This window comes from Actinomycetaceae bacterium MB13-C1-2 (assembly GCA_035621235.1).
Taxonomy (GTDB): Bacteria; Actinomycetota; Actinomycetes; order Actinomycetales; family Actinomycetaceae; genus Scrofimicrobium.
Genome location: CP141731.1, coordinates 686866 through 744536, shown reverse-complemented (window position 1 = coordinate 744536; position 57671 = coordinate 686866). Strand labels below are relative to the sequence as shown.

Sequence of the window (57671 nt, the reverse complement as noted above, 5' to 3'; positions counted from 1 at the left end):
CATGATCTGGCGGGTCGAACCGGCATCGAGCGCCGAAGTCGGCTCGTCACAAAGGAGTACCGGTGGGTTTGTCGCCATTGCACGGGCGATGCCGACTCGCTGTTGTTGGCCGCCTGAGAGCTGGGTTGGATAGGAATCACCCCGGTCTCCGAGACCTACCAACTCCAGGAGTTCCTTGGCCCGTTCGCCAGCGCGGTCCTTTTTGCTCGCCAGTTGCATCGGGTATTCGATGTTCGCCGCAGCGGTGCGGGACTCAAGTAGATTCGGTTTTTGGAAGACCATTCCAATGTTTCGGCGAGCCTCGCGCAAACCGGCCCCGCTCAGCGCGGTTAGGTCAATTCCATCAACAGTGATGGTTCCAGAGGTCGGTTGTTCAAGGGCGGTAAGGCAGCGGATTAGGGTCGACTTTCCAGCACCAGACTGACCGACTATTCCATGGATTGATCCGGCTTCGACATGCAGGGTCACGTCGTCAAGGGCTACCACGGGGCTACCGCCCGCAATCGGGTAGACCTTGCGGACATCCTGCAGGTCGATCAAATCTCCTCCATCGTTCCCTGGCCGACTCGGCGACTACTCTTTCCAGAGGGGCCTTGCTGATGCCGGTTACTGCAGTTTCAACGAGCCAGGTCTCTCAGCTGCTACTGATGGTTCTCTCCAACGGGTAGTTTAGCGATTCTGGCTAAACGCACCATTTCCGCATCCACTATCGGGACGGCTTTGAGCATAACGTAACCAAACCGACACATTGAGGAGCGTCTCCGGTTCTTCCTCGACCGTGCACTTCGAGGCGACATCGCGTCATCGCTGGTTGGGGACGTAGTCTTTCTTCGTGAGTGCCGGACGATATGCCCCTTCCCCGACAGGTGACTTACACCTGGGCAATTTGCGGACGGCGCTACTCGCGTGGCTTTGGGCGCGATCGACTAACCGTGACTTTTACCTCCGTCTTGAGGACCTGGACCGCGGACGCGCCCGCGACCCGCAATCTCAGATCGACGACCTGCGTGCTATCGGCATCGACTGGGATGGTCCGATAGTTACCCAGAGTGAGCGCACGGATTTGTACGAGGATGCCCTCGCCACGCTCACTCGCCAAGGTCAGGTGTTCGAGTGCTTCTGCTCGCGGAAGGATATCCGCGAGGCCGCTTCCGCAGCCCACACTCCGCCGTCGGCGTATCCCGGAACCTGCTACTTACTTTCGGAGAAGGAGAGGGAGCTAAGGCGTTCCGAAATGGCCTCGCGAGGACTGAGGCCGGCCTTACGTCTTCTTCCTCGTCGGAATCCCGACTCAGAGCTCCTTTCGGTGTGGCACCCCGGATCTCCCTCCAATCTCCAATCAGATAGGGCGACGACACGCCGCAAAAACACGGCGAAATCGCCCCTATCTGATTGGCAAACCAGAAGGGGAGAGCCAGGGGCGGGGCGTACAGGGATGGCTTGGACCATCCTTGATGAGCTTCACGGTGAGTACACCGGGCTGGTTGAGAGCGTTGTCTTGCAGCGAGGCGACGGAGCATTCGCATACAACTTGGCAGTCGTCGTGGACGACCTCGCGATGGGCGTGGATCAGGTTGTCCGGGGAGACGATCTACTTGAGTCCGCTCCGACCCAGGCGTACTTGGCGCAGCAACTCGGGGGATGGCAACCAAACTATGTGCACGTCCCCCTCGTTCTGGGACCTACTGGGGTGCGACTGGCCAAGCGCGACGGGGCAGTCACATTGCGGGAACTATGGGAAGCAGGATTCTCGACGGAGGAGGTTCTTCTTGCCCTTGCCCAGTCGATTAACCCGGAGGCGTCCACGGCAGAGGAACTACTCGCCGACTTCAACCCTGGCGAAGTTCCGAGAACCCCGTGCAGATTTGAACCCCCACTCTCGCTAGAGCCGTGTCTCGAAGCGCATAGGCCAAGCTCCTCACAGCACTCCTAGGTATGCAACGGGAAACGACTACCGCGTTGCCGCGATCTGGACTATTCCCTGGTTTATGCATGGGAAATGAACACGAGCCGTGACGTACTCCGATCTGCGGATTTGACTGGTGCGAAGTGGACGGTCTCCTCCTGACACCAAAATACGCAACCGGGAGATAGCTACTCCGTTGCCACAAAAAATGGTTCTACATCGTAGGAGTATCCGGGGGTTATTCGGATGACCCCAGCCTCGTCTTCTGGGATAGCAAGCGCCACTCGGCCGCTCAGTTCTCCGCCCGGATACACCTCGGCGATGTCACCCCAACGATCAGGAAAGTAGGCGTAGGCCTCGTTGTAGACCTGTCCCTTGGAACTGACGAAGTCAGTTATGACTTCGTAGGACAACCCGGTTTCTTCGCCTGTATAGGTAGCGGTTAGATCTACCAGAATGTACTTCATGCCTGATCCCAGCTCTTCCTCAAGGTACGAGTCTTCAGAGATCAGGTAGTCGGTCGCGTTCATATCGACACCGGTGACGATGATGGTCCAGTCCGAGCTGACCAACTCGGAGCCGATGGCATTTGGGTTGTCACGGGTTCCGCTCGCGGAGTTGGACGAGGTTGTGCTCGGTTGCTTGGTCTGACTCGATCCGCGATTAGGATCAACCTGGGTTGGATCCGGTCTGGAGGAGTCAGTTGATGGAGAAAACAACAGGGCAGCCATAATGAACAACCCAACGATTCCTGCAATTACAGCCACGATTATGACGACGATGGCAGTCTTGCTGTTCTTACTGGCCCTGTTATTGGAAAAATTGGCTGGCACGTATGGAGACTGGTAGGCGGCAGCAGGAGCGCCGTTTTGATAGGCCGAATACGAAGGTCCCGCAGTCGGTGGCTGGCCTGTCGAGTATGAGGGCGCATACGCCGAGCCTGTATCAGCGTTTTGTCGGGGTTGATCCGGCGCCCAGGGATTCTTAGCACCCGTCGTATCTGGGGCTGCAGGAGAGGTCGGATCGGTCAGAGGGTGCGAGTAACTGTCCTCACTAGGAGGGCGGTAAGGATTATCTGCCGGGTTGTCCTCGGGCATATAGGGATTGGGTGGAACGTTGCTCACGGCGTGACCTCCAACTTCTCGAACCCTGTGAGTCTCTCATACCATCTTCGTTGGGAATGACCCGAGGGCTAGTGTCCCGCATTGAAACTTCGTTCCCTGTCTCGCACACGGGGGAGCACCTCTCGGAGGGGCTTTCGTTTGGTTTCCCCTCTATAGCCTTCGTCCGCTTGCCTTGTGATACGTTGACGCGCGGCGCGATCTAGGAAACGAATTTGCGACGCAGGGCGCTAGAGATCTAGCCACTTACTATCGTTTGCGGGTAGCTCTATCTCGATGTTGACGCTACGGGTTGCCTTCTGTGCTCCCCGTACTACGGCGTGCTGGGTCGTGTTCGCGTTGTTGTACACGAAGGCGCGGTTCACGCCCGGGTACCAGGCGACCTCAACCTCGGGATTGTCGGTGATCAGGACCGCATCGAGTTCGTCCTCTGCATTCGCCGCCCAGAGGCAGGAGCGAAAGAGGAGGCGCGCGTTCTGTGCCGAGTACGGAAGGCCCGCCACGTATACCGCGCGACCGTCGCCGTACTGGTTCACGGCAAGCTTCACGGAACCCTCACGCAGTTCGAGGATCTGCACGCCGGCTCCGGTCGCCACGATGTCGCCGGGATCTTCGCCGGTGTCCATCGACTCAGTGAGGTCGGCAGTAATGAAGTGCGGCTTGTCGGTCGCCTCAAAGTGTCGAGTGTGGGAAAGCGTCCAGGCGATCTCCATGTCCAAACCGAGCACATCCTCAAGAGCGAAGATTGAACCTTCGTCGGTGGTGCGGGCGGTTGGTCCCCCGACCCCAATGAAGCCGCCACCGTTCCAGACAAAGGTGCGAATCAGGGCTTGGAGGCGTGGGCTGTCCCACTCACGCCCGCCCGAGAAAGCGGTGTCGCGGGCGCCAGCGTTGATGAGCACGTCCACCTCGTCCAAAACGGCCCCGTCACTGGTGACCACCTCCTCGAACGAAATAAAACGAACATCAAGGGGCAGTCCGGCCAGGGACTCGACAACGCCGAGATAGCTGTAAATCTGCTTATACCAGAGCGCGTGAGCAACCATGTAGGTCTGCCAGGTGCGGAGTTTGCCCCAGGAGTTCAAAATGGCAATAACGGGACGGGCGTTGGCGGGTAGCTCACCTGCGGAGTTGTCGTGAATGGAGCGGAACTCGTCAGCGATTGCTTCCATCTGGTCAATGAACTCTGGAAACTGCATGGCGAGGGAAAGATAGCCCCCGTAGCCAATGCGATCCAGTGGTTTACGGACGATGGCGCGGCGAGCCTGGGTCCAAGAGGTGACGGCCTCCCCGACCGGGTCGCCCTCCGGATTGAAGACGTCTGGGAAGAAGTAAGGAAGAAAGCGACCTTCGGTGTACTTGACCCCGGGGACGTCGGAGATCATCCGGCAGGTGGCGGCGGAGCCAACCGACCCTACGACTGCGTCCAGGCCAATGCTGGGGAAGTACGGCCCGTACGGCTCTGTCCCGATCCAGTTGTCGCCGAGGAACATGATTGCTTCGCGGCCGGCGTCGTGGGTGATTTGGACAAGTTCGGTGGCCTGGGTAGCGACGCGCCGGGCGGTGAAGTCGATCCAGGACTTGAACTTCTCAGTGGGGACCCGAAGCGGAGTGTTGTAGTGGCCGGAGTCAACGAAATCTTCCGGCGTCATGTGATAGCCATACTCGGCGGCGAAGTCCTCAAGCGCAGGGATGGAGACGGCGGCGGAGTAGCCGAACCAGTCCACGTACTTTTCTAGCGCGTTGTCATCGAAGGCAAGAGTGAAGTGGTAGAAGAAAGTGGTGAAGCGGACGACATCAACCTCGGGATGAGATTTGAGCCAGAGTTTCAATGCTTCACGAACGTGATCCCAGGTTTCGGAGTAAGCAACGTCGTACGTGCGGTCCTTGAGCCGACCCGGGTCACTTGCCCAGTCGTTTGTTAGGTAGTTGTAGATCTGGGTACTGTCCCATACCTGCTTGGCGAGGAAGTCAGCGGTATAGACGTGGAAAGGTTCTGGACGCTGGATGGTGACAATGGCAGAAGCCGCGTCATCAGGGTAGGCCCCGACCTTATCGGCGCGGCTTTTCATGGGGAGGGCGGGGGCTTCCTCAAGAGACCACGCTTCGGACGGGAGAGTCTCACCAGTGGTGCGGTCGATGACCTGCCAGTAGAGGTTGCGATCGGCGTTGGTGTCCGGGGTGAACTGGGCGGGCAGGTACCCTTCCATGACGTTGAAGTTCAAGGGCTCGGTGGAGGTCGCGGTATGCGGTGCCGACATAAGGAACTGACGAACCCGTTGCTCGGGCACGCTGACGGCCCACTCCTCGTCCCCGCGTGAGGGGAAGTAGGTGGAGTAGACCTTTGCTAGGCCTTCATTGATCCAGTCCGGGAGATCAGTACCGTCAGAGTTGCGGACCGCGTCAACCTTGAGGCGCTGCATCAGTGCTTTGATCTGGTCGTCCATCCCGGTTTCGATTGGGAGGGTGAGGCGACCTTCGTTGGTCGGAAAGTTCTCGATCATCACGGCGATCCGTCCTTTGAAACGTGGATGATTGCGTTACCAACACAACGATACGTGACTCTGAACTTTGGGGGATACCGGAAGCTCAGTTCGGGCACCTGCTGTTGAAGTGGCCGACGATAGATCAGTTAGAGCAGACCCGTCAGAACGATAATTCATAGCAGAGTTAAAGTGCAGAGTCCCCGCCGGTGGGTCGCACCGATGGGGACTGCGGCGCGCCTGAAGGGACTCGAACCCCCAACCTTCTGATCCGTAGTCAGATGCTCTATCCATTGAGCCACAGGCGCTTGGTTTGTAACCGCTGTCGAGTTTACTCATCGTGCGCAGTGCGAGACAACTCAAATCCCCCTCTGTTCCCAAGGTCACGCGATATGGCAATCACCTAGACACAGTTCAACGGGTGTTTTGGTCAGTGCGCTAAGTTCGTCGGTTGCACGTCTCGTCTCAGATGTTAGTCTTGGCCTGTGTGGATCTGAGTGATTGAAATACCCGCGACCGAGGCCGATGCCCGGCGGGTTCCTCCTGTTTTTTGGGGTCACTTATGTCTAGGTCTACGCAATTATCGTCAGCTTCCGAAGCGGTGCCGTCTCGCCGTGCTTCCCATCTCCGGATAGAAGGACTTTCTGTTTCTTTCCCGGATAGGCGCGTCCTGACCGATGTCTCGTTCATCGTCCCGGCAGGGGACCGAGTTGGATTGATCGGAGAGAACGGTTCGGGGAAGTCGACTCTTCTCCGTGCCATTGCAGGAATCGTTCGACCGTCCGGTGGCACCGTCCGCGCTCACGTTCCCGGCATAACACATCCGAGGATTGGGCTACTTCACCAAGAACCGCCTTCCGACTCAGACGAGACTGTTGCCGGCGCTCTGGAAGATGCCGTGGCCCCGGCCCGTGAAGCGGCGAAGGCTGTTGCCGAACTCGGGTCGCTTCTGGCAGAGAATCCAAACGATCAGCGGATTGCTGAACTCTACGCCCGAGTTCTGGAGGAAGCCGAGCGTCTCGACGCCTGGGAGATCGATACCCGTATTGCGACCATGCTTTCCGGTCTGGGTCTGTCCGATATTGAATCAGGCCGCCTCACCGGCCAGCTCTCCGGCGGCCAACGTGCCAGGTTATCCCTCGTCTGGCTACTACTAAGCACCCCGGACATTCTGTTACTTGACGAGCCGACCAATCATCTTGACGATTCAGCGACGGCTTACCTTGTCGGAGTTCTTCGGTCCTGGCGTGGCCCGGTCCTGATGGCCAGTCACGACCGTGCCTTTTTGGATGAGGTTGCAACGTCCCTAGTCGACCTGGATCCTGCCCCTGTTCCGCATGCGGTTTCAAGCTCTTTCGCTGAAGACGGTCCGGGGAGCGGAATCGGGGTCACGCGTTTTACCGGCAACTACTCGGACTATCTGGGATCCCGCGCCGACACGATGCGCCGCTGGAACCAGCGGTACCGCGACGAACAAGTGGAACTAAAACGACTCCGCAAACAAGTTCGGGAACAGCACACTGTCGGTCACCCAGGACGTGAACCACGAACGGAGGCCAGAGCGGCGAAGAAGTTTTACGCCGATCGCAACGCCAAAGTGGTGTCGCGGCGGGTGAACGATGCCCGCTTGCGTCTGGAAGAACTCGAACGGGACCAAGTTCGAAAACCTCCGACAGAACTGGAGTTCAGGGGACTTGTGGACGAGGAAGAACGGGGTGGCATCTCTTCTGCTCCCACTGTGGAGCCGGTGCTGGTTGCAACTAACATCGGTGTCGAGGGAAGACTGAATCCCCTCTCACTTAGCATTTCTCGCGGCGAAAAATGGCTGCTCACTGGACCGAATGGATCGGGAAAGTCGACGCTGCTTAGTGTCCTTGCTGAGAAGTTGGAGCCAACGTCTGGAAGTCTGGGTCGGTCCCGTCGAGACCGAGTTCGGTTGCTGAGTCAAGAAATTGATGTCCCCGGGCTTGGTGACCCCGGTTCGAGCAAGACGGCCAGCCAGTTCTACAGGCAACTCGTCGGGGACAAACTCGCGGACGAGGTCCCCCTCGGTAGCCTTGGCCTGATCGCAGGTCGTGATCTCAACCGTCCACTTGCCGATCTAAGCACCGGACAACAGCGGCGTTTGGCGCTTGCGGCTCTGCTGGCGGACCCGCCTGAGATCCTGTTACTGGACGAGCCGACGAACCACTTCTCCCTCGCGTTGGTGACCGCGATCGAATCGGCGCTTCCTGACTATCCGGGCACGGTTGTGGTTGCTTCACATGACAGATGGCTGAGAAAAAACTGGAGCGGAAAAACTCTGACTTTGGAATAGGAAGTATCTGACCCAACGATCTACAAGCAGGTTCGTGTATCGGACACTGGACTCGAGAGATTCCCATTTACTTCCAACGTGGAAGGTTCATCGGTCCGTTGCTTCGAAAAGCCAGTTGTTACCGGGCATTGCCACAAGCGCGAAAGTGTTATCAAGGAGAATCATTTCGGAAGTGTAGAACTAACCTTCGACGTTTTCGTTGGCATGTGCGGATTCTCAGCCACTACTTCAAGACATTGTGTTCGACATAGTTCCCAACGCGCATATCGGCTGGGCGCGAACTCATCTCCGTCGCAAACTCGCGCTCTGACAAGGACTCTTGATCTTCAGCTTTCGACGTCGTTCACAAGTGCTCTTTAGGAGTGAGATCTATTTGGCGAACCGTTCCAATGACTCGCGCACCGTCCCACGCAGTATCATCTCGATCTTCGGGACCAGCACATCCGGATCCTCCTTCGCCCCGCCCACTAACCACTGGAGAAAGTGGCCCAGGACGATCGCGGCGAAGTGGTCGATGACGAACCGGCGGTCCTCGTCCGACAGAACTAAGTCACCCTGTAGTTCCGTGACGATCGCACTCATCATTGCGCGAAACTGTCGAAGGAAGAAGGCGTCACGCTCGCGATGGTCGAGCGAGTTGATTACGGCGAGTGTCTGGTCGTAGTTCTGTCGCATGTACTGGAGTAGCGTTCGGTATCCTTCGGCCCACTGGTCGTACGAGGCGTGCTCCATGATGTGGTTTGCGACGTCCTGTTCGAATACCCAGACCGCGAGGTCGTACACGTCTGCAAAGTGATAGTAGAACGTTTGCCGATTGATTCCGGCGGCAGAAGTCAATCCCGAAACCGTGATCCGATCAAGAGGTGCGGTGCGAAGTTGGTCCTTTAGGATCCGACCGAGGATGTCGCGTGTCGATGAGGACATTTGCACCCCCTGTTGCAGATCTCTAGGACTACAGTCCCTAAATCACTTTAGCTGAGCAGGAGGCCGACGCATCTATACCCTGAATCACGACACTTCTGAGGAACTGTCTATGTTGCCTCGCTGCGTAAAATCCTAACCTGTTGCCGTGCGGCGGTGTCGCCGCGAACAGGTTCAATCCCAGGAGTTAACAGTGTTCCTTTATGAGTCCATTCCCTGGTACTCGTGGCTAATGTGGTTCGTCGTTCTTGGCGCACTTATTGGTCTGAACGAGGTAGGGCGCCGCTGGAAATGGGGCGGTATTTCTCTTTTTATCGCCCTTCCAATAATTCTCACGCTCTTCGTCTTTCCTCATACAGCAACCGGTTCAACCGGCACCTGGTTCCACTGGGTTAAGGTTTACTCGGCCTTGGCGGGGGTCCTAGGCTTCATGGCTATCCGCTACTTCCCTAAGGTTGCGAAGATCAAGTGGGTTCTGATTTTCCCGGCCGCAATTTTGGCGATCAACATTCTGGAAGCCTGTATCCGTGACTTCCAGGTTGGTTCCATGGGTGCGGATGGAATGGTTGATGGTGTCTATATGCTTTCCGGTCCCTGGAACTGGATGAATGGTATCGCCGGTCTGATCAACCTGATCACCATCTGTGGTTGGTTCGGAATCTTCGTGTCTCGTGACAAGTCGAAAGATATGATCTGGCCCGACATGCTGTGGTTCTGGATCATCGCGTACGATCTGTGGAACTTCGCTTACGTCTACAACTGCGTTGGTGACCACTCGTTCTATGCTGGCGCCGCTTTGCTGATCTCTTGCACCATCCCCGCATTCTTCATCAAGAAGGGTGCGTGGCTACAGCACCGTGCAAGCACCCTGGCCCTGTGGATGATGTTCACCATGGCTGTTCCGTCCTTCGTTGACGGTCAGTTCGGAGTCGCAACCTCGCAGCGTCCGGAAGCCTTGTTCGTTGTCTCGCTGATTGCTCTGCTCGCAAACGTCGCAGTGTTGATCTTCCAGCTCTACACGATCTTCAAGTACAAGAAGAACCCGTTGAAGGACGAGCTCTACACGAACCTTCGTCCGTTCAAGGAGGTCGTTGCTGCCAACCGGTCTGTAGACGCGCGCGACAGCGATATTCACGAGGAAGCTCGGGAGGTTCGCGCAGAGTTTGAAGAGATGAAGGAACGCGTCAAGTAGGACCTAACATCTGCGGAACCTAGAGATAGAGACGGACCCGGTAGTAGCGCCCCTAGCCCCTCGTACGAGGGAAGAAGATAGGCATGCTACCGGGTCCGGTCTGTCTATCGCCCCAGGTTCTTTTCGTAAGCGCCCCACGTGCGAGTTATGTGGAAGCCCAGATCTGTGTACAGGTTGCCGGCCTTCGACGGATTGTCGGCATCGACATCAAGGTAGAGAGTTTCGATATCGGGGTTGATAGCGGCGTTTCGGATCACCTCGGAGATTGCTGCCCGACCCAGTCCCATGCCGCGAGTCTCGGCGCGGGCGCCAACGAACTCTATGTAGGGGTGTCCCGGGTTGAGCTCGTTGACCAGGGCATACGAGAGAACACGCCCGTCCGGATTCACTGCGATGCGTGAGAACTGCGGACGAAAGGTGATGGAACTGAACTCATCGGCCCACTCCTCATGCGTGGTTGGCCACCATCCCCAGTGGGCCCGGAATGCGTCATTATGCGCTCGGCGGATTTCTTCGAGGTCATCATCACGTACGGCGCGTACTCGAATCTGTTGCCCCAGTTCAGAGAGGTCTGGCAGGTCGGTGGGCGAGGTGACTTTACGCTCCATGTCCTGATACTTGCGTACCAGTACAAATCCGTTGTCGACCAGTAACGGGATACTGGGCCCATCTCCACTGCCGCTGTCTACGTGCATTACGTGCGGAGAATCTGGATGGCTAGAATCGAGAATCTCTCGGGATCGGGCTTCCGCTCGTTGGATCAGTTCAGTTCCGATCCCACGATTGCGCCAGTTCGGATGGACGCCTCCACTAAGTAGGGTCTGGGCTACTCCATCAAACCGGGGTCTTTCAAAGGCGGTAACTCGCTCCCATCCCACAAGTTGAGTTCCGTCCCAGACGGCAAAGCTATCGTCCTCAAAGTTGATCAGTTCTGAACTCAGTTCGTCCGCAGCGATCTCGGGGGACATTCCGTATCCAGCCCCGTCATGCTCCGCGATGGCCGAGGTTAGGGACGCCCAGGCACCGGCATCATTTTTAGTGAGGTGTTTCCACTCGAGGGACACTTATTACTCTCCTTAGAGGATTACGTACTCAGCCGAGCTTAGTAGCTTGGAGTGGTTGACGCCTGCTAGTGTTCCGTGTCCGACGGAGGAATCCAAGGGAAAGAACCCGCCTTGGTGGCGAAGGAGGGGTAGAACCTAGACCAAAAGGTCTCGGTCGGTCAGCTCGGCACCCTTGATCTTGTCAAACTCGGCCAGCAAATCCTTCACGGTCATCTGTGACTTCCGTTCTTCTGGAATATCTAGGATGATCCGTCCCTGGTGCATCATTAGCAGTCGGGTCCCGAGCTTGAGGGCCTGCTCCATGTTGTGGGTGACCATGAGGGTAGTGAGTCGACGCTCGGCAACCAATTCACCCGTCAGCTGAGTGACGGCGGCGGCACGTTGCGGATCAAGGGCCGCAGTGTGTTCGTCGAGCAGCAGGATATCCGGGTTAGTGAAGGTTGCCATGAGTAGAGAAAGTGACTGGCGTTGTCCTCCCGACAGCAGCCCGACCCAGTCCTTGAGTCGTTCGTCGAGTCCCTGATTGAGGGTTGCTAGCTGTTCGCGATACATGCTCCGCTTGGCTTTGGTGACGCCCAACCCAAGGGTCCTGTGCTTCCCACGTTCCCACGCGATAGATAGGTTCTCTTCGATGGACATGTGGGGTGCGGTGCCCAGCGATGGGTTTTGAAACACCCGTCCGATATAGCGGGCGCGCTGGTGATCATTGAGGCTGGTCACGTTGCGCTCACCAATCGTCACTGATCCGGTGTCGGGTTTGAGCGATCCGGCCACCACGTTCAGTAGCGTCGACTTTCCCGCACCGTTCGAACCAATGACAGTAACGAACTCGCTGGTCTCTAGGCGCAGGTTGATGTCGACCAGCGCGGCTCGTTCATTGACGGTCCCGCGAAGGAAGGTCTTTGAGATGTTCTGTAAATCGAGCATTACCTCAGTCCTCCGCATCTAACGCAGCGTTCTCAGCCACCAGGCGGTCCGCCATCCGCTCCTCAGGAGTACGCTTCTTGAAACCCAGGGCCTTGTTGAGACGAGCAATCAACTTCCACTGTGGTATCAGCAGGGCCAGGACAACCAGAATGGCAGAGACCAGCTTCATGTCATTCGGATTCAGTCCGACCATTAGGGCAATTTGAATCACCAAGCGGTAAAGGACAGAGCCCACGGCAGCCGCGGTTGCCGCCCTCCAGATAGACATTCTTCCGATGATGGCCTGCCCCAGGATTACCGAAGCCAATCCAGCCACGATGATTCCTATGCCCATCTGAACGTCTGCAAAACCTTGATATTGAGCAATAAGAGAGCCGGAAACCGCGACCAAGCCGTTTGAGATTGAAAGACCTAGGATCTTTTGAAAGTCAGTGGAGACTCCGAATGACCGAACCATCTCGGGGGAGTCGCCAGCCGCCCTCATCGCCAGCCCAACATTGGTGTGTAAGAACCAGATGAGCGCACCCAGGACAACCAAGACGAAGGGCAGCATTGCGATGGGACCCCACCACGTGCCCAAGAGACCGGCCTCTTTCAGAGGCGTAAAGATGTTCTCTGCGCGAAGTAGGCCGATGTTTGAAGTTCCCATGATTCGCAGGTTTATCGAATACAGAGCGATCTGAGTCAAGATGCCGGCAAGTAGACCATCGATGTGACCCTTGGTGTTGAGAAGGCCTGTGACAAGCCCGGCGATCATGCCCGCAACCAGCGAGGTGATGATGGCTACCACCGGGTTCACGCCGTTCATTATCATCACGGCTGAAACCGCTGCGCCCGTCGTAAAGCTTCCATCAACCGTTAGGTCTGGAAACTCCAGGACACGAAACGTGAGGTAGACCCCCAGCGCCATGAGCGCGTAGATCAGCCCCAGTTCGACTGCAGTAACCACGGCAGTTCCCTTCTAGCTGTCCCTGCTACCCGGGGACAACTGCCTACTCGAAGATGTTCTCGGGAGCGGCCTGCTCTAGCAGGCTCTCCGAGATCGTCACTCCCATACGCTCTGCGCCGGCGAGGTTCAAATACAGTTGAGGTTCAGCCAGCGTTGCAACGGCAATTTCGCCCGGCTGCTTCTCGCCTTTCAGGATCTGAACGGCCATCAGACCAGTCTCGTAGCCAAGCTGGTAGTAGTCCAGGCCGTAGGTAGCGACGCAGCCACGCTCGACAGAATCACCCTCGGCACCAAAGACCGGAATCTTGTTGTCTTCGCCCACCATGAGCACGCTCTCAAGTGAGGTAACCACGGTATTATCGGTCGGTACGTAGATCGCGTCCACACCCTTATCAGCGAGAGTTTGCGCTGCTTGCTTCACCATGGAGGACTCGGTGGAGGGTGATTCGACGACCTCAATGCCGAGTTTCTCCGCCGCTTCCTTGACCCACTCGACCTGGACGACCGAATTGGGCTCACCGGGGGAGTAGACGACGCCCACGGTCTTCGCGCCCGGAACGATTTCGGTAATCAGTTCGATCTGATCGGCAACAGGGTTGGCATCAGACGTGCCGGTGACGTTTGCCCCGGGTTCCTCCCACGAGGCAACCAGTTGGGCATCCACCGGGTCAGTAACGGCTGTGAAGAGAATCGGGGTTTCGTCCATCGCGTTTGCGGCAGCCTGAGCAGAGTCTGTGCCTATCGCTAGGACGAGGTCAACGTTCTGCTCTTTGAACGTTCCCGCGATGGAGGCGGCGACGGACTTGTCACCGTTTGCATCCTTGTCGTCGAACTTGACGTTCAGTCCGGATTCCTCCAACGCCGCCTTGAAACCATCGGAGGCGGCGGTGAGGGAGGGGTGCTCCATCTGCTTGATAATGCCGACCGTGTAGGAAGCATCCGAGGAGGTTCCCGCGTCATCAGACTGGCTTCCCTCAGGGGAGGAGTTTCCAGAATCGGTATTCCCACCGCTAGAGCAACCCGCTAGGGCGAGTGCGCTCACGGCAAGCGCCGCGCCAAATGAGAGCAGCTTTTTCATCACTGAACCTTCCAGTCTTCCGCTTGTTAGCCCACCGCACCTGACAGACTTTCTGATTGGATCGGAGATCTGCCGGGCGGCTCTGTAGTAATGTCACAGCATTCCTTGAACCCAGCGACTTTATCGCGTGTGGAAGTGACCTGTTTGTGACGCCCAAAGCCTGGACTGGTCGCGAGGGCACCGCAGGGTTCAGATTCCCAACCGAATGGAGGGGTAAAGGACTGCTTAGGGGCAACGGAGCGTGGAGGCTAGCCCCAGCGACCGATACTTGCGGTTATAGCAGCTCGAATCTCTTCCACCGGAATCTTCGGAGTTCTGTCGTCATAGAGCAGACCGTTTTGTTCCTGACCTGTGTCAGTGAGCTGGGTGTAACAGAACCCAGTGACGCCAGGACATGCCCGGACTCCCTCGACAAGCTCGAGTAGCTTCTTAGCGAAATCCTTGGGATTCTGAATCTCTGAGTAGCCCCACGAATCGGACTTGTCCTCCCAGTCGGAAGAGAGTTTGACGCCACCGAACTCCGTAATCATTATCGGTTGACCGGAGAAACTTGTCTCGCCAACAAAGACCCGCCGTCCCGATCCGGCAAGACCCGCAAACGCCTGTTCAAGGGCATTGTTCGAACCGTATCTCTCTACGATCTCTTGACCTGTCGCTGCGTAGTCATGGATCGAAACCACGTCTGTGTCCATGTGTTCCCAGCCGTCATTCGAGACAACAGGACGTGATGGGTCCAGAGCCCGCGTCAAGTTCGTGAGAGCCACCAGGTAAGCGCGTTGATCTTCATGTCTCGTTAACTCGGGGGTTCCCCATGACTCGTTCATGGGTACCCATGTGACGATGCTCGGATGCGAGATGTCCCTTCTTATACGCTGTATCCACTCTTGCGTCGTCCGTTCGACCGCATCAGCACTAAATTCGTATGCTGCGGGCATCTCGGCCCAGACCAGAACGCCAAAGCGATCCGCCCACATTAGGTAGCGCGGGTCTTCTATCTTCTGGTGCACCCGTACCGAGTTAAATCCAAGTCTGGTAACAAGTTCGACTTCGTGCCTAAGACTTTCTGTACTTGGGGCACTAAGGTGAGAATCCGGCCAGAATCCTTGCTCGAGCACCGAACGCAAGTAGATCGGTCGCCCATTGATACTGATCCATCCGGCGTCTATCTGCACCGTGCGTAAACCTAAGTAAGACGCGACTTGATCGGGGTCTTGACCGGGAACGTCCAGAGTTACTTTGGCATCAAGCAAAGTCGGGGACTCTGGCGACCAAGCAAACTCCTCCCAACCTTGCCCGTTCTGCATTTCTGCTATGGGAATCACTAGGTCTGCCGCATATCCAACAACGTTCACGGAGGTGGTTGCCAACTCCACCTCTCCTTTTCGCAACTTGACGGAAAGGTTCGTTCCTTTTGGGGCGGCTGCGGACAAGGTGGCCGTGAGTGTGGCGCCTTCGGTCATGCAACGACAACCCCAAGCCAGCTTGGTGATATGAACGGCGGCCACCTGCTCGAGCCACACGGACTGCCAAATCCCTGAGGTGCGTCCGTACCAGACAGCATGGGGGACTTCAACCCAATCCTGCTTTCCGCGTGGCATCGAAAGGTCCAGAGCATCATCCGTAACCCGTACGACGATAACTCCATCACCGTCGTCACGAATTGCCTCCGTGATGTCGAAGCTGAACGGTACTGATCCACCACGATGATGCCCCTGGTGTTGGCCGTTAACCCAGACATCGCAACGATAGTCGACAGCACCAAAGTTGAGGATCGTGCGCTTTTTGGAAATGTCTTCCGAGTTTGCGTCTGTGGAGCTACTCGTACTAAATGGGGTCCTGTACCAGATAGTTTCATTTCCCACCGTACGTTCCAACCCCGACATCGCGGACTCCGGTGGATACGGAACAACTATATTTTCAGATTCGGCCCATTCTCCGTGATACCAGCCTTCCTGAATTCCCACGGAAGTCGGGTCTACTCGAAATTGCCAAGTGCCGTCCAAGGGCTGCCACTTTTCGCGCAACAACTGCGGTCGAGGGTAGCTACCGTCCTGGGTGGACGGTGCGGTATAGCCGGCGGTCAACAATCTTGTTCTCCTTCGTAGCATCTGATCTCATAGAGGCTGGCGTAGTCAGCTCCGTTGGTGGCCTCAACAACAAGGCGCAGTCGTGTTGCAGTCGTGGACGGATCGAGACGGTGAGAGCGTCGGGTTTGGTAGTTATCCCGAACCTCAACAGCCGTGTTCCAATGACCATCCCACACATCAATGCGATAGTTCTTGATCACTTCTGGGTCCGGTTGCGCCGGAGGGTACCTGTCGAACTCGCGCAGAATGTGACCGCAGAAGGTCAACTCCACGACGCCTATGAGTCGTGGCCGGTCCCAGACCAGTTCGATGAACTGGGGCATCGACTGATCCGGGTTTGATATCCACTGACCCGTCGAAAAATTGGGGCGCGTCATGCCTGTCTTGAGTTGATTCGCTGTCCATACACGCTGCGCGGGTTGAATAGTGTGACAGAGACTTACCCCATCCTCAAAACGGCGCAGTCGTGTGTCGTCCATTGCAACTGCGGAGACGCATCCGGGCAGAACACTGTCTGCCCGATGCCACGTGACTTTAGGTGCTGCGTCGATCTCGAGTCGCAGATACCCGACGCTCTGATGTCCAACGGGCAATTCATTGGGGGAAATCTCCACTTTCCAATGCACCCACTGGCGTTCACCTGGCGCGATTGACACCGTGCCTTCCCTTACAACGTCATCCGTACGCCGGTCATAGTCCCAGATCCCGGTAACAGCCTGAATTCGGACATGGATAGTTATGACTTCGGTGGATGTGTTTGATAACAGCATTCCGACCCGTTCGATACCGCGTGCGCCTTCTCCTGTCTCCACTGCGATCCACTGCCCGCGAGTTCGGTCAACCAGGTCAGCTACGGCGACACTCTCACGTCCAGAAGCGGGGATCAGATAGCCGCTCTCTGCTCCCATCTCTCCCGGCCGTATGCCATCATTCTCGCGTTCTGAACTAGCTGAAATAGCCGCTTGCCGCGCTAAGTCGGCCTCGTCAGAATTCGCGATATCGGGCAAGAAGGCCCCGTCTCGCAGTAGGCGTTGTTGGATCCTATCTGTCAGGATCGGGTGGATGTTTCGCGCCTCGATTCCCTCGCTGTAGGCTAATCCCGCAGCGGTTCCGGCGGCTTGGCCGACGATTGCAGTAGTGCCCATAACCCGCACTGAACCTAGCGCCACGTGTGTAACAGAGATGTCGCGCCCTGCGAGTAGTAGGTTGTCCACGTCCTTTGCTACCAGGCTGCGCAGCGGGATGCCGAATGGCGATACGTAGGCTTTTGTTGAAGCACTACCGCCGAGAACATATCCTTCGGCCGCGGTGGGCTCGCTAGTTTCCGCCAGTAATCCGCCCGGTGTGTGAAGATCGATGTTCCAGCCGCCGTAGGCAACCTGGTCTGTCAGTGGTTCGTCGGGCGCCAGGTCGTGCTCTGTCATTAGATACTGCCCCAGAACGCGTCTACTTTCTCGCTTGCCGGGCACCTGTCCAAGCCACTCAAGGGCGTAGTTCTGAAACCTCTCCTTGAACTCTGGTGACTTGTTCTTCACCCAGTCCCAAACACCAAGAGCGTGGCGGGTTAGTTCGTGTCGGATTAGTTCGTTATCATGCACCGTATCCCACGGCACTCCGATTTCCAGCCACCACCAGCCGCCTCTGACGTCCCACGGCATGCGGCCCCCTTTCGTGAAGAAGGAAGCGTCGTCGTATGAGTGGGCCCAATCGGGAGCCACGAAAGGGACCGGGCGACCCATGTCGCGCGTCTTGAGTTGAATCGAGCTCCCCATAACATCGCTGGAAGCCTCGTCGGCTGCGTGAGGTTCTTGGAACTCGGCAAAGGATTCCGACCCAATTCTGAACTCGCAACCTGCAAGCGTTGCTACCACGCCGTCGCCGGTTGCATCGATGAAAGTGCCCGCCGTAAGCCGAACGACTTTCTCTGCGCCCAGAGTTAGTCCTTCTACAGAAACAATGTTGCGCCCTAGGCGTTCAACACCGATGATCGAAGTGTTCAATAGCAACTCAAGCCCCGCTGTGCGTTGGACCAAGTCGTAGAGTTGCAGGTCCCACATCGAGTTCGCCCAGCCGTTTTCGAAAACCTCTGCGTGGTTGTGCATTCGATCCTCAACAAGGATCTCAGAGATGACTCCAGTCTCGCGTCCATAGGCGTGGTAGCAGGCTGCGCCTCTTGGTTCCACCCTTATTTCTGATGAGGAATTCCCTCCTAACACGGGCCTGTCGCCGATCAGGCAGACGGTAGCTCCGCATCGCGCGGCCGAGATGGCTGCGGCGATGCCGGCTAGGCCAGCTCCGCACACAACAATGTCGTAATGACGCTCTTCGATGTCGAACATTTCTTGTATCACTGCCTTCGTTTCGTCGGTCTCTTCGCCCATCGCAATCAGCCCTTGAGTCCGGTCGTGGCAACGCCCTCGACCAGCTGTCGTTGGAAGAAAACGAAGATGAGGAAGACTGGAACCAGGGAGACCACCGACATCGCAAATAGCTGACCGTATGAGGAGTTCCCCATAGCATTCATAAACATTCGCAAACCCAGGGGCACCGTGTAGGCGTTTATGTCCGCCAGATAGATTAGGGGTGCGAGGAAGTCCTCGTAAGTCCAAATGAAGGTGAACACAGCCGTGGTCGCCAGCGCTGGCGTTGTAAGCGGCAAAATGATGCGTGAAAAGGTTCGCCAATGCCCGCATCCGTCGATTTCTGCCGCCTCTGTTAGCTCGTTCGGAATTCCACGCATAAATTGGACGAGCAGGAATATAAAGAATGCATCCGTTGCGAGCAACTTGGGGATGATTAGCGGTAGGTAGGTATTGACCCACCCTATCTCCGAGAACACAATGTACTGCGGAATAAGCGTCGCGTGACTCGGAATCATTACCGTCATCAACATCGCAGCAAAGAGCATTCCCTTAAACGGAAACCTAAGTCTGGCAAATGCGTAAGCCGCCAGGGTGCAAGAAACCAGATTTCCCAGTACAGTGCCAACGCAGACAATAAGGGAGTTAATCAAGAACCTTCCGAAACCCGGTGGGTTCGCATCCCAGCCCTTGGCATAGTTCTCGAAGCTGACAGAACTCGGGATAATCGAAGGCGATGAGAAAATCTCGGTCTCGGGCACCACCGAACTGCGGAGCATCCAAAGCAACGGATACATCATTGCAACGCATAGCAGTACCATAAGACCCTGCCATGCAAAGCTCTTGACTGCGTTGTGGGGCTTTCCTGTCTGGCGCTGACCTACGTTCGTTGTATCTTCGGTGGTTCTCATTTGTCGTCTCCTGCAGCGTAGAAGACCCATCGTTTGGATGAAATGAAATACACGGCTGTGAACGTTGCAATGATTGCTACGAGAACCCAAGCCATTGCGGATGCGTAACCCATCTTGTATTCCGTAAACCCCTTTATGTATAGGTAGAGGGTGTAGAAAAGCGTCGAGTCAAGGGGGCCACCGGTCCCCTTAGAAATAATGTAAGAAGGCGTAAATGCTTGAAACGCAACGATTGTCTGCATGACCAGGTTGAAGAAGACAATCGGGCTAAGCATAGGCAGGGTAACCGACCGGAAGACCCTCAGTTTGCCGGCACCGTCAATCTGCGCTGCTTCCTCTAGCTCCTTCGGAATCTCTCGCAGTCCGGCCAGGAAGATTATCGCTGGCGACCCGAACTGCCATACAGCCAAAATGATGATTGTTCCGAGCGAGTAATCCGGTTCCGCAATCCAGTTGGCTCCCTGTATCCCAAATAGGGAGAGAAGCTGATTGATTGCGCCTTCTCGGCCAAAGAGTTGTCGCCACACCAACGCTACTGCGACGGAACCTCCCAGAAGCGAAGGTAAATATAGTATGGCCCGGTAGATGCTCATGCCTCGCATATTTCGGTTGAGTAGTAACGCCAAGCCAAGCGCTGCGGCAAGTCGCAATGGGACGGAGACCAGCACATACGTGAACGTGACCTTGAGGGACTGTATATACCGCGGATCCGCTACGAGTGAGGAGTAGTTCCTCGTCCCGATCCAATCTGGAGTTGTAAACAGGTCGTAGTTGGTGAACGAGAGGTAGAGCGAGGCAACCATTGGCCCTAGCACCAGGGCGACCATCCCGACTATCCAGGGAATAAGGAAAGCGTAGGCTGCGCGGGCCTCACTTCGCGAACGGCGGGTGGAATGTCGCACCTTCATCGTTGTCTTTGCAGTCATCTGCAACCTTACTTTTCATGGTGGACCGCTGCGGTGGTCGAGCCCAAGGGAGCCACCGCAGCGAACCTACCGGGATCACCTATAGAGCCGCGTCTAGTTCTTCGGCCTTGGTTAAGATGAGTTCTGCCGCCTGCTGAGGGGAGTCCTTTCCAAAGGCCACAGACTGCGCAGTCTGTTCGAAGTAAGATCTCAGCTCGGCGAAGCCAGCCGGCCATAGACGGTTGAGTGGGCGAGAATGCTCGGACACCAAACTCATGTACTCAACGGCCTTCTCGTCTGCTGGCGACAGCTTGCCCTGTAGTAAATCACGGGCCGCCTGCGAAGGAGGTATGCCTAGTGCAACTCCATTTGTCTCTACTGCCTGGGGATCGTTCACCAAACAATTGATCAACTCTGCCGCGTTTTCGGGACTCGGCGACGTTGCAGCTATCGACCATAGGCTCGCCGCATTAATCCAGAGTGATGGGTTCGAGTCCTTGAATGGCGGCAGGTATATGTCCAGCTCAGGCTCCATCAGTCCCTGGAAGCTGGTTAGGTCCTGGGTCCACATGAAACCCATTGCCGCATTGCCCTTGACAATGGCCGAGTTTCCGGGATCGCCTGCAGCTTCTGCGGTCACGTCGGCTGGGGGGACAGCACCTGCTGTGCGCAAGTCATCCCACCACTGGAACCAAGCCTCAACCTGCTCCGAAGTCGGTTGGAATATGCCCTCATCGCTATAGAATTCGCCACCCGTCTCGTCCCTAACAAACAGAATGAACAAGATCATGTCGCCTGCGGAGTCCTGTAATGCCCATTTTCCCTCACCAAGCTTGTCGGAGAGGTCAATGGAATATTGCTTCAGGTCGGACCAGCTGTACTGACCATCCGGAAACGGCATACCTGCTTCGCTGAGCATTTCAGTGTTGGCAACAACGCCCGAAGCGTTGGTCGCTGCAACAACCGCGAAAGTCTCTCCGTCCACGTTTCCGTAGTCACGGACGCCGGGATCCAACTGGTCAAAATCAATACCTGGAATTGAAGTAAGGTCAAGCAACGCACCCTTGCCTGCATAGTCTGGCAGTTGGCTGGCCGCTTGCATTAGGACATCTGGCAGATTTTTGCCAGCGGCCTGGGTTGCCAGTTTGTCCCAGTATCCTTCCCACGGTTGTGGTTCCGTCAAAACCTTTGCGTCTGCCACGACCGCACAATCCTGCATTGATTGTTGCAACGCTGCATTCAGGACATCTCCGCCCCACCACGTTGCTCTCAACTCTGCGGATGAGCTGGGAGACGGAGTGGCAGACTGGCCGCCTTCGCCAGTCTCAGACTCTTTTCCATCCCCTGATCCGCCACTGCATCCGGCTATTGAGCCAGCTAGTAGCGCGGCGCACGCGCCCAGCGTGACAACTTGCCCCGCCTTTCCTTGTAACATCTTTGTCCACATGCTTTCTCCAAAACGTCTCAGCCACACTGCCGTACTGTCGCAAGATTCTAACGTTAGAATCTTGTGAGTATTATATGATCAACTTTGCGTGCCATGTCAAGCAACGATGACAGTACACACGTATCAGACAGGGAGGAAGCGTGCCTGAGATGCCAACAGCGGCTCGCGGTAGTAGCCGCCCAGGTATCAAGGAAGTCGCAGCCCTCGCTGGAGTCTCATGGAAAACCGTTACGAATGTTGTACATGAGCGTCCAAACGTACGCCCCGAAACCCGTCAGCGGGTTCTGGATGCGATCGATAAGCTTGGTTACCGACCAAACCTAATAGGCCGTAATCTCGCGACAGGACGAACTGGGGCCATCGCGCTGTCGGTTCCAGACCTCACACAACCGTATTTCTCAATGTTGGCGCATGAAGTAATCAAAGAATCAAAAAGGCGCGGCCTGGTTGCGTTGATTGATGAGTCATTCGGTGACCCAGCACACGAACTCTCGGTCATTAGCGGTCTTCTATCCCACCAGGTAGATGGCGTGATTATTAGTACGCTGATGCTAGAGAATGAGCAGCTTCCGACCGGTCCCCCGCCTACGCCCGTAGTGCTGTTGGGGGAACGCGCGAGTAGCGACATCCTGGATCACGTGGGCGTGGACTCGGTTGCCTCGGAAGCAGACGCTACGGCGCAACTCATGGAGTTAGGTCGTACCAAATTGGCGTTCGTGGGACTCCAAGCAGGGGGACTCGGAGTGGGCGCTTTGAGATACAAAGGGTTTCGCAAAGCTATAGCCGATCACGGCGGAGTTTGCGATCCCCGACTAATAAAGACGACGCCCGAGTACAGTCGCATCGTTGGCTACGATGCGACGAAGTCTCTTTTGACACAAGGAGTTAGCTTTGACGGACTCGTCTGTGGCAACGATCTTCTTGCTATCGGTGCTCTCAGTTGCCTCGCCGAACACGGGGTCAGGGTGCCAGAAGATGTGGCGGTGATTGGTTGGGACGGGATCCCAGAAGGAGCGTTTTCGAATCCGGTTCTGAGCACAGTGGTACCTGACGTTGCTGAGATTGCCGCCAAGGCGCTCGACAAGCTCATCATGAGGATCGAGGGGGACAAGAGCGCCGCGCGCGACATAACTGCGGGCTACGAGCTATTGCTGCGGGGTAGCACGTAAGCAGAGCAACAAACCTTAGTGCAGAGTTGCCCGCTGTCACCGCTGGGCGGGACTCAGCGCCCTCGCCATTGTTTAGTGGTTGTATTCATCAGCAGTTGGGTCGCTGGGGTGCAGGAAGAAACGAGTTCACTGCTTCGGTAAAGACGATTAGTCTTTGAGGCCCGACACGATCCAGGTGAATCCGTATCGATCTATCAGTGCCCCAGAGATTCCCTGATCGTCAGGGGGTGGATTAGAAACGATTGGTGAAATTACTGCGCCTCCAACAGCAAGTGCATCAAAGGCCGAATGGGCTTCGCTAACACTGGGAAATGCGGCATGCAGAGCGACGGAGGTTCCTTGGCTAACCGCCGTAAGTGAGTCTGCACCACTGAGGCTTCCCAAGTTTGGCAAGACCAACTCAGCATGCATTACCTGCCTCTTAATGTCTTCACTTAGCTGATGAGCGGGGTCCGTTGGAATGTCTCCGTATCGTGAAAGATGGACAATGGCACCGGAGAAAACCTCCGCATACCAGACAAAGGCCTCTTCACAATTACCGCTAAAGCTCAGGTAGGGGGAAAGCACAATGAAGCTCCTTCGACTCCGTTGTCGCAAACATCAAAACTAGAGTCACATCATTTCACGACCATGCACGCGGCGTAGCTACTTGACGGGCAAAACCCCCGAAATCAAAAAGATTCCGGGGGTTATTCGCGGAGACGGAGGGATTTGAACCCTCGAGGGGCGTGAACCCCTACCTCCTTAGCAGGGAGGCGCACTCGACCTGGCTATGCGACGTCTCCAGGCCCCTCAATAGTAGTAGGTAGCGCGCCATCTTCCAATTGAACCGGGCCTCATTCCCTATGTCATAAACCGCAGTTCCGTAGACCGCAGCCTTGCGAGATGCTTGACTCGTCAGCAGCTGATCTGAAAGTGACGGGCACATGCAAACAATTGAGATGACCGCAGGGCAGAACTCAACGCGCCCCTGGTATCGGGGGACTCCGATGCTAATTGTCCGCTGGACCGTCGCTGTGCTGGCTGCGTTCGGCACCGCGGCAAGTGTTTGTCTGTCGGTCATTGGCGACTGGAGTCGGGACTACGTGACCGATACCGAAGGCTTCGTTCAAACCCTCGCACCCGTCGCGGAGAGCCGACCTTTTCAATCGGTCATCGCAAACCAAGTGGGAGACATTGCATCCGAAACCATACAGGGACTCCCGGCGACCACCGCGCTCCAAGATATGGTCGGTTTAGGTCAGGGTGATGCCAATGACAAATCTGGACTATGGGCCGCTCTACAGCAGTTCCTTCAGGACCCCGTTGAGTCAGCGCTCATCGGGGTGGCGGACCAGGCAGGCCAGCTTGCCAAGGACGCTACGACTCAGTTCGTGACTTCTGCGGCCTTCCCACCCGTCTTCAACCAGGCCACACAGGACCTGCACTCTCAAATCATTGCCGCCCTGGAAGCGCCCGCCGTCGACGACTCAGCGCCACTTGTTCTGTCGTTACACGTTGATCTGATTCTCGATGCTGCAGAGAGCAATCTCTCGGGCCCTACTTCCTGGATGCTCTCGCTAGTTCCTGAGACAGGTCAGACCATTCCTGTTCTCGAAATATCGGACATTGGGAGTTGGCGCCCCCTCTACAGTGCTCTTGGAACGGGTGGTGACAACTTTGTCTGGCTTGCCGCTGTTCTCGCAACTGTGGCTCTGGTAGCTACTCCTAAGCGGTTCATGACCGTCGCTGTGATTGGGGCTTTCACCGCAGCTGTAGCGGGAGTGCTGATTTGGCGTATTCCGGAAATGGGTCGACAAATGTTCACCGCCGTCGACCCGTCGCTGAACGAGGTTGTCAACCAGGCATGGTCACGTTTTGCTACGCCACTTTCGCGAGCGTTTGAACCCGTGGCGATCCTAGGAATAGCAATAGCACTGACGGGAATAATCCTCGCTGTTGGAGCGAGGATTATTCGACGTTCACGTGCAAAAGCAGTTATTACTGCTCGGTAGATTCCTTATCCACGTCGCTAGTTGTCTTCGCACCCTCTTGTACGCGAACCCAACTGGGAGTCCTCTCAGATGCGGGAACGTCTTCGGAACTCTCGTCCGAAATGACCTCATTGGATTCAGGTGACTCATCGGCCGACTCGACGCTATCTGTCGCCTCGGAGTCTTCAGCCGGGGCGGGTTCTTCACCAGCTTCTTCGACCACTTCTGAGACTTCCTCTATGGTCTCTTCCGCGTCGACGGTCTGCTCAGCCCGGGTATCCTCGACGGACTCGGGGGTCTCTATCGCTGCCTCCGAATGACCTCCGTCCGTTAGATCGATTAGGTCGACTGCCGGAGAGCCATAGCTGGAAAGCATGGCTCGAACACTCACGAGTTGCTCGTTGATTGAGTCGCGCCTACTCAGTGCAGCGGTAAGCTCACGTTCCGCGTTCTGGCGCAGTGCGTCTGCGGCGTTCTTTGCTTCGGAGATCATTTCATTCGAGCGCTGCTCAGCGGTGCGAACAAGTTGTTCGGCGCGTTCGCGTGCCTCAAATTCGGCGCGCTGCGCTTCGGCTCGGATCTCGTTCAGCCTAGAGGTTGCATCGGCAAGTTCTTCGTGGCGCGCAGCAACATCGGCATCAAGACCAGCGAGTGCTTCCTCCCGGCGTCCCGCTAGAGTCTTCTCAAAATCGAGGGCTGCTGCGGCCGCCGCAGCTCGCTGGGACTCCATGTGCGTGGCGGCTTCTTCACGAGAGGCCGCGGCCTCACCCTCTACCTGAACGCGAATGTCGTCAGCTCGCTTGTTTGCGTCCTCGACAGTTCGGGTTGCCTCTGTCTGGGCCTTCGAGAGAATGTCCTCGGCCTCGTTATTGGCGTCATTCAATAGTTGATCGCGTTTTGTACTCGCCTCGGAAAGAACCTTCTCGGCCTCTTCCTTTGCCGCCGAAGTCAGCGCAGCGGCCTCGTCCTTCGCGGTGTTGAGGATCAGTTTTATGCGGTCCCCGAGATGATCGAAGGTCGCTTCCTCAAGAGGCACTGCGTTCTTGAGCTCTGTGTTCGCCTGGTTCAGTTGCTGTTGGAGCGCTGTCGCGAGGGTGCTTAGTTCCTCGATGGTCTGCTGCTGTTCTTCAGACTGCTTGGCCGCGGCGAGTCCGGCATCGTTGGTTACGCTCAGCTGATCTTCAAGGCGCTTTATTGTGGAGCGCAGAGACGCCACCGCCTGGTTTACTTCTGTTGGATCGTAGCCCTTTCGGACAATTGGAAAGCTCTGGTCAGACATTGTCGTCCTCCTCGGGCAGATCTATGTTGGATACTAGTTGGTCTGGAATGACTGAGGTCGGGATCGGAACCGCTAGGGCATCGACCACCGCAGAGATGCTTGCTAGCTCTGATGCGATCCCGTCTCGTTTCTCCGCGAGAGCCACGGCTTCTTGCTTAGCCTGCTCAAGGATAACCTCTGCTTCTGCCCGAATTGTATCGGCGTACGTGCGGGCGTCTGTAAGGATCTGCATCGCCTCGGCCCGTTGTTCGCGGGCGTTGGCAAACGCCTGGTCTCGGAGTTCCTCCAGTTCGGTGGCTGTGGCAAACCGCGTCTGCTCACTCTGTGACTCAACGTCAGTGAGGAACTGGCGCGCTCGCTCTCGCGTCAGATCAGCGTCTTCCTGCGCGTCCTTTACTAACTGGTCACCGATTGCGACGGCATCCTGCAGAAGCTCTTCCTGACGGCGGCGTGCGGTTTCCAGTGTCTCTTGGGCCTGTGACTCTAAGTCGCGTGAACGTGTGCGAGCATCCTCCAAAATGGCCGTGCGGTCCTGCTGCGTGGCTTCAAGCAGTTCCCTCATTTGTTCTTGGACATCGTTGATGTGGCTAGTCCCGACCAGATGGGCTTCCTCGCGAACTCGCTGTGCTTCTTTCTGGGCTTCTTCAAGAAGGGATGCCGCTTGCATGCGAATCGACTCGGCGTGCTTTTCCGCGTCTTCGATCAACGCACGCTGCTGAGCCTGTGCGATTTTAGTTCGGGAGTAGATGTCTGCCTGAGCGGCGGCAACCATCGCAGAAACTACTTCCTCGCCGCGCCTAACAGTTTCGGCTGCCTCCGAGCGTGAAGCCTCACGATTTGCTTCCGCCTCGGCGATGATCTTTGCTGCTGTCTCCTCGGCTTCGTGAAGCTGAGCTTCGACTTGTCGATCAGCCTCTCCCTGCTTCAGGGTTATTTCCCGGCCGACCTCGTCCATTTTGGTAAATGTTGCAAGGCGGTGCTTTTGAGTCTCTTCTTCCGTGCGAAGTTTGAGTTCTTCGGCCTCGGCCCTTGCCCGTTCAAGGATTTCTTGGGCTTCACTCTTTGCGTTTTCCGTGATCCTGTCTGAGCCGTCCAGAATCTCCTGGAATGTGGCACCCGCCTTCTGCTCCGCTTCCACGATGATGCTGTTGGCCTTGGCCAGCGCCTGATTAACAATTTGGTCGTGCTCTGACTGAGCTTGGATGCGTCTGGCTTCAATCTGGTCGAGGGCTTCACGCGCAAGTTGGTGTTTGCTACGGGCCTTCCCCAGTTGACGGTTTGCTTGGGCGATAACCTCGTCTGCCTCGCGCTTTCGTTGCGCAAGGTAGGAATCGGCATCTCGGCGGGTTTGCTCAGCGACGAACTCGGCTCGTTCAAGCACTCGTTGCGCGCTGGAGTCCGTCGGTGGGACGTCAGTGTCGGTGGGCACCATGATCTAGTCCTGCGTTAGTGGAATCCGCCAGCGTCCTGGCGGATTTGCGGAGAGTAAGGGATTCGAACCCTTGGTGCCATTGCTGACACATTGGTTTTCAAGACCAACACCTTCGGCCACTCGGTCAACTCTCCCGAACTGGAGTCTACTAACTCAAACGCGAACAAGGCGACTTTCTAGAGCATGAGACTTCTCTAGTGTGGTTATTGTTTCCACGTGAACAGAGGGGAAGCACCAGTTTTGGTTCGACGGTTGCGGTTCTTAACCAGACGCGGGGGTGCCCCGGCTGGCTTATCTAGCAAGCCCCGACTAATGGCCGGAGCTATCGGTGGCCAAAGTGGCAGGCGCGGAGTGAGTAGAGCCTGGATCGGGTGATAGATATCTGGCCGGGTTGGAATAGTACCTTCGATTGGTTGGTTGTCCTCGTCCAAGACGCGGGCAAAGACCCCTTCCTCCAGTTCCATGTAGTCGTGGAGGTAGTCGACCCAGGAGCGGTAGCAGTGGTCATACAACTCAACGTCTCCAGCGTTACCGTCGTCGTCCAAAACAGCGCGCCGAAGTGCGACGGCAGCACAGATTCCCTCGTTTACAACCCAGGCCAGATGCTCGGTGAGCACGGGCTCACCCTCAAGTGTGGTCGTGTAAAGGAAGCCTGGCTTACCGCCGCGGCGCCAACCGTCGGCTCTGGCACGGTCGAATAGGCGTGTCGCTCCGTCTTGAATGTCCCAGCTCTCCTCAAGGCCATGTTCGCGCAGCGCCGCACGGTACTCCACACCGAGACGTGCAAGCTCAAGACCGTGTCCCACAACTGCGCCATACGGATAGTAGGGAGTGTTGGGGGCGTCTTTGTTGTAGTCGGGGAGCGCATTCCATTCCTCGTCCAGATGTTCCGGAACGCGCCAATCGAATTTTTCGGACTCCTCATATGCGCGCTCAAGCATGCGCCCTGCGCGCGCGACCCAGATAGGTTCCTGCACAGCCTCAGCGGCCGCGAGATATGCCTCGACCGTGTGTAGCAGAGAGTTCATTCCCCGATACGGAGCGCACTCGGACCAGTCACGTGAGTACTCGTCGACCACGGCCCCAACGACCTCGTCCCACCAGTGTTCCTCTTGGTTTGTTAGGGCGTCTCGGAGCAGCTCTGTGGCTCCCGGACGGTTAGCAGTTGCCGCCGTGGACGCAGCGAGGATGAGGAATGCGTGAGCATACTGCCACTTCCGTTCGCCGCCGTCCTTCCAAGGGGCGCCCGTTCCCTCCGAATTCGGCTGGTGTTCGATGGCGGTAAACCACCCGCCCTTCTCACGATCTTTGAAGTACGTTTGCAGACTGCGGATTCCGTGGTCGCAGTAGCGACGGCACCCCGGGATTCCTAGCAGTGTGCCCAGAGAGTATGCAAATGTCATGCGGGCGGTGATTGCCAGATCGACGGGGCGTTCCGTATCTAGGCTTCCATCTGGCCTAAAGTACCCGTAGCCGGTGGGTGCGACCGCGGCTTTGCCGTGCTCTAGGAGAGCTTGCATTTGCCGAGATAACCACCTGTTGTGCTCAACCGATTCAATCCAGCTGCCCATAGCCCACTCACCTTCGGCATCATCGCGTTTCTTGCAAGAGTCTTGCCCGGCCCTGGGGTCGAACACATAGGTAAAGCATAAAGCGTTGTCGATGGTTGGTGACCTCGAAATGTCCCCAACGAACTGAACTTTAGGCAATATTGCGGGTACCGACTCCGCGAAGAGTAGGGGACTCGAACACTAAAGAGGTGCCCGCGATAGGCTTCTAGCATGTTTGGAATGGATGCCCAATCGGACGATCTAGTTGCCGCCGTGAATGACGCGGTGGGTAATCTGCCGTGGATCGTCCCAGTTCTACTGGTCGTGATGATCCTGACTGGGGTCGTGCTCTTAGTAGCGCGGTTGCGTGGTAACTCACGGGGGCCGGGCTGGGATCTGCGCTCGGCTAGTCGCGGACCCGGCCGAAAGTAACTAGAGGGTTTCTAACACTGCTTCCAGGACGGCTGCTGCTCCGTCGAAATCCACCGGACCCGTCTGTGCGTTGGCCGAGGCAACCACAACATCCGATGCTCCGCCCATCGCAACCCCGTGTCCGGCCCACTGCAACATCTCGATATCGTTGACACCGTCACCCAAAGCAATCGTGCCCTCATGGTTCACACCAAGTGAGTCGGCGAGTTCCTGCAGTCCGGTTGCCTTTGTGATCCCGCCCGGACAGATGTCGGCCCAAGCCGTCCAGCCCACCGCGACTTGAACATCGGCTAGCGGCAGGTCCCACAGCAACTTTTCAAAGTCATCCCGATCCATCCACGGTGCACGTGCAATCATGCGAGCGGTCGGCCTTGAGAGCATCTGGCCTATCGGTCGGACGATCTGTTCCGACATCATTTCCCCGAACGGGAATTTTCTGGACACCAGCATCCCCTCGGCTCCGTCATCAACCCCGATTAAGATCTCGGGTACAGCCTCAAAGATGACATCAGCAGAGGGCCGAGGATCAAATACGTGCTCAATCATCAACTCGGGCGTGTGACTGACAGGGTCGCTGCCACCCGCAGTTTCGCGGGTCCAATGAACCGTCTGCGCTCCGTTGGAAGATACCGAATAACCGTCTGGAAGTTCGAGAGCGGCAAACACTGGGCGTGTAGATGAGATCCCACGACCCGTTGCGATCACGATGTTTACGCCCGCGTCCAGTGCGTCCTGGACGGTGCGTTTCATCCGCTCTGTTGCCCCCTCAGCCGTCAGAAGGGTTCCGTCCACGTCAAGGGCAACGAGAATCTCTTGTGGCTTCTTCGGCAGATGGCCTGGTAGCGACGAGCGAGCGTGATCAAGGATGTCTTGATACGGGATACGAGGACCCTTATGTGGCGGGGGAACGAGGAGTGGATTACTCACTTGCCTCCCTCGGTAACTGGCTCCATGACCGAAAGGCCTCCGAGGTATGGGCGGAGTGCTTCGGGGACGTTGACGGAGCCGTCGGCGTTCTGATGATTTTCAAGTAGAGCGACTAGCCAGCGCGTGGTCGCGAGGGTTCCGTTCAGGGTGGCGACGGTCTCTAGGCCCTCCTCGCGGCGCTCGCGGATGGAAAGTCGGCGTGCCTGGAAAGTGGTGCAGTTTGAAGTGGAGGTGACCTCCATCCACCGTTCCTGCGTTGGAAGCCATGCCTCACAATCGAACTTGCGAGCAGCGGACGAGCCGAGATCCCCGGTTGCAGTGTCGATTACGCGGTAGGGAAGCTCTACTTTGGCGAGCATCTCCTCTTCCATAGCGAGTAGTCGCTTATGCTCTTCTTCCGCGTCTTCGGGATGAACGTAGCTAAACATTTCCACTTTGTTGAACTGGTGGACTCGGATTATGCCGCGCGTGTCCCGACCTGCGGCTCCGGCTTCGCGACGGTAGCAGGTTGACCAGCCGGCGTAGCGAAGCGGACCGTTTGAAAGGTCGATTATCTCGCTTTCGTGATAGCCAGCGAGAGCAACTTCAGAGGTTCCGACCAGATAGAGGTCGTCTGCAGGTAGGTAATAGATTTCGTCAGAGTGAGCACCGAGAAAGCCTGTTCCCTGCATGATCTCTGGTTTCACTAGCGTTGGAGTGATCTGCAGAGTGAAACCGGCGCTGGTTGCCTGGTCGACAGCCATTGACAGCAACGCCAGCTCCAGCCGTGCTCCGATGCCGGAGAGGTAATAGAAACGTGAGCCGGAGACCTTTGCGCCGCGCTTGACGTCAATGGCACGCAAGCCTTCACCCAGCTCCAGGTGGTCCTTGGGCGTGAATCCTTCCGCCGCGAAATCGCGGGGCTTTGGACCTTCATGACGAAGGACTTGGAAATCATCCGGGCCGCCGATGGGGGCCTTATCTGATACGAGGTTCGAAATCTGGAGCGAGAGTTCGCGAACCTGAGACCCCAGAGCATCCGACTGCTCTTCGGCCTCCTTGACCTTCTGGGCGAGCTCCTTGGCGGCGGCGAGAATAGCGGGGCGCTCTTCGGCCGAGACCTTTCCGATCTGCTTTGATACTCGCTTCTGTTCGGCCCGCATAGACTCGAAGTTCTGAAGCGCTGTCCTCCACTCGGCATCGGCCTGAACAAGGCGGTCAACGACCTCGGGATCTTCGCCTCGGCGAGCCTGTGATTCACGCACAGTATCGGGGGTATCCCGGAGAATTCGAACATCAATCATGCATCAATCGTACCCGGCGAGGTTTGTGGGCTAGTTCGGTGGTCAAGCACTCAGGGATAAAGCTCACGTTCGCCGCTACGCTCGTACCTATGAGCACAGGTGTAATCGCGGCACTGAGCGTCCTTGGATCAATTGTCCTGGTCGCAGTCGGCACGTTCTTCGTCATGGCCCACATGGCAGAGAGGCGCAGGGCGTTCCTCAATGCCAAGCCTTCCGCTACCGCGAATAAGTCCGACATGGCGGGCCGGGCCTGGGTAATCGTGAATCCGACGAAGGTTGGGTCATACGCGGAGTTCCAACAGAAGGTCAGCAACGCGGTGATTCTGGCAACCGGACGTCCGGCGATGTGGATTGAGACGACTGTCGAGGACCCGGGCACGGGCCAAGCCATCGAAGCCCTGAAATATCGGCCCTCACTGGTTATGGCTGCTGGGGGAGATGGGACGGTCCGCGCAGTTGCAGCGGGAATGGCACACTCCCGCGTTCCGATGGCGCTGTTGCCGATGGGAACCGGAAATCTTCTTGCCAGGAATATTGGTGTTCCCCTTGACCTCGATAAGGCACTAGATACGGCGCTTGAGCCGGTCTCAAGAAGAATGGACCTTGCCTGGTTGCGTCTTGAGCGCGTCTCCGTCGCCTCGGATCTTCCCGCTGAAGGGGATCTGTTGCGCAGGGCCGGGGCAAGTGCTGTGCGTGTCCTTCCAGACGGAGTGAATGAACCTGCTAAAGACGAGTACGCCTACACGGTAATCGCGGGTGTCGGTTTCGATGGGCAGACAATGGTGGACACCGACCCGTCACTGAAAAAGTGGATCGGGTGGACCGCGTATGTGTTGGCTGCGCTAAAGTCTTTGCGGATCGAGCGAATGAAAGCCACGGTAACCGTCTTTCACAAGGAGGGCGAAAGTGCTGGTGACTTCAAGTCGAGGCGCAGCGCTCCGATTCCCAAAGCGGTCGAAACAGCCGTAAGACAGTCTCACACGCTCGGTGCTGATAAGGGCGTTTCCCCGGCACTCAAGAAAGAAGAAACCTGGGACATGACAGGAGTCCGCGCCAGAACCATCCTGTTCGCAAACTGCGGAGTCTTACCCTTCGCAGTCCTTGCTCCCGACGCCTCCATCGATGATGGAAAGATGGACCTGATCGCTCTCGACACCCGCGCAGGACTTCTTGGATGGAGCTATCTGACCATCAAGGTTGCCGGGCAGAGCGTTGGGCTTAAGCCCATTAATCTCAAGAATGACCTCGGCGCCATTCAGTTCAGGCAGACCTCCTCAGCGCGGGTAGATATCTCGAAGGCCTATCCGGTGCAGGTAGATGGTGACCCCGTAGGGGAGGCAAGGACCGTTAGCGTTCGTGTTGACAAGGGCGCGCTGATTGTCCGCGCCCCGAAGAATACAGCCGGGGCAATTCCGGACGAGGATCGGCGGATCTAGGGATTGCTCCAGCTACTCCAGCCACCTCTTCTGGTTTGCCAATCAGATAGGGGAACAACACGCCGCAAAAAGGGCGGCGAAAAGTCCCCTATCTGATTGGCAAACCAGAAGAGGAAAGAAGAGGAACTAGCTACTTCGCCAATAGCGACCTTATCCAAGCCCTTGCGTCCACGAAGTCCTGGTCGTTGGTCCCGCGCTGGACTTCTGCCCGGATTCCATCAACTCGCGGGTACGATCCCAGATACGTTACCTTCGGGCAGGTTCGATGCAGACCGATGAGCGCCGCCTGCACCCGCTCCTCGGCGATGTGTCCAGCGATATCGATCGAGAAGGCATAGTGTCCGAACTCCCCACCGATTGGGCGTGATTCGATCCGGGACAGGTTGACCCCTCTTACGCTGAACTGCTCAAGCATCGAAAGCAGTGCGCCGGCTTCATCGTTCGGTAACTCGACCTGAATCGTTGTTTTGTCTGCTCCGGTCACCGGGGGTGTAGGCCCCGGCTGGGAGACCATAATGAAACGAGTTACGGCACCGCGGTTATCAGCCACGTCTTCCTGCAGAGCGACCAGTCCGTAGCGTTCCACTGAGGTTGCGTTGCACAGTGCTGCCTCGAAGGGAAGTTCCCCTGTGTCGTCGGCCATTGACCCAAGCAACTCGGGGCCAGCCGCAGTGCTGGTGGTGGGAACATGAATGACGCCTGGAAGGTGCTCTTCGGCCCAGCCTCGGCACTGGGCCCAGGCATGCGGATGAGTTCCAACCCGCTTGACATCGGTCATGGTCGTGCCCGGAAGTGCGGCCAAAACGAATCTGACGGGGACCAGCATTTCTGCAACGATCGTTAGTTCTCCGTCTTTGGACAGTGCATCAATCGTTGCGTTGACCCCGCCCTCAATCGAGTTCTCGATGGGCACAACCGCACGGTCTACCTGACCGTCGTGAACCATCTTCAAAGCCTTGGCTGCAGAGGTTACTGGAACCAGTTCAGCGCCCGCGGGTGCGACCTTCCAAACTGCCTGCTCGGTGAAGGTGCCGAACGGTCCGAGAAACGCGATGAGCATGTTCTCGCCGACAGGGGGCGGCCCTGGCACGTTCGTAGGTGCCATCTTGGTGGAATCGTGCATACTTGCTCCAGTTCGCAGGTTCGGGGTTTGGGACCCTGATCTGTAAGGCAACCCCAGGTTACGACTCTTTTGTTGCCGGGGCGCTGAGTGTTCTAATCGCAGGCCGTGATTCGGTAGAGCCGCGCCTGGTCGCCCTCCGCGACTAACTCGAAACCTTCACTGGTATCGACGTTGTAGAGGCCGGGTGCCCGATCTGCGCGTAGACGGGAGTAGTAGTAGCCGTCCGGGTACTGATAGAAATGAGTGATTCCCTCTTTCTTCACGACCTCGCACACCACTGGATCAGTGGTTATCTGATCGAATTGCTGAAGCAGGATCTCCTGGGATTCACTATCTTGGTTTACCAGGGTCAACTGGGGGAAGTATGCGCGGCGTTGTCCAATCATCTGCGAGTACATCGCCCCGGCCTGAGGATCCCCAAGAACAATCGCGTCTTCGGGTAGCAGCGTCGGAAGCTCCCGCATCATGTCCAAAACTCCCTGGGTCGCCATTCCCGGCTTGCCAAGGCGGGTCGGATCCATGACAGACTTGGCGGCCGCAATTCGTCCGTCAAGTCCGCCTCCGAGCGAGCCGACCAGTAGAACGAGGGCGAGGAGTGCTCCGATTGCGGACTCCGAGTCCGCTACATTTTGCTCGCTCGTCTTTCTCCACAGATGAGCCAGTCCAAGGACAACCCACTGCGTTCCGACTGCGGCCAGGATTACGAGGGGAACTGACATGGCCTCCATAATTCTTCGACCGTCAGAAAACCACGGCCCGACAATCCACTTCCTGATTGCCCAGTTTGGCCCGTAGGCGAAAAACACCAGGGTCAGGTAGAGTCCCCACGACCAGATCGGCCAGGCAACTGGACGAACCGCCCCCTTCCATCTGGCCCATTTCCGGTCCGTGTACCTGGCTAGAACAATCCAAACTGAACCCGCGGCCGCAAGAGCAGTGAGGATCGTAGAAGTGATCGGGACGCCCAGATTACTCGGGAAGGGCGGTGTCGGGACGAAGACCTGTGAGAGTGCTGTCTGGATTCCCACGCCCTTACGGTTGTAGTTGCGCATTGACTCGACTTCGGGAGTCAGGTGTACCGCGACCACGACACCGACCGCCGCGATGACAGCGAGAACAACGATGATTATGGTGCGGTAGTCGCGTGATCGGGACGCCCAGCAAACCACTGCTACGGCGCCGGCAATTGCCGCCGGAGCCAAGAAAAAGAGCAGGTTGAAAGCCACAACAGGATGCGCCTGAATACCTCCGTACAGTGCAACCAGGGTGAGGATGACCGTGGGAAACAGATCTCGCCATCGGTTTGCACGCCCCTGGAACAAAGCGACCAGCTGTCTTCCAGCGAGAATCGCGATTGCGGCTATCCCCGGGAGCAAGGCAACGGACATTGCGTTCGGTGTTTGCTGGTACGCGGTCAGCGCGTCAGCCGGCATCGAGGGAAGAACGCCGGCGATGATTGGCGCTGCCAGTGCAGTAATTCTCGTTGGGAAGAGAAACCGGGTGAGGGCGGCGATGGTGATTATCCAGAGCGCCATCAATGCCAGTGAGCAGGCGTTACTTGCCTGGACGGTCGTGGGACCGGTGGCGAAGAGCGCGGTGAAGGCGTGCCACCCAATGGGGTACTCCTTCGAGGCCGCCCCTCCGTAGTTCGATGCAAGACCCTCGCCGGGGGACGCAATGCCCTCCTGCGTTATGGCCCAGACCCCGTTCATGTGGAACGAGGGGTCCCACTGCTGAACCGGATTGATCGGAGGCGCAGCCACTATCATCGGGATGGCTGCCAGGATCCAGCCGACCAGACACGCGATAGAAATGGCTGCGGCTCGGGGAAGGAAGAGTGACCGAGCTCGGTCACTTATCGGCGTTGACATTCGCCCCGTGCGCCAGAGCCAAACGTAGAGTGCGGCCCCGGTCAAGCCGATAACCGCGATAACGGGGAGGACTCGGCCACCGGACCAGAACCATCCACAGGCCCGCCAAATAACGCTCAATAACCAGATCAGTGTCGTTGTCACTGCGGGTGCTGCGGCGATGGCCACAACTGCAGGAATACGCGCCAGACGGAGCCAGAAATAGGACGCGCCAAACCAGCACGCGACCATCGCGGCTACCAGAGGCAGTAGCGCGATCCAGTCAGGAAACCACTGGAGGGTCACGGCCGCTCAGTTTCCCCGTCCGAAACGGTCACTATGACCGGGTCGGGCTCTTCCTCGTTCGTTTTCTTAGCCCGTCTCCGCTGCAGGAACCACTCCATGAACATCGGCACAACCGAAACGAAGACAATCAGCAGGACTATGACAGAGAGGTTGTCGTGGATGAATTCGACTCCCCCTAGGGCCGAGCCGAGCCAGGTGATGCCTCCGCCCCAAATAACAGAACCGAGGGTATTAAAGAAGACGAATCGTCCATAGGGGAACTTGGCGATTCCCGCCGCGAGCGGCACGTATGTGCGAACAAACGGAACGAATCGACCGATGATCAGGGCTCGGCCACCGTACTTGGTGAAGAAGGCTTCGGCCTGATGAAGATACGCGGTTTTGAGGAACCGAGCGTCGTCCTTGAAGAGGCTTCGTCCCCATTTATGACCGATCCAGTAGCCGATCTGAGCCCCAAGAAACGCCGAAATGAGGATTACCCCGATTAGGACCCACATATTGAGTCCCAGCGAGATATGCAGCAACCCGGCGGCGAAGATCAAGGAGTCTCCGGGCAGTACTGGGAACAAGACCCCGGACTCGATGAAAACAATGACGGCCACACCAACCAGGACCCAGGGTCCCATGGCGATCAGCAGATCGCTGGGGTCCTTGAACCAGCCAATGACGGTTTGCCACCAGGACTGTCCTCCCGGATCGGTCGCGGCAGGGAGCAGGGAGTAGGCGATAAGGGTAAGTCCGGTCACTTCGTGTGCGGTCCTGTTCGGTATTCGTCGATATGTCGATATTAGGTAGGGCCTGGATCGGATTGGTTTCCGCAGACCAGCCTATCTGCGCATATGCTACGTGGAATAGGTGCAAGCAAATTGAATGCGATCTCTCAGCGGGTTCCCAGAGGGGGCACTGGGCGCACAATCCGATGCAACACTAAGCTTGAGCATATGTCAGACCAGGCCGAAGTCTCCTCTGAGGAAGAGGAAGTCGATGCGCTCATCCAGGATGAGGACGCCCTCGACCTGGTCCGAGTGGACGAATCCGGGGAAGAGCGCGGGTCCATCACGGGCGGCCCCGACCTAATAACTCAGCGCCGTTTGGCGACCCCGGTTCTGGTTTCAGACCGAATTCCGGTGAGGCAGCGTCGATTCGAAGACATCGTTGAAGCGGTCGCGACTCTGTTTGGAATAGCTTTCGTGGTCCTGGTCAACATCTATGCCAGCTCAACGACCCAGGGAGTCGAGAAAGACATCACCAATGCGCTGGGTGAAGTCCTAAAACAGGTCCTATTCATGCCGCTCAGTGTGCTTGAGGGGCTGTTTGTTATTGCGGCTCCCCTGGCCCTGATGATCTCGCTACTTCGACGCGGCGAGCTAGCGTCCATTATCAAGACGGTGATTACGGGTGTAGTCTCGGCTCTTCTCGCATGGGGACTCTTGTTACTGATTCCCTTGTTGCCAAGCGCCGTCAGCGCGGCTTTTGTCATTGAGACCGGCACGGGTCAGTTGAACTCGGTCAACGCCGTTTTTGTTGTAATCATTGCAATGCTGACCATCGCCGGCACCTCAAACAGCTCGACTTCCATTCGACTGTCTTGGTGGGGCGTGTGGATCCTGCTTTTCTTTTCACTGGTTCGCGGTACGGAGACTCTTCCAGGAATTCTGATAACCGTCCTTCTTGGAAGGCTTTTTGGATCGGTGGCTCGCTGGGTGGCGGGATTTGATGATGGTCGGGCCGGTCCGACGAATCTGGTCGATGCCTGTCTGGATGTTGGCCTGACTCCGACGCGAATTGTTCGCAGTGATCTCAACACCAGTGAAGAGCCTCTTGAGACTTGGAAGGTAAGCGAAAGCGATCAGACCCCGGATTTCCGGCGCGGACAGATCAACCCTCCGCTGACTGCGATAACGGCCGAAGCAGCGCAGACCAGTTTCCATATCACTCCGCAGTTCAATCAGGGGCGAGGGCGCCTTTACCAGATCTGGCTCACTGATGGACTCCAGCTTGATTTGCACGTCTCTGACCCGGAAGCATCGATAGTGGCCCTCGCTGCGGATATCTGGGAAAACATTCGATTGAAGGGGATCTCTCGCTGGATCAGCACCGGGCTGAAGCCAAGTGTTGAACGGTCGATGCTTACGGCTGCGTCGGCTGCATCGGCAGGGGTGAGAACTCCTCGTCCTCTTGCGCTCGCGGAGGCGGGCAGTTCGGTGGCCGTCGTCTGGGAGACGCTACCTCCCGTAGCAAGTCTTTTTGATCTGGTTGATAACGGAGTGGACATCTCAGACGACATGCTTGACCAGGCATGGAGTCAACTGCAAGACGCCCACGATCGGGACATCTGTCATCGTGATCTTGACCGAGATTCGATTCGTGTCGACTCCGCGATGAATGTTTGGATCGTCGACTGGAGTCAGGGCGACTTAGGTAGTGGTGGCACCGCACGAATGATCGACTGTGCGCAGATGCTCGTTCACCTCTCCCTAGTGACGAGTCCAGAGCGAGCTATTGCGTCGGCTCTTCGACAGATTGGTCCGGCCAAGCTTCTTTCGACCGGACTGGTGCTTCAAAGTGCGGTTCTTCCATCGGATATTCGCCCGATGATTCGCCGCACCGGAGTTTTGGACACTCTTCGCGATCAACTGTCCCAGATCGCACCCACATCCAAGGCGCCTGAACCGATGAAGGTTCAACGCTTTGCCCCACGTACGGTCCTGATGACAGTCCTCGGTGCGACCGCTCTGGTCGCGGTGTTTGGCGGTCTCAACTTCAACGCGGTTGTCGATGCCGTCACGAAGGCGAATCCCTGGTGGATTCTTGTAGCATTCGGATTTGGTTGTCTGCCCTGGATTGGTGCGGCCATTCCTCTGGTCGCCTTCTCTCCGAAGAAGATTAGTTTGTGGGAGACAACTCTGGCGCAGATGGCAGGATCGATTGTCGCTCTGGTGGCTCCCGCAGGTCTTGGACCGGCAGCCGCAAGTATTCGCTTTTTGAACAAGCAGAAGATTGCAACCCCCGTGGCAGTCGCGACGGTGACCTTGGTTCAGGTGAGCCAGTTCCTGACATCCGTGATTCTACTGATTGTTGTGGTTGTTGCTACCGGAACCTCGTTGAACCTGAATTTGCCCACCACCACGATAATTTGGGTCTTCGCGGCCATTGTTACGGTCTTGGCGGCAGCCTTCGCAATCCCGAAGGTACGGCGTTGGATTATTTCGACCGTGGAGCCGTACTGGAATCAGGCATACCCGCAACTTCTTTGGATACTAGGACATCCGAAGGAACTGGGCATCGCGTTCCTTGGTAACCTCTTGATGAATATCGGATACATTGCGGCTTTCGGTTTCTCGCTGGCCGCTTTTGGCATGCAGCTGAACGTAGTGAGTTTGTCGATTACCTACCTGATCTCGACGACTCTCGGTTCGTTGGTCCCGAGCCCCGGTGGTATCGGACCCGTTGAGGCCGCACTAACTGCGGGTCTTCAGGTGGCTGGCATCCCAGCGGCCGTTGCGCTGTCTACCGCGGTGGTGTTCCGTTTGGTCAGCTTCTACGGGCGCCTTCCTATCGGCTGGATCGCATTGCGTCACTGTGAGAAGAAGGGTCTGCTTTAGAGATCGGTCGGGGGCGGTCCGAGGCTCTTGTGATACTTCTTGAGGTCAGTTTCGATCGCTGCGGCGATTAGTTCCCTCATCTCAGGGGTGATCCAGTCCCCGCTGGGGATCCTTCCCTGAGCGGTCGGTTCATCTAGCCCTAGGATCTTCATCCAGACGTTCAATAGTTCGCCGTGATATGTATGCCCGTGTCCGGCGGGGGCTAGGCCGGCAACCGGTAGGTCTGTAATGACCTGGAATAGGGTCGCAATCGGGGTGTACTTCATGGCTGGGGATACGTCGGGACCAACTCTCTCGCGCAGCCAGTCTGGCTCACGGAATGCGAGTGTTGGCGAATATCGAACCACCGGGTCCGAGGCGTGTTGAACAAAGACCGTCCGCGGGTAGTGCCATTTGCCGTACTCGCGCCCGAACAGGTCCGACTCAAGATCTTCTGGGCGCGTGATGAACCGGACGTGTTTTCCCGAGTCGACCACAGGCGCAACCTCAGGACTGCCCTTCTGTCGGGCAGAGGTCAAACGAAGCGACAGGTTAGACGAGTTTGGTGAACCAACCCAGATTGCGCCATCTGTTCGATTGCGCAGATCAACCTCGTCCTCAAACGCCGCCTGGGAACCGTAGGCACCGAGTGATTCTCCGGCGACGACTAGCAGCGGACGACGGTCCTCAGGAAGCTTGAGGACTTCTTTCTCCACCTCTTCGAACAATGCACGTCCTGCATCCGCGCACGGCGTCAGGTCAGAGACCATCATGGCAGCAGAGAATAAATACGAGTACTGGATGGAGACCACGGCGCAGTCCCCGTCGGTCATGTACTCGAGGGGTTGGCAGACCCACTCGTCCACCCAGCCTGATCCCGTGGCAGTGTAAACGACCAGTACGGATCGGTTCAGTCCGCCTGCTCGTTTGAGTTCTTCAACAGCCTTGACGGCGAGGGGACGAGGGTCTTTCTCACCCTTGGGTAAGCCAACATAGACGCGCACGGGCTCCATCGCCGGGCGGCCCGTGACTTCGGTGATTTCTTCTGCGGATGGTCCGAAGCCGAGGAAGAGTCGCCCCTGTCCTCCGATGGAATCCCAGGTACTCGACGATTCGGGGGAACCGGATCGTTCAGGGACCGTTGGAACTCTGAGGTGAGCGTTGCTTCTATCGTTGAGGCTCTGGGCAGCTCTGGCGAAATAGGCCATGATTAGCTTGAAAACTACCTTGTTAGAGACCACCAGAACCAGCACAGTAACGGTTATGAGGGCAATGGCCCAAGAGGCAAGCGAGGGAAGCCATCGGTCAAGTATTGCAACCAGCAGAATAAAGATGTTTTTTAGCAGGTAGACGATAGCCATTGTGGCGGCGAACATGACCGCGGTCGCCAGTAGAGCTAGCAGGTACTCACCGAAGCTGACAGGTTTGATTCCCACGACTTGAGCGGCACGTTTCGAAGATAAGAAGGCGCGTGTGCACATCCAAATGGTCCATGCCAGTACCAGGATGACGATGATCCATCTCAGCGCGTCAAATAGTTCGGGCGGCCCGACAAGTCGTACCCCGGTTTCATCGGCGATCCACTGAACGAACTCGGTCAGCGCCCATCCAATCGAGTATCCGAGCGCGGCAAATGGGCCGGAAGCCAAACCGTGGTACCACCAGCGCCTAGGAAGCAACGAGGGGGAGGCGGAGATGGCATAAAAGACGAGTGCAAGTAGCACGCCGAGAAGCGGCACTTGCGTCATTTGTTTCCTCCGATCATTTCGCCCGGTAAGAGCCTAGCGTCATAAGGACGATGAATCCCACGCGACCGACGGTAGATGTCACGGTTCTCAAATCCGGGTGGCGGTCCAGATGAACGTTCGATAGGGGAGTTCAATTGGTTCATGAGGGTGGAAACCGAGACGTTCATACAAGTACCAGTTCAGGTTCCCTTGCATCTTGAGGCGGCCATCGGGGCTTGATCGCAGGTACGAACTTCGGGTTCGTCCCAGCTCCATGACCTGTTCGGGAGTCTGAATATCGGTCCACTCGACGATCGTGCCTCGTGGATCGGTGAACTTAGGTCCCAAGTCGGGTGGCTTCTGGCGGGCAAGTACGTCCCCGGAACGCATTATGCGAGTAAGTCGGTGTACCCAGGGTTTGCGCACGTCGAGCTGGTTCCACAACGCTGCGGCCACTCCACCCGGGCGGAGAAGGCGAGCAGCTTCCTCGGTGGCTTGCGGTGTGTCAAACCAGTGAAAGCACTGCGCCCAGGTGATCAGGTCAGCCTGCTGAGGGGGAAGGCCGGTGTCTTCGGCCAGACCCTCAACCACCCGCGTCTTGGTTTCCTTGACCCAGGGTTGACTTTCTAGTGCTGATCGCATCGCTTTTGATGGCTCAACCGCACAGGTTCGATAGCCGTGTTCAGCCAGGAGCCTTGTTAGTTGCCCGCTTCCCGCGCCAATATCGATTACGGATACTTCCTCGTGATTCCCAACCGTATCTTGCAACACCTTGAGCGCTTCTGAAGGGTAACTGGGGCGGAGGCGGAGGTATGACGCTGCGCCCTCGTCATCTAGATCGCGGATGAACGCGTTGTCGTGATCTGCTGTGATCAAGACGAACGCCTAATTGGTGATACGGGCGTCCTACTCAAGGCGAAGCAACGTAACGAGGTGATCACTAGACCAGGGTAGTGTGCGGGTCTCGTTTCGGCATAGGTGGGGAGCATGTCACCAACCGATCTCGTTATTGGGCTACGACGCGGGGGAACGCCTATCATAAGCAAGGCATGAGTTAGAGCTCCTGGCGGCGGGAGACTCTTATCAAAGGAGAATCTATGCGGATTGGCGTCCCAGCGCAGGGGGCAAATCAGCCTCTTGTAGCTGCAACACCCGACACCGTGACTAAACTTCAGAAACTCGGTTACGAGGTTTGTGTTGAGTCCGGCGCTGGCGAGCGGTCCAGTTATCCCGACTATCAGTATGAGGAGGCTGGGGCCGTGGTCGTTGATCGCGCTGCCGCCCTGGGTTCTGACATCGTTCTTGCACTAGACGAACCCACTGGGGCAGACATCGAGGCCTTCCACGGCGGCACGGTGCTGATCTCGAGGTTGGCCCCGTCGCGCAATCCGGAACTTGTGAAGAGACTGGCTACGGCGGACATTACGGCCCTGGCCATGGACACGGTCCCGCGCATTTCGCGAGCTCAGGCGATGGATGTGCTCTCCTCACAGGCGAACGTTGCCGGTTATCGCGCGGTGATCGAAGCCGCGAATGAGTTCGGCAGACTGTTCACAGGTCAGGTTACCGCGGCCGGCAAGATGCCCCCGGCGAAGGTGTACGTAATCGGCGCTGGCGTCGCGGGCCTGGCTGCCATCGGTACGGCCAGTTCAATGGGAGCGGAGGTGTTCTCCACCGATGTGCGGCCTGAGGTCGCCGAGCAAGTGCAGTCGATGGGTGCCAGGTTCGTTCCTCTTGCCGAGGTGAAGCAAGAGTCGACTGACGGATACGCTCGCGCGTTGACCGAGGACGAACTCAAGGCGGCTAATCAGGTCTACGCTAAGCAGTCGGCCGAATCGGACATTATCGTCACCACTGCAAACGTCCCTGGTCGTAAATCGCCCATTCTCCTTGACGATGAGGCCATCGCCGCGATGAAGCCGGGTTCGGTCATCGTTGATATGGCTGCGGCAAACGGGGGAAACACGACACAGACAGTACCGGGCGAGCGCTTCGTTACCGCGAACGGTGTCACGATCATCGGATTGACGGATTTGGCGGGTCGGCTCCCAACTCAGTCATCACAGCTTTACTCGCAGAACATCGTCAACCTCCTGAAGTTGATGACACCCGAGAAGGACGGGGAACTGGTCCTAGATCTTGATGACGAGATCGTTCGAACCATTACCGTTACTCACGATCGTGAGGTACTGTTTCCGCCGCCCCCGATCAAGGTATCGGCAGCGACACCAGCCGAAATCGATGACGTGGCTAAGCACGCGGCACTTGCTGCAGCCGAGGCCGACTCGAAGGCGAGGAAGAAGAGGTTTAACCTCATCGGGGGTTCGCTCGCTGTGCTACTCGGAGTAGCCCTAGTCTTGGCTACGCCCGCCTCCGCGCTCGGTCACTACATGGTGTTCGCGCTGGCGATTGTCGTGGGCTTCTACGTGATCACCGGGGTGGCGCACTCGCTGCACACACCTCTGATGTCGGTGACAAACGCGATCTCGGGCATCATCCTGGTGGGTGCCATATCGCAGATTGGAACCGACAATCTGGCGGTGACGATTCTTAGCTTCCTTGCGATAACGGTCGCTTCCATCAACATCTTTGGTGGATTCAGAGTTACCGGTCGCATGCTGACAATGTTCCAGAAGGGCTAGGCGAGAAAACAATGACTAATATTTTTCTGACGCTGGCGATGGTCCCCCTGGATCATGTTGATCTTCCGGGTGGGGCGGACAATGTTGCAACCCCCGAGTACTGGACTGTGCACTTCGTAAAGCTCGCATATCTGATTGCGGCAATCCTGTTTATCCTGTCGCTGCGAGGCCTATCGACGCACGAGTCGTCCCGTCGAGGCAACCATTTTGGTGTTCTTGGTATGACGATCGCGCTAGCTGCCACCATTTTGGCTGCCCTGTCGTCAGGACCAGCCCGAGGGGTCTTGGTTACGGCTCTGCTAATTGCGGTGGCAATGATCATCGGAGCCATGATCGGCCTGTGGCGCGCTCAGAAGGTTGAGATGACGGGCATGCCGGAACTCATCGCTTTGCTGCACAGCTTCGTCGGCCTGGCAGCCGTTCTGGTCGGCTATAACTCCTTCATCGCTCCTGATCCTGCGTCCGCCGCTCTGGGAGGGTTCCACGCGGGCGAGGTCTTCCTGGGTGTTTTCATCGGCGCGGTCACGCTGACCGGATCGATCGTTGCGTTCCTTAAGCTCTCCGGACGTGTTTCGGGAGCGCCGCTGACGCTCCCCGGTCGTAACTGGCTGAACCTCGGAGCAATCCTCATTTCAGTCGGCCTGATGGTCTGGTTCATTGCGGTTCACGAAAGCTCCATTGCCTGGATTCCATTCATCGTGATGACCGTGATCGCGCTACTGCTCGGAGTCCACCTTGTTGCCGCGATCGGCGGCGGTGACATGCCGGTTGTGGTGTCGATGCTGAACTCGTACTCAGGCTGGGCTGCAGCAGCGGCGGGCTTCATGCTCGGTAATGACCTATTGATTATTGTTGGGGCGCTTGTTGGCTCCTCGGGTGCCTTCCTTTCGTACATTATGTGCCGTGCGATGAACCGCTCGTTTATCTCGGTGATTCTGGGCGGGTTCGGATCGGCCGATTCATCTGGCCCGGCGGCCGAGGAAGATGGGGAGTACCGCGAGATCAATGCAGAGCAGGTTGCGGCGTTGCTGGATGGTTCACGCAGGGTCGTAATCACACCGGGCTACGGCATGGCTGTTGCTCAGGCGCAGTATCCGGTCGCGGAACTGACTCAGGCACTACGTGACAAGGGCGTGGACGTGACTTTCGGAATTCATCCGGTCGCTGGTCGCCTCCCGGGGCACATGAACGTGCTATTGGCGGAAGCCAAAGTTCCATATGACGTCGTCCTAGAGATGGACGAGCTCAACGAGGACTTCGAGGACGTGGACGTGGTACTGGTCATCGGGGCGAACGACACCGTGAACCCCGCAGCCGAGGAGCCCGGTTCACCGATTGCGGGAATGCCGGTTCTGAAGGTGTGGGATGCGCAGAACGTGGTTGTCTTCAAGCGGTCGATGGCAACCGGGTACGCCGGGGTGCAAAACCCGTTGTTCTTTAACGAGAACACGCAGATGCTGTTCGGGGACGCCAAGGACTCAGTGGACAAGATCCTGCAGGCAGTGAGGGTAGGCGTCTAGCAACTCTCCTGGTTTTCCAATCAGATAGGGGCCCAACACGCCGATGAAGTCGGTCGAGTTGGGCCCCTATCTGATTGGAAACTTGCGGGGCCGGTAGGCAGAGGGTCACCCACCGTTGCCGACGCTGGACGCTAGATTAGAGCAAACTCGACCTCGACCTCGACCGTCGCGTTCAGAGGAAGCGCTGCTACGCCCACTGCCGAGCGAACGTGTGGGACGCCGAATATCTCCATAAGGATCTCGGACGCCCCGTTAGCGATTTCAGGTTGGGCAAAAAAGCCGTCTGTGGACGCCACATAGACAACGACTCGTACAACGCTCTCGAGGTTATCGAGCCCTCCGGCTGCTGCGGCTGCGGCTGCGAGTGCGTTCAGTGCAGCCTGACGGGCTGCCGCCTTGGCTCGTTTGTTGGTCACCGCTACGGTTCCGCACAAACCCTCGGAAACCAGTGAGCCGTCTAGAAACGGGAGTTGGCCGGATGTGCGTACTACTCCGCGGTCGACCAGCGCGGGCACATAAGCGGCTACCGGCGTGGGAACTTCCGGTAGCTCAATCTCGAGCTGTGCCAGTTTTTCTTTGACAGACACGGTGATCAGCCCCTTCAGACTTGCGTTCTCCCCAGGTAGGGATGAATGGAGTTCCACACCGAATGTTACGCTGCAGGTGTTTCTCGGGGATAAATGCGCTACCGTATATGCCGTAGTTACCTTTCCAAAGAAGTACTGATCGGGAAGACCCGCGGTGCAACAGAAGAAGCGTTATTACCGCCGGTCCCGCCGGGACTGGCTGCAACCGCGGTAAAGAAAAGAGAATTCCGCATGGCAGATACCATGACTGGTGTCGTGAAATGGTTCAATTCGCAGAAGGGCTTCGGCTTCATCACTCCTGATGATGGTTCCGCCGATGTCTTCGCGCACTACAGCAACATTGAGGGTTCGGGCATCCGTAACCTGTACGAGGAGCAGAAGGTCCAGTTCCGCGTTGAGAATAGCCCCAAGGGCCTTAGCGCAGTTGAGATCGTAGCGATCGACTAGTAGAGATCGTAAAGAAGGGCGGACTCTGGTAAATACCAGGTCCGCCCTTCGTGCTACTGGAAGGCTTTCGCAGGGGTCCGCGTCCGTAATTCTCGGTCCGTGACTCTAGAGCCTAAGCGGGATGGACCTTTCAGTCCGGCTATTCCGTGGCTCATTGAGCGAATGACAAATACGTGTCCCTTTAAGGGGCAATATACCGGAAGGACCCGGAGTACCTAGTTCCCGCTCCACTTTGGAAAATACTCGGCAATCTCGATTCCCACGGACTTCATAACGAGTTCGGCGTACATCGCATTCGCCCAACCGAACCACGGACGCGTGTAGGACTTGGGGTTGTTTGGGTCGAAGCTCTCATGCATGTACTCGGTTCCGCCAGTGGTTTCGGTGAGAGTCGTAATTGCTTGCGAGAGTTCGTCCTCGGTCCCGGTGAGGCCCTGAGTTGCGATAGCTATTGGCCAGATGTATCCGGGCGGGGTGTGGGCGCTTCCTACTCCACTTGCCGACGTTCCCTGGTAGTAATAAGGATTATCCGGCGAGAGCACCCATCTCCGGGTCGACTCGTAGATCGGGTCAGTCTGCCCCAGCCAGCCGGTGAGAGGTAGCCCTAGGAGGCTGGGCAAGTTCGCATCGTCCGCGAACAGAGCGCCGCCGAGACCATCCACTTCATAGGCGAGTATCGTGCGGTCATCTCGCTCAAGTAGCCCGTGATCAAGAATCCCACGATGAACACGCTGCGCAATGCGCAAAACTCTTTGGGCAAATGCCTCATCATTCCAGACTTCGCTCGCAATCTGCGCCAAGCCCCCGAGCGATGCCACGGCCATCGCGTTCGCCGGAATGTGGTATCCAAACTCACATCTGTCATCAGAAGGTCGGAATCCAGACCAGATCATGCCGGTCTTGGCGGTTGGATCGCCCTTTCCGTCGCATGGAAGCGAGTCGGTACTAAACGGTCCGTATAGACGCAGGAACTGGTAGTTGGAGGCAGCGTGATCCTGTTCTAGCTCCATAAGTTGAAGGATGGTCTCGGCCATCGTCCGAAACTCGGCGTCTAGATGCTCCGTTGAATCGGATGCGCGCCAAATTGCGTAACCAAACTGAAGTGGGGCACAGATCGAATCAAGTTCAAACTTTCTCTCCCAGACCCAACTACCTGGGGCCGGGACATCCGACGTTTCGCCCGTCGCTCCGGTTGGCCCATCGTTAAACGCGTTGGCATAGGGGTCAATTTGGATGCAACGCTGTTGACGACGGAGAACGCCGGTAAGGACTTCGCGCACTTTCGGATGCCGGGCTAGTGGAAGGTATGGTCGCATTTGCGCGACACTGTCGCGAAGCCACATCGCCGGGATGTCTCCTGTACGAACGAAAATCTCGGGCGCACCCGGAGCCGACTCTTTCGAGACGCTGATTGCACTCGACCACGAGTAGGCAAGACAGTTCTGGAAGACGCGGGCCACTAAAGGGTTCGTGCTATAACGAGCCGACACTAGCTGAGATAACTCGAATATCTCGCTGTCAATAGAGGGCAAGACTTCTTCGTGTTCGTTCATTCTGTTGACTCCCATCGGGCCACGGTGGTATAAATAGCGACAACAGTGGAAACGTTACCATATAAAGTATGGAAACGCTTCCATATCTGTTGTCAGAGTCGCATCGAGGCGGTGGGGCAAGAGTGAATGGGAAACCAGCGTGACATCCGAATCTAGGACATCGGTGGAAGTAACAACCGAGCAACAGTCGAGTCATTCGAGCAAAGACAAGGATCTTTCATCCGAAAGTCGCGCACGGGCGCGCGCAATAGCAAATAGGGACCTAAAGCCAGCGCTGTTTTTCTTGGCGCCGGCTTTGGTGGGCTGTGCGGTATTTGTGGTCTACCCGCTGATCAGCGCGATTGTCTTATCACTGACCGACTTCAACGGCATCACACCGCCGGAGTTTGTCGGAATAGAAAACTTTCGTCGTCTGTTTACGACTGACCCCTCATTCATTTCATCACTGAAGGCAACGGGATATCTTGTTTTGCTCTACGTGCCGCTATCCATAATCCTCGGACTGCTACTCGCACTGTTTGTGAATGTACGGCTTCCAGCGGTCTCATTTGTGCGCACGATACTCTACCTTCCTGCAGTGCTGCCGATTGTGGCGACGGTGACGCTTTGGAAGTTTATTTTCGACCCGCAGGTGGGACTCGCAAACCAGATAATCGGAGCACTCGGGCTTCCTGAACAACAGTGGCTAAGTAACTCGGCAACGGCGATGCCCTCGATTGTTTTGGTCATGCTTTGGGGCATCGGATCAACCATGGTGATTATGCTCGCGGCGTTGCAGGCGGTCCCCAGAGAAATCTATGAAGCCGCGATGATCGACGGGTCGGGGTCGATCAGAATGTTCTTCCAGATCACCCTACCGTCGATTGTTCCCATCCTTATCTTGCAGTTTGTGATGCAGCTGAATGCGGCCATGCAGACGTTCGTTCAACCACGAATACTCACTCAGGGTGGACCCGGATGGGATACGACGACGCTCATGCTTTCTATCTACGATCACGCATTTCCAACCATGGGACGAATCCCAGAGCTTGGATTTGCTACAGCCCAAGTCTGGGTACTTTTTGCCATAGTTGTTGCAGTTTTGGCTGTCTCAGCGCGATTCATGAAGATTTGGAAGTACGACGATGCCGTCCAGTACTAGACGCAACGTTCCACCATCGGAGGCCAAGACGATGTCTAAAACGGCGAGCTCGGGAGACGAGCTAAGGAAAGCAGCCAAGCGAAAGAAGCGAGGAAAATCGGCAGCCTGGTACGCGACGGCGCTGCTCCTCTGTTCAGTGATGGTTCTACCGCTCTTGTGGATGATAACTATCGCGCTGAAGAGCTCCTCCGCAGTGTTTGAGGTTCCACCGTCGTTCTTCCCTAAAGAGTGGACGTGGAGCAACTTTGTCACCGGGCCCGAGCTAATCGGTTTCCCTAGACTTTTGCTCAACACCTTCATCATCACGGGACTGTCCGTGTTTGGTGGAGTCATGTCGTCCATGATGGCCGGGTATGCGCTAGCGAGGCTCAGGTTTCGAGGGCGAAAGCCGTTGTTCTACATTTTCGTTGGTTCAATGCTATTGCCTGGAGTAGTGGGAATCATTCCTTTGTTCCAATTGTTTAGGGATATTGGCTGGTACGATACCTGGCTGCCGTTGATTGTCCCCGCGTTCTTGGGGGGAAATCCGCTCTTCATTTTCCTCGCGCGGCAATACTTTTTGGCCGTCCCGATGAGCATTGATGAGGCGGCAAAAGTGGATGGCGCGGGGCACATTCGCACGTTCTTTTCGATCATGCTTCCCATGACAAAGCCGGCCTGGATCGCCATGGCAATACTTGCGTTCCAGGCTTCCTGGAATGACTACCTGAATCCGTTGGTGTATCTCAACTCTTCGGAAAAGTGGACGTTAGCTCTGGGCATGTCCTCGTTCATTGATGCTTTTGCCGCGCAGGCTCCGGACTGGTCGAAGTACATGGCAACGAACCTGCTTTACATGCTTCCGCCCCTACTACTGTTCCTCTTTGCTCAGAAGTACTTCATCCAGGGGCTTAGCTCGCTTGGGAACACAACACAGAAATAGGAAATAGACACCCGCGATATGGAGGGTGTTGAAACATGAGAATCAAGGAAGAAGGATCATGAAAGACAAGAGGTTAGGCGTAGCGTCTATTGTCGCGGCCGCTCTCGTGGCGACGTCTTTGACTGCCTGCGGCGGTGGATCATCAGCGCAATCTAAGGCTTCGGATAATGCAGGAAGTGAAGCGGGTGGAGCCAAGAAGGTCGTCAAATATATGACCTGGGAATCTGCCGAGACCAACACCATCTTCGATGAGGTTGTTGAGGAACTCTGGGATGACCCTGACGTGACGATTGAGCGAGTCAATGCACCTTCGGGTGACTACGGGGACAAACTCGGCTCGCTTGCACAGGCGCAGAATTTGCCGGACATTTTCTGGTGCGGAAACGACACGGCCATCCAGTACTCACAACTTGGCATACTGGTTGACTGGACTTCATATCTTCAGGGAAAGATGACTCCAGAAAGTCTCGGCGGGTTGGAGCGCTGGACCACTGACAACGGAATCGGCGGTGTTCCGTCGTTGAGAAACGTGTTCGGGGTTTGGTACAACGCTGATCTGTTTGAAGAAAATGGTGTTCCACTACCTGAGTCGGGCTGGAACTGGGACGATCTCTACTCGGCGGCAGGCGCCCTAACCGGGGCGGGCGGATCCAACTTCGGCCTAACGACCGACATGTACGTAACACTGGATGGTCCGTTCGCAATGGGGACCTACTCAGTATCTTCGGGCGGCCAGGGAATCGTGAATGACGTAAATGCCCCAACGACAGTTCAGGCCGACGAATACTATGTGGAGGGGGTAACCAAGCTTCGTGATGCTATTGCCGCTGGTTACGTGGCTCCTCCAGATTACGATGTCAGCAACACCACCTCGCTCTTCGCCGCGGGAAGCCAGCCCATGATGATCGGTGGACAATGGCAGGCCCAGGCGTTGACGAACGATGCTCCTGATGTCAACTGGGCGTGGGTGCCGCTTCCTCACGAGAAGATTAAGACGACTCTCTACGACGCCATCGGAATGTGCACTCCAACCACAACGGCAAGTACAGATGACACCTACAAGGTTGTTGAGTTCCTCAACACTGAGGTGATCCCCGAAGTAATGTCCCGTACACCCGTCGCCCCTCCTGCGTTCCAGCCGGGACAACAGGCATACTTTGATTCTCTCGAAGAGATGGGGGCTACCTCCGTTATTGAGACGTTGGAGTACAGCTTGAACGCCGACGAGTACGTCAGCCTCCGACTGACAACCCCCTACGCCTCCCAGGCGAATGATCTGACAGTGGCAACCTACTTGCCCATCCTGAAGGGGGACAAGCCGGTAAGTGATCTGTCCACGTATGTCGATCAGTTCCAGGCGTTGGTGGATGCAAACCAGTAGCGTCACTACGGCCGTAAAACAGAAACGACCGTGAGCGGAGGGCCGCAGTGTTCCAGTTGATGCTGCGGCCCTCAGCCGATTCTTTGTCAACTTTGCGCAGACTCCAGTGACGCTCGCGTCGGGACGCTACGCTGTTTCTTACGTAGAGGTTGCAACTGAGGCACCTTAAGAGGGAGTGAGCAAATGAGTGGCTCTCCGACAATGAAGGATGTCGCCAGACTCGCGGGTACGGGCTTAACCACGGTGTCTAGGGTTGTAAACGAATCCGGGCCCGTTGGTGACGAGACGCGAAAGCGTGTCTTAGACGCGATCAGTGAGCTTGACTATCAGCCGAACGAGATCGCCCGTGCACTAAGACCCGGGCAGCGTTCCCGAACTATCGGCCTGAAGCTAGGTGACTTGACCAACCCGTTCTGGTCACACCTCGCAGCGGGTGCAATCAAATGCAGTCGTAGGCGTGGATACGCCGCATTGATCGGAACGTCCGACGAGAGTCCTGAGGTTGAGCGCAGGAGCATAGACGACCTGCTCTCGCACAAGGTTGCTGGACTCATCTTGTCTCCGGACGCAAATGACTCACGTCAGCTACTAGAGCTGCGGCACGACAGTTCTGTGCCGCTGGTTCTAGTTGACCGTCCCAGCCCAGAACTCAATTCGGACACCGTCGTGTTTGACAACATGGAAGGCGGTTTCTTAGCTGCCGAACACTTGATCAAGCACGGACACTCAAGGATTGCGGTTCTCGTGGCACCGTCGTACTACACCACGGGTCTCAGACTACGGGGATACCGTAAAGCCCTGCGTGAACACGGGATCACGGCCGATAGCGACCTGGTAGTTCGTCTTAGTTCAGGAAGTGTCACTCAGGCCGAGGAGGCGATGAGTCGCCTTCTGCGCCTCCCAGAGCCACCCACTGCGGTTTTCACGACGACAAACTTCATGACGGAGGGTGCACTGCTTTCCATGCATCACTCAAACAAGGAAGTAGCACTGGTCGGCTTCGACGACGTTCATATGGCCGAGTTGCTGAGACGCCCAGTGACCGTGGTCGCGGCGGACACATCAGTCCTAGGCGCGACGGCTACTTCGATGCTTATAGACAGGATCGAGGGAGATGACTCGCAGCCGCGAAGAGTGGTGATTCCCGTACGACTGATCCCGCGAGGAAGCGGGGAGTTGTCGCCTGAGTTTGTGTCCAGTCAGTTCTAGCCGCCGGACCGACTTCTTCCGGCGGCTCTTGAGGCGATTGAGATACGCCCGCATCTAGAACTTCTTTCTACCTTGGCGGAGTTGCTCCGAGATCGGGAGCGGGCGCCGCTCCGAGGTGAATCTCCATCTCATCGGCAGTGGGGGTCTCACCGCGCGCCGCTGCGGGGGAATCAAGGTAGAAGTAGGCGGTGGAGGCGATGTCGTCCCTCAACGGTAGATAACGGCCGCCACTGCGCCAGCCGAGAGCTTGTACTTCCACTCGAGGAAGACCCTTGTTGAAGTTGATCGGATCTGGGATATGGAATCGATACATTCCAAAGCGCTGTTGGGAGATATAGAGTCCGTCGGGCCGAATGACCTGTGGCATTCCAAGATAGAGGGTTGAGAACTCCGTATACCCTTTTCCTGGAACGTCGAAATTCCAGGCCCCTCCGAAGTAGTCTTCGGTACCTGTTCCGCAGATCGTTGGGTACTCGTTGTCATCATCGAGGAAGAATTTCACTTCCCCCTCGCCCCACCAGCCATTCGAGTTAACACCCCAGGCCATGTAGGTTCCTACATACTGGCCGCGTCCCTTGATCCCCTCAAGGATGACGTGCGGAGTTCGCTCTTCAAGTGGGTTGGATCTACGCCACTGTGCGTGAAGATATCCCTCCTGAGAGTAGTCCCCGCCCACTTCGTAAGTGATTTGAAAGTAGATCCGAGCGTCGACGGGGGATGTATTTTCAATTGTCAGGCGAGCATTCTCGCGAAATGGCATGGGCCAGTACGAGTTGAAGCCCCCGTGTGGGTTCGTCACGATCGGTTGTGAGTTAACCTGGGTAAAGACCCCCCAACCGTTGCAAAAGAAGTCTCCATACGGAACTTCGATTGCGGGTTCATCGGCGTTGTCCCAGTAGGCGCGAAGTATCAGAGATCGCCAATGGTCAGTGTGGGTGGTGGCCCAGATGTGCGTTATTTTGCCCGGGGTCTTTATATCCGCAAGCTCAAGAGTCTCACCGGCCTTAACGTCTACGCTCGGTGATATCTTCCATCCCACGCCCAAGTCTCGCGCGCAGGAGGCTCCTGTTCCCTCCGTAGCCATTCCGCCTTTGCCTGGGCTTCCATCGAAGTTTTCCGGTGAAATGGAGCGTGTCTGAACGGTCCTTAGAGCGCTGATGGTAGATAAGTCATTTCCAATAGGAGTCATCATTGGGGCTGTCCTTTTGCTCAAACCTCATCAGGGGATGGGTCGGTACGGAATATGCTCCAAACGTTGTGTTCCCAACGGTGGAAGCGTTTCCATAGAAGCTATCATTTTGGCGAGGCGAGTGTCAAAGGCGTCCGGTGGCCTCGGATGCGATGCGAGCAGCTCTGTCGCTGTTGTCGGCCGAGGACTTTCTGGCGTGTCTCGTTGGTCCGGTGAACCAAACACAAATGGTTCACCGGACCCTGACTGCAGATGATGGGCCGGGTGATGCCTCGGCCTGGACTGATTCTTAGTGCGCGCCCTCGAACTGAGAGTTGTACAGCCTGTAGTACGCGCCCTTCTTTTTGATCAGTTCCGAGTGGTTGCCCTGCTCGACTATGTCACCATTCTCCATGACAAGGATCAGGTCAGCGTCGCGAATGGTTGACAGCCGGTGGGCGATCACGAACGAGGTTCGTCCCTTCTGCAGGGCCGCCATCGCCTTCTGCAACAGCCTCTCGGTGCGAGTATCTACCGACGAGGTCGCCTCGTCCAAGATGAGAATCGACGGCTCAGCAACAAACGCGCGAGCAATCGTCAAAAGTTGGCGTTCACCGGCCGAGAGATTCGCGGCGTCCTCATCTAGCTGGGTTTCGTATCCCTGGGGCAACTGGCGAACTAGACGGTCAACGTAGGTGGCCTTTGCGGCCTGAACCACCTGTTCGTGAGTGGCCTCCTCGTTCCCGTATCGAATGTTTTCTTCAATAGTTCCGGCAAACAGCCAGGGATCCTGCAGCACCATTCCGGTTCGACGGCGCACGTCGTCCCGCTTCAAATCGGCGATATTCTGGCCATTGACGGTAATCTTTCCGCCCTGAAGCTCATAGAACCGCATTAGCAGGTTCACCAGTGTTGTCTTACCTGCGCCCGTCGGCCCGACAATGGCTACAGTCTGACCCGGCTCTACCGTGAAACTCAGGTCTTCAATGAGGGGCTTATCGGGGGAGTAGCTGAACTTCACGTGATCGAACTTGATCCGTCCCTGACCAGGTGCGGGCTCTGGAGCATCCGGATTGTCCGGGGTCTGTTCTTCGGCGTCAAGCAACTCGAAGACACGTTCGGCTGACGCTACCCCTGACTGGACGGACGAGGCCATTCCACCAAGCTCTGATAGTGGCTGGTTGAACTGCTGGGCGTACTGGATAAACGCCTGTACGCTCCCTAGAAGTAGGGTCCCCCCAGCAACCATCACTCCGCCGACAACCGCGATCCCAACGTAGACGACATTCCCCACAAAGGTCATGGAGGGCATCATTAGTCCGGACAGCACCTGGGCACGGAATGAAGCTTGGTAGAGTTCTTCGTTCTCGGACTCGAAATCCTCTTCGAACCGTTGCTGCTGTCCGAATACCTTGACTAGCGAGTGGCCAGAGAAGCTCTCTTCGACCCTGGTGTTAATACGCCCGACCTTCAGCCACTGCATGTTGAATGCCTTCTGCGCCTTCGGTCCGATGATGCCGAAGATGATTCCTAGCAACGGCAGGGAAATCAGGGCGATCAGCGTCAGTTTCCAAGAGATGGTGAGCATCATTATCACGACACCAATTACCGTGAACACCGATGTGATGGCACCTGAGAGAGACTGCTGCAACGTGTTAGTCATGTTGTCCACGTCGTTGGTGACTCGAGAAATCAGGTCACCGCGGCGGGCCTTGTCGAAATAGGACAGAGGCAGGCGGTTGATCTTGTCTTCAATCTCGCCCCTGACCTTCCACATGGCGCGTACCATCACGCGGTTGAGGATGTAACCCTGGAGCCAGGACAAGGCGGCGGCCAGTACGTAGAGAATCAGTACTAGCATTAAGATTCTTCCCAGTGCCGAGAAGTCAACACCGGCCCCGGGGACCACATTCATCTTCTCGATCATCGCCACCATGTCGGTTTCACCCGCGGCTTTGAGTGCCTCAACTGCTTGGTCGGTGGTCATGCCCTGAGGAATCTTGTTTGAAATGTACCCAGAGAACAGAACGTCTGTTGCCTGACCCAGTATCTTCGGGGAGATAACCGTGAGAACGACGCTCGCGGCCCCAACGATCGTGACGATAGTCAGCCGAATCCAGTAGGGCTTAAGCAGTCCGAGCATCCGTCCAAACGATGGCCAGAAGTTCTGTGCTTTGCGGGAGACTCCCTCACCGTGACCGGCTTCAGCGCTCATTGCTGCTGACTCGGCCAGCTCGATGGCCTCGTCCTCTGTAACTGGCGTGGGTTCGATATTGGCCATCACGCCACCTCCGCTGCAAGCTGGGATTCAACGATTTCGATATAGGTCGGACAGGTCTGTAACAGTTCCTGGTGCGTGCCAGCACCGACAATGCGACCGTCGTCCAGAACCAGAATTTGGTCGGCATCAGTGATGGTCGAGATCCTCTGCGCGATCACAATCTTGGTCACGTCTGGATACGACTTCCACAGTGCGTCCCTCAGCCTCGCGTCCGTCGTTAGGTCCAGGGCCGAGAATGAGTCGTCAAACAGGAGGATTCCGGGTGTCTTTACCAGGGCTCTCGCGATCGATAGGCGCTGACGCTGTCCGCCGGAGACGTTGGTGCCACCCTGGGAAATCGCTGCCTCTAGTTCGCCGTTCATTTTCGAGACGAAATCCTCGGCCTGGGCCACTCGTAGCGCATGCCAGAGTTCATCGTCAGTGGCATCCTGTTTTCCGAACCTGAGATTAGAGGCAACGGTTCCACTAAACAGCATTGGTTTCTGAGGAACCAACCCAATGGAGTTCCAGAGCGAATCAAGATCTTGGCGACGTACGTCCACCCCACCGACCAGAACCATTCCCTCCGTTACGTCGGTCAGACGAGGGATTAGGTTCATCACCGTAGTCTTGCCTGCTGCCGTAGAGCCAACTATCGCCGTAGTTTTTCCTGCTGGTGCGAGGAAAGAGACGTTTGAAATAACGGGTTCCTCCGCGTCGGGGAAGGTGAAGGAAACGTCGCGGAACTCAACAACACCTGGTTCTGGTTGCACGAGTACGGGGTTCTCAGGGTTCTTGAGCGTCTCCTCCGAGTCAAGAACCTGGGTAATACGATCCGCAGATACAACTCCGCGAGGGACCATCATCGCCATGAACGTCGCCATGACTATTCCGAACAGAACCTGCATGATGTACTGCATCAGCGCCATGACGGAGCCGACCTCAAGCGTTCCCTCGTTCACGCGAACCGCCCCGAACCAGAAAACGGCGATGACGGTGACGTTCATTACCAGCATGACTAGGGGGAACAACAGAACAAACATTGACCCAATGTTTCGCCCGACAACCAAAATATCCGTGTTTGCAACCAGGAATCTCGCGG

44 protein-coding genes and 3 tRNA genes (2 of these 47 only partly in view) are annotated in these 57671 nt (G+C 56.8%); 15 read left to right on the top strand and 32 right to left on the bottom strand.

Annotated features, from left to right (window positions below):
• Positions 1-540: the 5' portion of an ATP-binding cassette domain-containing protein gene (locus U6G28_03290; protein WRS30724.1), read on the bottom strand. Its footprint begins 447 nt before the window's first position; the window shows 540 of its 987 coding nt (coding positions 1-540); it begins with the start codon at positions 538-540; the stop codon falls past the left edge of the window.
• A 292-nt stretch (positions 541-832) separates the two neighbouring features.
• Here U6G28_03290 and gluQRS point away from each other — a divergent pair, with 292 nt between their 5' ends.
• Positions 833-1933 carry a tRNA glutamyl-Q(34) synthetase GluQRS gene (gene gluQRS, locus U6G28_03285; protein WRS30723.1) on the top strand — a complete coding sequence of 367 codons (1101 nt, stop codon included), beginning with the start codon at positions 833-835 and terminating at the stop codon, positions 1931-1933.
• Between the two features lie 161 nt (positions 1934-2094).
• Here the strand turns inward: gluQRS and U6G28_03280 are convergent, their stop codons facing one another.
• The 3 genes from U6G28_03280 to U6G28_03270 all read right to left on the bottom strand — a co-directional run bounded on the left by U6G28_03280 (position 2095) and on the right by U6G28_03270 (position 5818).
• A complete protein-coding gene (locus tag U6G28_03280; protein ID WRS30722.1) occupies positions 2095-3030 on the bottom strand; it encodes a hypothetical protein in 936 nt (311 codons plus the stop codon).
• A gap of 227 nt (positions 3031-3257) precedes the next feature.
• Positions 3258-5531, bottom strand: coding sequence for a 1,3-beta-galactosyl-N-acetylhexosamine phosphorylase (gnpA, locus tag U6G28_03275; GenBank protein WRS31184.1), 2274 nt, complete (start codon positions 5529-5531; stop codon positions 3258-3260).
• Positions 5532-5745: 214 nt separating this feature from the next.
• Positions 5746-5818 (bottom strand) — tRNA-Arg (locus U6G28_03270).
• A 254-nt stretch (positions 5819-6072) separates the two neighbouring features.
• Here U6G28_03270 and U6G28_03265 point away from each other — a divergent pair.
• Positions 6073-7827 carry an ABC-F family ATP-binding cassette domain-containing protein gene (locus tag U6G28_03265; GenBank protein WRS30721.1) on the top strand — a complete coding sequence of 585 codons (1755 nt, stop codon included), beginning with the start codon at positions 6073-6075 and terminating at the stop codon, positions 7825-7827.
• A gap of 369 nt (positions 7828-8196) precedes the next feature.
• Here the strand turns inward: U6G28_03265 and U6G28_03260 are convergent, their stop codons facing one another.
• A complete protein-coding gene (locus tag U6G28_03260) occupies positions 8197-8751 on the bottom strand; it encodes a TetR/AcrR family transcriptional regulator C-terminal domain-containing protein (protein ID WRS30720.1) in 555 nt (184 codons plus the stop codon).
• Positions 8752-8941: 190 nt separating this feature from the next.
• Between U6G28_03260 and U6G28_03255 the strand changes: the two genes are divergently transcribed.
• Positions 8942-9940, top strand: coding sequence for a DUF5692 family protein (locus U6G28_03255; protein ID WRS30719.1), 999 nt, complete (start codon positions 8942-8944; stop codon positions 9938-9940).
• A gap of 104 nt (positions 9941-10044) precedes the next feature.
• Here the strand turns inward: U6G28_03255 and U6G28_03250 are convergent, their stop codons facing one another.
• From U6G28_03250 to U6G28_03210, 9 genes are all read right to left on the bottom strand, one after another.
• The gene (locus U6G28_03250) at positions 10045-11004 is read right to left on the bottom strand and encodes a GNAT family N-acetyltransferase (GenBank protein WRS30718.1); all 960 of its coding nucleotides are present in this window, start codon (positions 11002-11004) and stop codon (positions 10045-10047) included.
• A gap of 135 nt (positions 11005-11139) precedes the next feature.
• A complete protein-coding gene (locus tag U6G28_03245; GenBank protein ID WRS30717.1) occupies positions 11140-11931 on the bottom strand; it encodes an ATP-binding cassette domain-containing protein in 792 nt (263 codons plus the stop codon).
• Positions 11932-11935: 4 nt separating this feature from the next.
• Positions 11936-12880 carry an ABC transporter permease gene (locus tag U6G28_03240; protein ID WRS30716.1) on the bottom strand — a complete coding sequence of 315 codons (945 nt, stop codon included), beginning with the start codon at positions 12878-12880 and terminating at the stop codon, positions 11936-11938.
• Between the two features lie 43 nt (positions 12881-12923).
• On the bottom strand, positions 12924-13958 hold the full coding sequence (locus tag U6G28_03235) for an ABC transporter substrate-binding protein (protein WRS30715.1): 1035 nt from the start codon (positions 13956-13958) through the stop codon (positions 12924-12926).
• A 248-nt stretch (positions 13959-14206) separates the two neighbouring features.
• Entirely contained in the window at positions 14207-16066 is a 1860-nt protein-coding gene (locus U6G28_03230; protein WRS30714.1) for a glycoside hydrolase family 2 TIM barrel-domain containing protein, read from the bottom strand.
• Positions 16039-18426, bottom strand: coding sequence for an FAD-dependent oxidoreductase (locus tag U6G28_03225; GenBank protein ID WRS30713.1), 2388 nt, complete (start codon positions 18424-18426; stop codon positions 16039-16041). The genes U6G28_03230 and U6G28_03225 overlap by 28 nt, the downstream gene beginning before the upstream one ends.
• 5 nt (positions 18427-18431) lie before the next feature.
• Positions 18432-19316: a carbohydrate ABC transporter permease gene (locus U6G28_03220; GenBank protein ID WRS30712.1), complete on the bottom strand. Its 885-nt coding sequence runs from the start codon at positions 19314-19316 to the stop codon at positions 18432-18434.
• Positions 19313-20242, bottom strand: a complete 930-nt coding sequence (locus U6G28_03215) for a sugar ABC transporter permease (protein ID WRS30711.1) — start codon at positions 20240-20242, stop codon at positions 19313-19315. The genes U6G28_03220 and U6G28_03215 overlap by 4 nt, the downstream gene beginning before the upstream one ends.
• A gap of 79 nt (positions 20243-20321) precedes the next feature.
• Positions 20322-21668, bottom strand: coding sequence for an extracellular solute-binding protein (locus tag U6G28_03210; GenBank protein WRS30710.1), 1347 nt, complete (start codon positions 21666-21668; stop codon positions 20322-20324).
• Positions 21669-21817: 149 nt separating this feature from the next.
• Between U6G28_03210 and U6G28_03205 the strand changes: the two genes are divergently transcribed.
• Positions 21818-22837 (top strand): LacI family DNA-binding transcriptional regulator, encoded by a 1020-nt coding sequence (locus U6G28_03205; GenBank protein ID WRS31183.1) that lies wholly within the window; start codon positions 21818-21820, stop codon positions 22835-22837.
• A gap of 147 nt (positions 22838-22984) precedes the next feature.
• On the opposite strand, the gene U6G28_03200 is transcribed toward U6G28_03205, so the two are convergent.
• Both U6G28_03200 and U6G28_03195 read right to left on the bottom strand, forming a co-directional pair.
• The gene (locus U6G28_03200; protein WRS30709.1) at positions 22985-23404 is read right to left on the bottom strand and encodes a hypothetical protein; all 420 of its coding nucleotides are present in this window, start codon (positions 23402-23404) and stop codon (positions 22985-22987) included.
• Positions 23405-23533: 129 nt separating this feature from the next.
• A tRNA-Ser gene (locus U6G28_03195) sits at positions 23534-23622 on the bottom strand.
• A gap of 141 nt (positions 23623-23763) precedes the next feature.
• Between U6G28_03195 and U6G28_03190 the strand changes: the two genes are divergently transcribed.
• The gene (locus U6G28_03190) at positions 23764-24831 is read left to right on the top strand and encodes a hypothetical protein (protein WRS30708.1); all 1068 of its coding nucleotides are present in this window, start codon (positions 23764-23766) and stop codon (positions 24829-24831) included.
• Here U6G28_03190 and U6G28_03185 read toward each other — a convergent pair.
• The 4 genes from U6G28_03185 to U6G28_03170 all read right to left on the bottom strand — a co-directional run bounded on the left by U6G28_03185 (position 24818) and on the right by U6G28_03170 (position 29041).
• Positions 24818-26089, bottom strand: coding sequence for a hypothetical protein (locus tag U6G28_03185; GenBank protein WRS30707.1), 1272 nt, complete (start codon positions 26087-26089; stop codon positions 24818-24820). The genes U6G28_03190 and U6G28_03185 overlap by 14 nt on opposite strands.
• A complete protein-coding gene (locus U6G28_03180; GenBank protein ID WRS30706.1) occupies positions 26082-27521 on the bottom strand; it encodes a hypothetical protein in 1440 nt (479 codons plus the stop codon). Before U6G28_03180 ends, U6G28_03185 begins: the two co-directional genes overlap by 8 nt.
• Positions 27522-27568: 47 nt before the next feature.
• Positions 27569-27655, bottom strand: a tRNA-Ser gene (locus tag U6G28_03175).
• Between the two features lie 69 nt (positions 27656-27724).
• Positions 27725-29041 carry an AGE family epimerase/isomerase gene (locus tag U6G28_03170; GenBank protein WRS30705.1) on the bottom strand — a complete coding sequence of 439 codons (1317 nt, stop codon included), beginning with the start codon at positions 29039-29041 and terminating at the stop codon, positions 27725-27727.
• A gap of 270 nt (positions 29042-29311) precedes the next feature.
• Here U6G28_03170 and U6G28_03165 point away from each other — a divergent pair, with 270 nt between their 5' ends.
• Positions 29312-29503 carry a hypothetical protein gene (locus U6G28_03165; GenBank protein ID WRS30704.1) on the top strand — a complete coding sequence of 64 codons (192 nt, stop codon included), beginning with the start codon at positions 29312-29314 and terminating at the stop codon, positions 29501-29503.
• On the opposite strand, the gene U6G28_03160 is transcribed toward U6G28_03165, so the two are convergent.
• Both U6G28_03160 and serS read right to left on the bottom strand, forming a co-directional pair.
• Positions 29504-30430, bottom strand: a complete 927-nt coding sequence (locus U6G28_03160; protein ID WRS30703.1) for an HAD hydrolase family protein — start codon at positions 30428-30430, stop codon at positions 29504-29506.
• Positions 30427-31713, bottom strand: coding sequence for a serine--tRNA ligase (gene serS, locus U6G28_03155; protein WRS30702.1), 1287 nt, complete (start codon positions 31711-31713; stop codon positions 30427-30429). Before serS ends, U6G28_03160 begins: the two co-directional genes overlap by 4 nt.
• Before the next feature lie 89 nt (positions 31714-31802).
• On the opposite strand from serS, the gene U6G28_03150 reads away from it, so the two are divergent.
• Complete coding sequence (locus tag U6G28_03150) at positions 31803-33149, top strand: diacylglycerol kinase family protein (GenBank protein ID WRS30701.1); 1347 nt, start codon at positions 31803-31805, stop codon at positions 33147-33149.
• 130 nt (positions 33150-33279) lie between these two features.
• Here the strand turns inward: U6G28_03150 and pheA are convergent, their stop codons facing one another.
• The 3 genes from pheA to U6G28_03135 all read right to left on the bottom strand — a co-directional run bounded on the left by pheA (position 33280) and on the right by U6G28_03135 (position 37054).
• Positions 33280-34272, bottom strand: a complete 993-nt coding sequence (pheA, locus tag U6G28_03145) for a prephenate dehydratase (GenBank protein WRS30700.1) — start codon at positions 34270-34272, stop codon at positions 33280-33282.
• Positions 34273-34364: 92 nt separating this feature from the next.
• Positions 34365-36428 (bottom strand): DUF6541 family protein, encoded by a 2064-nt coding sequence (locus U6G28_03140; GenBank protein WRS30699.1) that lies wholly within the window; start codon positions 36426-36428, stop codon positions 34365-34367.
• Entirely contained in the window at positions 36425-37054 is a 630-nt protein-coding gene (locus U6G28_03135; protein WRS31182.1) for a DedA family protein, read from the bottom strand. The genes U6G28_03140 and U6G28_03135 overlap by 4 nt, the downstream gene beginning before the upstream one ends.
• 315 nt (positions 37055-37369) lie before the next feature.
• On the opposite strand from U6G28_03135, the gene U6G28_03130 reads away from it, so the two are divergent.
• Positions 37370-40033, top strand: coding sequence for a lysylphosphatidylglycerol synthase transmembrane domain-containing protein (locus tag U6G28_03130; GenBank protein ID WRS30698.1), 2664 nt, complete (start codon positions 37370-37372; stop codon positions 40031-40033).
• Here U6G28_03130 and U6G28_03125 read toward each other — a convergent pair.
• Together U6G28_03125 and U6G28_03120 are read right to left on the bottom strand one after the other, a co-directional pair.
• Positions 40030-41760 (bottom strand): alpha/beta-hydrolase family protein, encoded by a 1731-nt coding sequence (locus U6G28_03125; protein ID WRS30697.1) that lies wholly within the window; start codon positions 41758-41760, stop codon positions 40030-40032. The two genes, U6G28_03130 and U6G28_03125, sit on opposite strands and share 4 nt — an antisense overlap.
• A gap of 87 nt (positions 41761-41847) precedes the next feature.
• Positions 41848-42615, bottom strand: coding sequence for a class I SAM-dependent methyltransferase (locus U6G28_03120; GenBank protein ID WRS30696.1), 768 nt, complete (start codon positions 42613-42615; stop codon positions 41848-41850).
• 221 nt (positions 42616-42836) lie between these two features.
• Here U6G28_03120 and U6G28_03115 point away from each other — a divergent pair, with 221 nt between their 5' ends.
• The gene (locus U6G28_03115) at positions 42837-44381 is read left to right on the top strand and encodes a Re/Si-specific NAD(P)(+) transhydrogenase subunit alpha (protein ID WRS30695.1); all 1545 of its coding nucleotides are present in this window, start codon (positions 42837-42839) and stop codon (positions 44379-44381) included.
• Positions 44382-44392: 11 nt separating this feature from the next.
• Positions 44393-45901, top strand: coding sequence for a Re/Si-specific NAD(P)(+) transhydrogenase subunit beta (pntB, locus tag U6G28_03110; protein WRS30694.1), 1509 nt, complete (start codon positions 44393-44395; stop codon positions 45899-45901).
• Positions 45902-46032: 131 nt separating this feature from the next.
• Here pntB and U6G28_03105 read toward each other — a convergent pair whose 3' ends face one another.
• On the bottom strand, positions 46033-46488 hold the full coding sequence (locus U6G28_03105) for a RidA family protein (GenBank protein WRS30693.1): 456 nt from the start codon (positions 46486-46488) through the stop codon (positions 46033-46035).
• 231 nt (positions 46489-46719) lie between these two features.
• On the opposite strand from U6G28_03105, the gene U6G28_03100 reads away from it, so the two are divergent.
• The gene (locus U6G28_03100; protein ID WRS30692.1) at positions 46720-46935 is read left to right on the top strand and encodes a cold-shock protein; all 216 of its coding nucleotides are present in this window, start codon (positions 46720-46722) and stop codon (positions 46933-46935) included.
• A gap of 215 nt (positions 46936-47150) precedes the next feature.
• Here U6G28_03100 and U6G28_03095 read toward each other — a convergent pair whose 3' ends face one another.
• Entirely contained in the window at positions 47151-48488 is a 1338-nt protein-coding gene (locus tag U6G28_03095) for a glycoside hydrolase family 125 protein (GenBank protein WRS30691.1), read from the bottom strand.
• 139 nt (positions 48489-48627) lie between these two features.
• On the opposite strand from U6G28_03095, the gene U6G28_03090 reads away from it, so the two are divergent.
• The 4 genes from U6G28_03090 to U6G28_03075 all read left to right on the top strand — a co-directional run bounded on the left by U6G28_03090 (position 48628) and on the right by U6G28_03075 (position 53141).
• On the top strand, positions 48628-49629 hold the full coding sequence (locus U6G28_03090; protein ID WRS30690.1) for a sugar ABC transporter permease: 1002 nt from the start codon (positions 48628-48630) through the stop codon (positions 49627-49629).
• 31 nt (positions 49630-49660) lie between these two features.
• On the top strand, positions 49661-50551 hold the full coding sequence (locus tag U6G28_03085) for a carbohydrate ABC transporter permease (GenBank protein ID WRS30689.1): 891 nt from the start codon (positions 49661-49663) through the stop codon (positions 50549-50551).
• A 58-nt stretch (positions 50552-50609) separates the two neighbouring features.
• Positions 50610-51932 (top strand): extracellular solute-binding protein, encoded by a 1323-nt coding sequence (locus tag U6G28_03080; GenBank protein WRS30688.1) that lies wholly within the window; start codon positions 50610-50612, stop codon positions 51930-51932.
• 183 nt (positions 51933-52115) lie between these two features.
• Positions 52116-53141, top strand: a complete 1026-nt coding sequence (locus U6G28_03075; GenBank protein WRS30687.1) for a LacI family DNA-binding transcriptional regulator — start codon at positions 52116-52118, stop codon at positions 53139-53141.
• A gap of 67 nt (positions 53142-53208) precedes the next feature.
• Here U6G28_03075 and U6G28_03070 read toward each other — a convergent pair whose 3' ends face one another.
• The 3 genes from U6G28_03070 to U6G28_03060 form a co-directional block, all read right to left on the bottom strand.
• The gene (locus tag U6G28_03070; GenBank protein WRS30686.1) at positions 53209-54333 is read right to left on the bottom strand and encodes a glycoside hydrolase family 172 protein; all 1125 of its coding nucleotides are present in this window, start codon (positions 54331-54333) and stop codon (positions 53209-53211) included.
• Between the two features lie 286 nt (positions 54334-54619).
• Positions 54620-56590: an ABC transporter ATP-binding protein gene (locus U6G28_03065; GenBank protein ID WRS30685.1), complete on the bottom strand. Its 1971-nt coding sequence runs from the start codon at positions 56588-56590 to the stop codon at positions 54620-54622.
• Positions 56590-57671: the 3' portion of an ABC transporter ATP-binding protein gene (locus U6G28_03060; GenBank protein WRS30684.1), read on the bottom strand. The gene runs 649 nt beyond the window's last position; the window shows 1082 of its 1731 coding nt (coding positions 650-1731); its start codon lies off the right edge, out of view; its stop codon occupies positions 56590-56592. The genes U6G28_03065 and U6G28_03060 overlap by 1 nt, the downstream gene beginning before the upstream one ends.

Bases quoted from the DNA above. Each gene is read 5' to 3' on its own strand.
- gnpA (WRS31184.1), bottom strand. From the start codon at position 5,531: ATGATCGAGAACTTTCCGACCAACGAAGGTCGCCTCACCCTCCCAATC.
- U6G28_03265 (WRS30721.1), top strand. From the start codon at position 6,073: ATGTCTAGGTCTACGCAATTATCGTCAGCTTCCGAAGCGGTGCCGTCT.
- U6G28_03260 (WRS30720.1), bottom strand. From the start codon at position 8,751: ATGTCCTCATCGACACGCGACATCCTCGGTCGGATCCTAAAGGACCAA.
- U6G28_03245 (WRS30717.1), bottom strand. From the start codon at position 11,931: ATGCTCGATTTACAGAACATCTCAAAGACCTTCCTTCGCGGGACCGTC.
- U6G28_03235 (WRS30715.1), bottom strand. From the start codon at position 13,958: ATGAAAAAGCTGCTCTCATTTGGCGCGGCGCTTGCCGTGAGCGCACTC.
- U6G28_03230 (WRS30714.1), bottom strand. From the start codon at position 16,066: ATGCTACGAAGGAGAACAAGATTGTTGACCGCCGGCTATACCGCACCG.
- U6G28_03225 (WRS30713.1), bottom strand. From the start codon at position 18,426: ATGGGCGAAGAGACCGACGAAACGAAGGCAGTGATACAAGAAATGTTC.
- U6G28_03220 (WRS30712.1), bottom strand. From the start codon at position 19,316: ATGAGAACCACCGAAGATACAACGAACGTAGGTCAGCGCCAGACAGGA.
- U6G28_03215 (WRS30711.1), bottom strand. From the start codon at position 20,242: ATGACTGCAAAGACAACGATGAAGGTGCGACATTCCACCCGCCGTTCG.
- U6G28_03210 (WRS30710.1), bottom strand. From the start codon at position 21,668: ATGTGGACAAAGATGTTACAAGGAAAGGCGGGGCAAGTTGTCACGCTG.
- U6G28_03205 (WRS31183.1), top strand. From the start codon at position 21,818: ATGCCAACAGCGGCTCGCGGTAGTAGCCGCCCAGGTATCAAGGAAGTC.
- U6G28_03190 (WRS30708.1), top strand. From the start codon at position 23,764: ATGCAAACAATTGAGATGACCGCAGGGCAGAACTCAACGCGCCCCTGG.
- U6G28_03185 (WRS30707.1), bottom strand. From the start codon at position 26,089: ATGTCTGACCAGAGCTTTCCAATTGTCCGAAAGGGCTACGATCCAACA.
- U6G28_03180 (WRS30706.1), bottom strand. From the start codon at position 27,521: ATGGTGCCCACCGACACTGACGTCCCACCGACGGACTCCAGCGCGCAA.
- U6G28_03170 (WRS30705.1), bottom strand. From the start codon at position 29,041: ATGCAAGCTCTCCTAGAGCACGGCAAAGCCGCGGTCGCACCCACCGGC.
- U6G28_03165 (WRS30704.1), top strand. From the start codon at position 29,312: ATGGATGCCCAATCGGACGATCTAGTTGCCGCCGTGAATGACGCGGTG.
- serS (WRS30702.1), bottom strand. From the start codon at position 31,713: ATGATTGATGTTCGAATTCTCCGGGATACCCCCGATACTGTGCGTGAA.
- U6G28_03150 (WRS30701.1), top strand. From the start codon at position 31,803: ATGAGCACAGGTGTAATCGCGGCACTGAGCGTCCTTGGATCAATTGTC.
- pheA (WRS30700.1), bottom strand. From the start codon at position 34,272: ATGCACGATTCCACCAAGATGGCACCTACGAACGTGCCAGGGCCGCCC.
- U6G28_03135 (WRS31182.1), bottom strand. From the start codon at position 37,054: ATGGGACCCTGGGTCCTGGTTGGTGTGGCCGTCATTGTTTTCATCGAG.
- U6G28_03130 (WRS30698.1), top strand. From the start codon at position 37,370: ATGTCAGACCAGGCCGAAGTCTCCTCTGAGGAAGAGGAAGTCGATGCG.
- U6G28_03125 (WRS30697.1), bottom strand. From the start codon at position 41,760: ATGACGCAAGTGCCGCTTCTCGGCGTGCTACTTGCACTCGTCTTTTAT.
- U6G28_03115 (WRS30695.1), top strand. From the start codon at position 42,837: ATGCGGATTGGCGTCCCAGCGCAGGGGGCAAATCAGCCTCTTGTAGCT.
- pntB (WRS30694.1), top strand. From the start codon at position 44,393: ATGACTAATATTTTTCTGACGCTGGCGATGGTCCCCCTGGATCATGTT.
- U6G28_03100 (WRS30692.1), top strand. From the start codon at position 46,720: ATGGCAGATACCATGACTGGTGTCGTGAAATGGTTCAATTCGCAGAAG.
- U6G28_03095 (WRS30691.1), bottom strand. From the start codon at position 48,488: ATGAACGAACACGAAGAAGTCTTGCCCTCTATTGACAGCGAGATATTC.
- U6G28_03085 (WRS30689.1), top strand. From the start codon at position 49,661: ATGTCTAAAACGGCGAGCTCGGGAGACGAGCTAAGGAAAGCAGCCAAG.
- U6G28_03080 (WRS30688.1), top strand. From the start codon at position 50,610: ATGAAAGACAAGAGGTTAGGCGTAGCGTCTATTGTCGCGGCCGCTCTC.
- U6G28_03075 (WRS30687.1), top strand. From the start codon at position 52,116: ATGAGTGGCTCTCCGACAATGAAGGATGTCGCCAGACTCGCGGGTACG.
- U6G28_03070 (WRS30686.1), bottom strand. From the start codon at position 54,333: ATGATGACTCCTATTGGAAATGACTTATCTACCATCAGCGCTCTAAGG.
- U6G28_03065 (WRS30685.1), bottom strand. From the start codon at position 56,590: ATGGCCAATATCGAACCCACGCCAGTTACAGAGGACGAGGCCATCGAG.